The organism is Halobacteriovorax vibrionivorans, from assembly GCF_003346865.1.
Classification (GTDB): Bacteria; Bdellovibrionota; Bacteriovoracia; order Bacteriovoracales; family Bacteriovoracaceae; genus Halobacteriovorax_A; species Halobacteriovorax_A vibrionivorans.
In genome coordinates, this window is record NZ_QDKL01000001.1 from 230,686 (window position 1) to 288,356 (window position 57,671).

55 protein-coding genes and 1 tRNA gene (2 of these 56 only partly in view) are annotated in these 57,671 nt (G+C 35.6%); 25 read left to right on the top strand and 31 right to left on the bottom strand.

What is annotated here, in order from left to right:
- Positions 1-404: the 3' portion of an arsenate reductase ArsC gene (locus DAY19_RS01160; protein ID WP_114705354.1), read on the top strand. 13 nt of this gene lie to the left of the window's left edge; only the last 404 of its 417 coding nucleotides appear in the window; its start codon lies off the left edge, out of view; the stop codon is at positions 402-404.
- 1 nt (position 405) lies between these two features.
- Positions 406-1,416, top strand: a complete 1,011-nt coding sequence (arsB, locus tag DAY19_RS01165; protein ID WP_114705355.1) for an ACR3 family arsenite efflux transporter — start codon at positions 406-408, stop codon at positions 1,414-1,416.
- On the opposite strand, the gene DAY19_RS01170 is transcribed toward arsB, so the two are convergent.
- Positions 1,413-2,249, bottom strand: a complete 837-nt coding sequence (locus DAY19_RS01170; protein ID WP_114705356.1) for a hypothetical protein — start codon at positions 2,247-2,249, stop codon at positions 1,413-1,415. The two genes, arsB and DAY19_RS01170, sit on opposite strands and share 4 nt — an antisense overlap.
- A gap of 9 nt (positions 2,250-2,258) precedes the next feature.
- Positions 2,259-2,468, bottom strand: a complete 210-nt coding sequence (locus DAY19_RS01175) for a hypothetical protein (RefSeq protein ID WP_114705357.1) — start codon at positions 2,466-2,468, stop codon at positions 2,259-2,261.
- 241 nt (positions 2,469-2,709) lie between these two features.
- Between DAY19_RS01175 and folE2 the strand changes: the two genes are divergently transcribed.
- From folE2 to DAY19_RS01215, 8 genes are all read left to right on the top strand, one after another.
- The gene (gene folE2, locus DAY19_RS01180; protein ID WP_114705358.1) at positions 2,710-3,648 is read left to right on the top strand and encodes a GTP cyclohydrolase FolE2; all 939 of its coding nucleotides are present in this window, start codon (positions 2,710-2,712) and stop codon (positions 3,646-3,648) included.
- Between the two features lie 118 nt (positions 3,649-3,766).
- A tRNA-Val gene (locus tag DAY19_RS01185) sits at positions 3,767-3,842 on the top strand.
- A 376-nt stretch (positions 3,843-4,218) separates the two neighbouring features.
- Positions 4,219-4,719 carry a hypothetical protein gene (locus DAY19_RS01190; protein WP_114705359.1) on the top strand — a complete coding sequence of 167 codons (501 nt, stop codon included), beginning with the start codon at positions 4,219-4,221 and terminating at the stop codon, positions 4,717-4,719.
- Between the two features lie 97 nt (positions 4,720-4,816).
- Positions 4,817-5,602, top strand: coding sequence for a helix-turn-helix domain-containing protein (locus DAY19_RS01195; RefSeq protein WP_114705360.1), 786 nt, complete (start codon positions 4,817-4,819; stop codon positions 5,600-5,602).
- Between the two features lies 1 nt (position 5,603).
- Entirely contained in the window at positions 5,604-6,152 is a 549-nt protein-coding gene (locus DAY19_RS01200) for a hypothetical protein (RefSeq protein WP_133296852.1), read from the top strand.
- Between the two features lie 257 nt (positions 6,153-6,409).
- Complete coding sequence (locus DAY19_RS01205) at positions 6,410-6,904, top strand: hypothetical protein (protein ID WP_114705362.1); 495 nt, start codon at positions 6,410-6,412, stop codon at positions 6,902-6,904.
- Positions 6,905-7,063: 159 nt separating this feature from the next.
- Positions 7,064-7,852: a hypothetical protein gene (locus tag DAY19_RS01210; RefSeq protein ID WP_133296853.1), complete on the top strand. Its 789-nt coding sequence runs from the start codon at positions 7,064-7,066 to the stop codon at positions 7,850-7,852.
- Between the two features lies 1 nt (position 7,853).
- Entirely contained in the window at positions 7,854-8,438 is a 585-nt protein-coding gene (locus DAY19_RS01215) for a hypothetical protein (RefSeq protein WP_114705364.1), read from the top strand.
- 19 nt (positions 8,439-8,457) lie between these two features.
- Here DAY19_RS01215 and DAY19_RS01220 read toward each other — a convergent pair whose 3' ends face one another.
- Complete coding sequence (locus DAY19_RS01220; protein ID WP_114705365.1) at positions 8,458-11,919, bottom strand: hypothetical protein; 3,462 nt, start codon at positions 11,917-11,919, stop codon at positions 8,458-8,460.
- Between the two features lie 196 nt (positions 11,920-12,115).
- Between DAY19_RS01220 and DAY19_RS01225 the strand changes: the two genes are divergently transcribed.
- Positions 12,116-12,907: a sulfite exporter TauE/SafE family protein gene (locus DAY19_RS01225; protein ID WP_114705366.1), complete on the top strand. Its 792-nt coding sequence runs from the start codon at positions 12,116-12,118 to the stop codon at positions 12,905-12,907.
- On the opposite strand, the gene DAY19_RS01230 is transcribed toward DAY19_RS01225, so the two are convergent.
- Positions 12,904-13,365: an Lrp/AsnC ligand binding domain-containing protein gene (locus tag DAY19_RS01230; protein ID WP_114705367.1), complete on the bottom strand. Its 462-nt coding sequence runs from the start codon at positions 13,363-13,365 to the stop codon at positions 12,904-12,906. The two genes, DAY19_RS01225 and DAY19_RS01230, sit on opposite strands and share 4 nt — an antisense overlap.
- 127 nt (positions 13,366-13,492) lie before the next feature.
- On the opposite strand from DAY19_RS01230, the gene asnB reads away from it, so the two are divergent.
- Positions 13,493-15,073, top strand: coding sequence for an asparagine synthase B (asnB, locus tag DAY19_RS01235; protein ID WP_114705368.1), 1,581 nt, complete (start codon positions 13,493-13,495; stop codon positions 15,071-15,073).
- A gap of 68 nt (positions 15,074-15,141) precedes the next feature.
- Here asnB and lon read toward each other — a convergent pair whose 3' ends face one another.
- From lon to DAY19_RS01265, 6 genes are all read right to left on the bottom strand, one after another.
- Positions 15,142-17,550, bottom strand: coding sequence for an endopeptidase La (gene lon / locus DAY19_RS01240; protein ID WP_114705369.1), 2,409 nt, complete (start codon positions 17,548-17,550; stop codon positions 15,142-15,144).
- A gap of 434 nt (positions 17,551-17,984) precedes the next feature.
- Positions 17,985-19,280 (bottom strand): DUF3373 family protein, encoded by a 1,296-nt coding sequence (locus DAY19_RS01245; protein WP_114705370.1) that lies wholly within the window; start codon positions 19,278-19,280, stop codon positions 17,985-17,987.
- 21 nt (positions 19,281-19,301) lie between these two features.
- Positions 19,302-19,559, bottom strand: a complete 258-nt coding sequence (locus tag DAY19_RS01250) for a hypothetical protein (RefSeq protein ID WP_114705371.1) — start codon at positions 19,557-19,559, stop codon at positions 19,302-19,304.
- Between the two features lie 208 nt (positions 19,560-19,767).
- Positions 19,768-21,873 carry a methyl-accepting chemotaxis protein gene (locus DAY19_RS01255; protein ID WP_158536731.1) on the bottom strand — a complete coding sequence of 702 codons (2,106 nt, stop codon included), beginning with the start codon at positions 21,871-21,873 and terminating at the stop codon, positions 19,768-19,770.
- 246 nt (positions 21,874-22,119) lie between these two features.
- Positions 22,120-23,430, bottom strand: coding sequence for an ATP-dependent Clp protease ATP-binding subunit ClpX (gene clpX, locus DAY19_RS01260; protein ID WP_114705373.1), 1,311 nt, complete (start codon positions 23,428-23,430; stop codon positions 22,120-22,122).
- 40 nt (positions 23,431-23,470) lie between these two features.
- Positions 23,471-24,082, bottom strand: coding sequence for an ATP-dependent Clp protease proteolytic subunit (locus tag DAY19_RS01265; RefSeq protein ID WP_114705374.1), 612 nt, complete (start codon positions 24,080-24,082; stop codon positions 23,471-23,473).
- Between the two features lie 249 nt (positions 24,083-24,331).
- Between DAY19_RS01265 and DAY19_RS01270 the strand changes: the two genes are divergently transcribed.
- On the top strand, positions 24,332-24,934 hold the full coding sequence (locus tag DAY19_RS01270; RefSeq protein ID WP_114705375.1) for a peroxiredoxin: 603 nt from the start codon (positions 24,332-24,334) through the stop codon (positions 24,932-24,934).
- Positions 24,935-24,940: 6 nt separating this feature from the next.
- Here the strand turns inward: DAY19_RS01270 and DAY19_RS01275 are convergent, their stop codons facing one another.
- Positions 24,941-25,678, bottom strand: a complete 738-nt coding sequence (locus tag DAY19_RS01275) for a hypothetical protein (RefSeq protein WP_114705376.1) — start codon at positions 25,676-25,678, stop codon at positions 24,941-24,943.
- Positions 25,679-25,794: 116 nt separating this feature from the next.
- On the opposite strand from DAY19_RS01275, the gene DAY19_RS01280 reads away from it, so the two are divergent.
- Together DAY19_RS01280 and DAY19_RS01285 are read left to right on the top strand one after the other, a co-directional pair.
- On the top strand, positions 25,795-26,406 hold the full coding sequence (locus DAY19_RS01280) for a DedA family protein (protein WP_233500226.1): 612 nt from the start codon (positions 25,795-25,797) through the stop codon (positions 26,404-26,406).
- 137 nt (positions 26,407-26,543) lie between these two features.
- Entirely contained in the window at positions 26,544-26,855 is a 312-nt protein-coding gene (locus tag DAY19_RS01285; RefSeq protein ID WP_114705377.1) for a hypothetical protein, read from the top strand.
- 68 nt (positions 26,856-26,923) lie between these two features.
- On the opposite strand, the gene DAY19_RS01290 is transcribed toward DAY19_RS01285, so the two are convergent.
- The 8 genes from DAY19_RS01290 to DAY19_RS01325 form a co-directional block, all read right to left on the bottom strand.
- Complete coding sequence (locus tag DAY19_RS01290; RefSeq protein ID WP_114705378.1) at positions 26,924-27,487, bottom strand: PilZ domain-containing protein; 564 nt, start codon at positions 27,485-27,487, stop codon at positions 26,924-26,926.
- 13 nt (positions 27,488-27,500) lie between these two features.
- Positions 27,501-28,826: a PhoH family protein gene (locus DAY19_RS01295; RefSeq protein ID WP_114705379.1), complete on the bottom strand. Its 1,326-nt coding sequence runs from the start codon at positions 28,824-28,826 to the stop codon at positions 27,501-27,503.
- Positions 28,827-28,944: 118 nt separating this feature from the next.
- Positions 28,945-30,087 carry a hypothetical protein gene (locus DAY19_RS01300; RefSeq protein WP_133296854.1) on the bottom strand — a complete coding sequence of 381 codons (1,143 nt, stop codon included), beginning with the start codon at positions 30,085-30,087 and terminating at the stop codon, positions 28,945-28,947.
- Between the two features lie 3 nt (positions 30,088-30,090).
- Positions 30,091-31,092 carry a hypothetical protein gene (locus DAY19_RS01305; protein WP_114705381.1) on the bottom strand — a complete coding sequence of 334 codons (1,002 nt, stop codon included), beginning with the start codon at positions 31,090-31,092 and terminating at the stop codon, positions 30,091-30,093.
- Between the two features lie 64 nt (positions 31,093-31,156).
- Entirely contained in the window at positions 31,157-32,386 is a 1,230-nt protein-coding gene (locus DAY19_RS01310; RefSeq protein WP_114705382.1) for a pyridoxal phosphate-dependent aminotransferase, read from the bottom strand.
- Entirely contained in the window at positions 32,386-32,865 is a 480-nt protein-coding gene (gene coaD, locus DAY19_RS01315; protein WP_114705383.1) for a pantetheine-phosphate adenylyltransferase, read from the bottom strand. The genes DAY19_RS01310 and coaD overlap by 1 nt, the downstream gene beginning before the upstream one ends.
- Positions 32,866-32,916: 51 nt before the next feature.
- On the bottom strand, positions 32,917-33,492 hold the full coding sequence (locus DAY19_RS01320) for an RsmD family RNA methyltransferase (RefSeq protein WP_114705384.1): 576 nt from the start codon (positions 33,490-33,492) through the stop codon (positions 32,917-32,919).
- 19 nt (positions 33,493-33,511) lie between these two features.
- A complete protein-coding gene (locus DAY19_RS01325; RefSeq protein ID WP_133296855.1) occupies positions 33,512-34,444 on the bottom strand; it encodes a hypothetical protein in 933 nt (310 codons plus the stop codon).
- A 255-nt stretch (positions 34,445-34,699) separates the two neighbouring features.
- On the opposite strand from DAY19_RS01325, the gene DAY19_RS01330 reads away from it, so the two are divergent.
- Positions 34,700-37,555, top strand: a complete 2,856-nt coding sequence (locus DAY19_RS01330) for a hypothetical protein (RefSeq protein ID WP_114705386.1) — start codon at positions 34,700-34,702, stop codon at positions 37,553-37,555.
- 15 nt (positions 37,556-37,570) lie between these two features.
- A complete protein-coding gene (locus tag DAY19_RS01335; protein ID WP_114705387.1) occupies positions 37,571-39,199 on the top strand; it encodes a ChaN family lipoprotein in 1,629 nt (542 codons plus the stop codon).
- 2 nt (positions 39,200-39,201) lie between these two features.
- Here DAY19_RS01335 and DAY19_RS01340 read toward each other — a convergent pair whose 3' ends face one another.
- The gene (locus tag DAY19_RS01340; RefSeq protein WP_114705388.1) at positions 39,202-40,665 is read right to left on the bottom strand and encodes a hypothetical protein; all 1,464 of its coding nucleotides are present in this window, start codon (positions 40,663-40,665) and stop codon (positions 39,202-39,204) included.
- Positions 40,666-40,849: 184 nt separating this feature from the next.
- Here DAY19_RS01340 and DAY19_RS01345 point away from each other — a divergent pair, with 184 nt between their 5' ends.
- Positions 40,850-41,635, top strand: a complete 786-nt coding sequence (locus tag DAY19_RS01345) for a hypothetical protein (protein WP_133296856.1) — start codon at positions 40,850-40,852, stop codon at positions 41,633-41,635.
- On the opposite strand, the gene DAY19_RS01350 is transcribed toward DAY19_RS01345, so the two are convergent.
- Both DAY19_RS01350 and DAY19_RS01355 read right to left on the bottom strand, forming a co-directional pair.
- Positions 41,615-42,013 (bottom strand): hypothetical protein, encoded by a 399-nt coding sequence (locus DAY19_RS01350; RefSeq protein ID WP_114705390.1) that lies wholly within the window; start codon positions 42,011-42,013, stop codon positions 41,615-41,617. The genes DAY19_RS01345 and DAY19_RS01350 overlap by 21 nt on opposite strands.
- Positions 41,994-42,413, bottom strand: coding sequence for a hypothetical protein (locus DAY19_RS01355; protein WP_133296857.1), 420 nt, complete (start codon positions 42,411-42,413; stop codon positions 41,994-41,996). Before DAY19_RS01355 ends, DAY19_RS01350 begins: the two co-directional genes overlap by 20 nt.
- 121 nt (positions 42,414-42,534) lie before the next feature.
- On the opposite strand from DAY19_RS01355, the gene DAY19_RS01360 reads away from it, so the two are divergent.
- A complete protein-coding gene (locus tag DAY19_RS01360; RefSeq protein WP_114705392.1) occupies positions 42,535-43,353 on the top strand; it encodes a hypothetical protein in 819 nt (272 codons plus the stop codon).
- An 11-nt stretch (positions 43,354-43,364) separates the two neighbouring features.
- Here the strand turns inward: DAY19_RS01360 and DAY19_RS01365 are convergent, their stop codons facing one another.
- The 7 genes from DAY19_RS01365 to clpS all read right to left on the bottom strand — a co-directional run bounded on the left by DAY19_RS01365 (position 43,365) and on the right by clpS (position 51,420).
- The gene (locus DAY19_RS01365; RefSeq protein ID WP_114705393.1) at positions 43,365-44,300 is read right to left on the bottom strand and encodes an ATP-grasp domain-containing protein; all 936 of its coding nucleotides are present in this window, start codon (positions 44,298-44,300) and stop codon (positions 43,365-43,367) included.
- 24 nt (positions 44,301-44,324) lie between these two features.
- On the bottom strand, positions 44,325-45,368 hold the full coding sequence (locus DAY19_RS01370) for an aminopeptidase (protein ID WP_114705394.1): 1,044 nt from the start codon (positions 45,366-45,368) through the stop codon (positions 44,325-44,327).
- On the bottom strand, positions 45,356-45,976 hold the full coding sequence (locus DAY19_RS01375) for a hypothetical protein (RefSeq protein ID WP_114705395.1): 621 nt from the start codon (positions 45,974-45,976) through the stop codon (positions 45,356-45,358). Before DAY19_RS01375 ends, DAY19_RS01370 begins: the two co-directional genes overlap by 13 nt.
- An 84-nt stretch (positions 45,977-46,060) precedes the next feature.
- Positions 46,061-47,536, bottom strand: a complete 1,476-nt coding sequence (gene miaB / locus DAY19_RS01380) for a tRNA (N6-isopentenyl adenosine(37)-C2)-methylthiotransferase MiaB (RefSeq protein WP_114705396.1) — start codon at positions 47,534-47,536, stop codon at positions 46,061-46,063.
- A 293-nt stretch (positions 47,537-47,829) separates the two neighbouring features.
- Entirely contained in the window at positions 47,830-48,324 is a 495-nt protein-coding gene (locus tag DAY19_RS15500; protein ID WP_158536732.1) for a histidine biosynthesis protein HisIE, read from the bottom strand.
- A 379-nt stretch (positions 48,325-48,703) separates the two neighbouring features.
- Positions 48,704-51,046 carry an ATP-dependent Clp protease ATP-binding subunit ClpA gene (clpA, locus tag DAY19_RS01390; protein WP_114705398.1) on the bottom strand — a complete coding sequence of 781 codons (2,343 nt, stop codon included), beginning with the start codon at positions 51,044-51,046 and terminating at the stop codon, positions 48,704-48,706.
- Between the two features lie 17 nt (positions 51,047-51,063).
- A complete protein-coding gene (clpS, locus tag DAY19_RS01395; RefSeq protein ID WP_240406482.1) occupies positions 51,064-51,420 on the bottom strand; it encodes an ATP-dependent Clp protease adapter ClpS in 357 nt (118 codons plus the stop codon).
- A 109-nt stretch (positions 51,421-51,529) separates the two neighbouring features.
- On the opposite strand from clpS, the gene DAY19_RS01400 reads away from it, so the two are divergent.
- The 6 genes from DAY19_RS01400 (at position 51,530) to DAY19_RS01425 (ending at position 56,166) form a co-directional block, all read left to right on the top strand.
- On the top strand, positions 51,530-52,036 hold the full coding sequence (locus DAY19_RS01400; protein ID WP_114705399.1) for a tellurite resistance TerB family protein: 507 nt from the start codon (positions 51,530-51,532) through the stop codon (positions 52,034-52,036).
- Between the two features lie 53 nt (positions 52,037-52,089).
- Positions 52,090-52,773: an SH3 domain-containing protein gene (locus DAY19_RS01405; RefSeq protein WP_114705400.1), complete on the top strand. Its 684-nt coding sequence runs from the start codon at positions 52,090-52,092 to the stop codon at positions 52,771-52,773.
- Positions 52,774-52,866: 93 nt separating this feature from the next.
- Positions 52,867-53,415: an FxsA family protein gene (locus DAY19_RS01410; protein WP_114705401.1), complete on the top strand. Its 549-nt coding sequence runs from the start codon at positions 52,867-52,869 to the stop codon at positions 53,413-53,415.
- Between the two features lie 9 nt (positions 53,416-53,424).
- Positions 53,425-54,648, top strand: coding sequence for a threonine ammonia-lyase (ilvA, locus tag DAY19_RS01415; protein WP_233500228.1), 1,224 nt, complete (start codon positions 53,425-53,427; stop codon positions 54,646-54,648).
- Positions 54,649-54,659: 11 nt separating this feature from the next.
- Positions 54,660-55,643, top strand: coding sequence for a succinylglutamate desuccinylase (locus DAY19_RS01420; protein ID WP_158536733.1), 984 nt, complete (start codon positions 54,660-54,662; stop codon positions 55,641-55,643).
- A gap of 16 nt (positions 55,644-55,659) precedes the next feature.
- On the top strand, positions 55,660-56,166 hold the full coding sequence (locus tag DAY19_RS01425) for an NADPH-dependent FMN reductase (RefSeq protein ID WP_114705403.1): 507 nt from the start codon (positions 55,660-55,662) through the stop codon (positions 56,164-56,166).
- 32 nt (positions 56,167-56,198) lie between these two features.
- Here DAY19_RS01425 and DAY19_RS01430 read toward each other — a convergent pair whose 3' ends face one another.
- Together DAY19_RS01430 and DAY19_RS01435 are read right to left on the bottom strand one after the other, a co-directional pair.
- A complete protein-coding gene (locus DAY19_RS01430; protein WP_114705404.1) occupies positions 56,199-56,669 on the bottom strand; it encodes a hypothetical protein in 471 nt (156 codons plus the stop codon).
- Positions 56,656-57,671: the 3' portion of a hypothetical protein gene (locus tag DAY19_RS01435; protein WP_133296858.1), read on the bottom strand. 280 nt of this gene lie beyond the right edge of the window; 1,016 of the gene's 1,296 nt are visible here — the last part of the coding sequence; its start codon lies off the right edge, out of view; the stop codon is at positions 56,656-56,658. The genes DAY19_RS01430 and DAY19_RS01435 overlap by 14 nt, the downstream gene beginning before the upstream one ends.

Genomic DNA, 57,671 nt, shown 5'->3' on the forward strand with positions numbered 1-57,671 from the left:
TCTTATTCCTATGTACGGGGAATTCGTGTCGCTCTCAGATGGCCGAAGGTTGGGGCAAAGCGCTCAATGGCAACAAGTATAACTTCTACTCCGCTGGAACAAAGAAGCATGGCCTTAATCCTTATGCCGTAGCTGTCATGAAAGAAGCAGGCGTTGATATTTCAAATCATGAATCAAAAACAACGGATGAAATAAAAGAGAAAATGGATATTGTCATCACAGTATGTAGTGACGCAAATGAAAACTGTCCCTACTTTCCTGGTGGCAAGATCATACACATCGGTTTCGATGATCCTCCTCGCCTCACTAAAGACCTTAGTGACGAAGAAGAGATTCTTAAGATTTACCGACGCGTTCGCGACGAAATAAAAGAAGTGATTATTAATTTAGAAGAGAGAATATAAGATGGGATTTTTTGAGCGCTATTTAAGTATTTGGGTAACTATCTGTATCGTCGCAGGTATTATTCTAGGAAAGGTCCTTGGTTCATCAATTTCAATTTTAAGTGAGATGAATATAGCGACTGTTAATATCCCTGTTGCTATTCTTGTTTGGCTGATGATATTTCCAATGATGGTACAAATTGATTTTAATTCCATTGCTGATGTTGGAAAAAATCCCAAAGGTCTAAGCTTAACAATTGTCATCAACTGGCTAATTAAGCCTTTTACAATGGCCTTCTTTGCATGGTTATTCTTCTCAAAAATTTATGCTGCTTACTTAAGTCCAGAGCTTGCACAAGAATATATTGCGGGAGCAATTCTCTTAGGTGCTGCTCCTTGTACCGCCATGGTCTTTGTTTGGTCTTACTTAACAAAAGGTGATCCTGAGTACACACTTGTTCAAGTGGCCATTAATGATTTAATTCTTCTTGTTGCTTTCATTCCTATCGTTCAATTCCTACTTGGAGTCACAAGTATTTCTATTCCTTACGACACACTAATAAGTTCAGTCGTGATCTTTGTCGTAATTCCTCTACTTGCAGGCTATATCGCAAATAAAGTCTTAATTAAGAATTTTGGGATGAAATGGTTTCAAGAGGTCTTTATGGCACGCCTTAAACCAGTTTCAATTGTTGCTCTTTTAACAACCCTTGTTCTACTCTTTGCCTTTCAAGGGGAAAAAATCTTAGCGAACCCGCTTCACATTCTTCTGATAGCAATTCCTCTTACAATTCAGACTTACTTTATCTTCTTTGTGAGTTGGGGAATTGGTCGCAAGATGTGCTTACCACATAATATCTTGTCCCCTGGTTCAATGATTGGTGCCAGTAACTTTTTTGAACTTGCTGTGGCCGTTGCTATTGCTCTTTTTGGACTCAACTCAGGAGCGGCCCTAACAACTGTTGTGGGAGTTCTTATTGAAGTTCCGGTTATGCTTAGTCTTGTTAAGATTGCAAATAAATGGCGCTATTAATTCTCAAATAATTTGGCAGTTCCTACAAGCTTTCCATCATCGTAGTAATTTGCCATCTTCATTCCAAACTTTGTCACAAAGTGAATGAAGGTATTATCGACGATTCGAATAACAAATGAGCCATCCTCGCCATTTAAGATATTACGATTACCACCTGTACCTCGCGAGTGGGAATAATTCTTTCCATTTTCATCATATAAGAGAATTTCTGATTGCCCGTCAGTTCCCTTCCCATCATCTGATGAAAAGTAGTCGACATTTAAAACTATACGGTGGCGCTGACCTTTGTATTTACCATCAAAAAAATTAATTTGCCCCGCATAAGAACCATTAATTTTTCGTAGCTCTTTTGCATCATTAATCACTTTTGATTTTGCTAAAAAGACAGTTGGTTCAGTTATCGCTGGAATTGGAGAATACTTCACCATCTCATATACTTTAGGCTCTTGAGGTGCGCTCACATCAGAAGTCTTACTAGGCATGCCCCATCTTGATTCATTATCTTTATCAGTATTTTGCTTTGGCGCTAATTTTTCTCTTATTGAATTTCTTGCAATGAAGTCCGTTGGATCTTTCATGATCTCTTTTACTTCATCTTCTTGAACCTTAACTTTTTCAAGTCCAAGGGCCGCTAAGAATAAAGTAAAGGCTTGCGCAAGGGCCTCATCCCCCGCCTTATCAATAACTGGAACTTCCTTGATCACTTCGACTTTCTTTTCTTTGATAACTTCAACTTCTTTGATTTGAACTTCAGGCTTTGGTATTTGAGATCTTCCAATAAAGAAACCAGCTCCCAGGCTGGCGATGACAGCAATAATTAATGTTGGCTTCACTATTCTTCCTTAATTTAAAATATGAAGTGTTTCCTCTGTTCCATATGTGCAGTTTTCACATGTCACCTCTTCATGAATATAGAGGTTATCGTGATCGGCTAAATGAGTCACAGTGAATTTGGCCCCACATTTAGGGCAACATTCAATTTGCTTTTTTACGTCTTCAATTTCGCCAAAGTAACGTACGAAATTTTCGACTTTTACGGACCTTTCCTTCATATCAAGCTCCTCGTCACCTTCTATTTTACCGTATTTACTGAAATTTCGCATATTAAATGAGGTTATTTCATAAAAAACAACAACTTATGTTCATTAACTAATTGGTAATACACTGTATAGCCTTATAATTACTACGGAGTTCGTTTGCCAAAAGTCCTTGAACACGTTAAAACGTGCTATTATTAATAAAACGTAAGGTTGGACCACACCTACCTCTGCATAAGGAACAAAAGGACACACTATGAAAAACATCGAAGCGCTTAGAAATAGCAGCGAAGATATCTTAAACTGCCAGATCAAAGATGATACTGGACTTAATGATTTCCAAAAAACGGCGAATGACGTGCATATCGCAATTCCAAAAGTTGGGATTGAGAGATTTCGTATTCCACTAAATTTTGAACACAGAGATGGAAGTGTGCGCTCAACTGACGCACAAGCTTCAATGTTTGTTTTCTTAGAAGCACACAAGACAGGTGCAAACATGTCTCGCTTCTGTAACATCCTTCAAGCAGAAGGACTTGAGAAGAACGTTAATAACGAATTCTTCGCAACAGTACTTAGAAGATACCGTACAGATCTTCGTGACTATGATACAGAACCATTGATTCCACAGGCCCACCTAACGCTAGACTTTAACTATCCAGTTAAGCAACAGTCACTAAAATCAGGAAACTGGGGTTGGCAATACTACAATGTATCAATGGAAGGAATTGAAGGTCGTGATGGTATTCCATACATCAATTTAACACTTAAGTATGAATACTCATCGACATGCCCATGTTCTCTTTCAATGTCTAAGCAATATGAAGAGCAATACAGAAATGGTGAAACAACGGAAGGAAGTGGTATCGCTTCTGCTCACTCACAAAGATCAGTTGCTACGATTACTGTTAAATACAAAGCAGAGTCGAAATTTCATGTTGAGGACTTAATTGAACTAATGAGAATCGCACTTCCTACAGAGACTCAATCTCTTGTTAAGAGACTTGATGAGCAGGCATTTGCAATCTTAAACGGTGATAATCCAATGTTTGTTGAGCACTCTACAAGAAGAATCTCAGAGGTTCTAAACTCTGAAAAAGAAATCCTAGACTGGCAGGCCAAGGTTGAGCACCTAGAAAGCTTACACAGCCATAATGCTGTCGGATATATCAGAAAAGAACACCCAAAAGCATAAGAAATAGAAGGCCTCTAAATAAGAGGCCTTTATTTTATCAAAAAAATATTATATTTTTTAAATTTCTATATTGACAACTAAGGGTGAAATCCTTATTCTAACTCCACTTCAAATCGGAGGGCGATTAGCTCAGCTGGGAGAGCGCTACCCTTACAAGGTAGATGTCGGCAGTTCGATCCTGTCATCGCCCACCACTTTTTTTCAGTGGAAAACCTCCAAAGAAATTCAAAATAAATTATTCGGAACTCTTTAGAGTTCTTTTTTTTTGTTTGCAGCATTTGCAGGAGCAAATGATGCAATTCAACCCGCGAGTCCCACGATGGGACGAGTCGAGTACCTCAATTTGAAAACTATAAAGCCAATCATTGAAGATTATTATTTTTAATTGGTGACATATAAATACTCATGACAGTGAATTTCGAACTCTTTACTGCCATTGTCCAAGAAAAATTCAATATACTTTGTGTTTTTTAGACATAACAATTCGTAAAAAATATAACCTCCACATCAAAACAACTTAATTAATTAAAGGCTTCAACAAATTGAATGTCTAATAAACCGGAGGAATTTATGAAAAAAATTATCGCACTTGCTGCTGCACTACTAAGCGTTTCAACTTTTGCACTATCTGCAAACGATTCTTGGGATACAATCAAGTCTGAAGTATCTGCTGATTGGGATCTTTCATTTGCTGGAACAACTGTATTTGTTGGTCGTCCAGTTAGCGCATTTGACGTATGTCTAGACGGTGACCAATTTGTTACAACTAGAGAATTCCCAATTTATGAAATCGTTAAAGTTGGAAAATCTCACCCAGAAGCTGACGAAGATGGATATGCATCAGTAATCGTTGGATACGAAATCCTTTCTTTCCCAACAACTTACACTTCATATAAAGAAGTTTGTAGAAACGATGACAAAAACTGTAAGAGAGTTCCTTACACAGTTAACCAAGACCTAACTAAGAACGTATCTGTAAAAGAAGTTGTTAGAAGAAACGTTGGTTCAAATGATCGTACAATTGAAAAGACACTTTTCAAGAAAGAATACGTAATCCCAGCTTGTAACTAATAAATTCAATAGCTTAAGCGTTTTCCCTAAGGCGCTTAAGCTATACTTTTTATAGCATGAGTAGATCTAACAATCTGTTCATGCTATTCCAAGTTCTATGGATAAAACCAACTCCCCACATATCGGCCAAGAACCTCTTGGGCTTATCGATCAAGTCGTTAATGATTTGACTGATAATCTGAAAAGCTATCGCAATATAAAAATTGGCGTAAGACTTATCTCTGATAAAAGTGGAGTTAGTGAAAGGACAATTTATCGATTACTGGCCAAGGAAAATAAGCCTACATACCAAACACTTCTAAAGCTTTACCGAGCTATTTATAACACTAATAATGACACACTTTTATTATCTCTAGTTCCTAAAGTGATTAAGAACGAGATTAATAAGTGTAATCCAAATAGAGCAAGTGAAGGTATTCAGTTTCACGAGAATATTGAAACTCAAATGTTATATGATCGAACTTTTGCTGAGATTTATATCTTAGCGGCATGTTCACCAATAACCAATGAGCTAATTCAATATCGCTACGGTATGAGTGGAATGCTAACTTTAGAAAAGATGCTTGATATGAAAGCGCTCCGACAGACAAAGGCGGGACTGTATACCCTTGGAGAGAATCAAACGAATTTCAGCGCAAAAACACTTAAGCGCTTAGGAATGTCACTAATTGAAAAGTATAGTAAACCACAAGATGCAGAAGACTATGGAAATAATATCATCGGCTTCTACGCAGAAGGTTTGAGTGATGAAGCTTATAACCGTTGGCTTGAAGTCGACGCTAAGGCTTTTGAAGAAAAGATAAAAATTGCAAATGAGAGTAAATCAAAAGGAACAAAGAGATCTTTTACATTTATGGTAACAGATACTTTGAATGAGAAATAATATGAAAGAACTAATAATAATTTTAGCATCCCTTTCTATCTATGCAGGCGTAGGAGGAGTTTCAGGTGGACCAAAGCCAACGAAAGATGACTTTGCAAAACTAGGACCAAATACATCATGGGATAAGATTCTAAATGCTAAAAAACTAAGTGATGACATCAAAATAGAAGGCACAACTGTCTTTGTCTCAAGGCCAGTAAGTGCATTTGATACATGTCTTGATGGAGATATTCTCAGAACAACAAGAGAATTTCCTAAGTACGAGAGAGTTAAAGTTGGCAAAACACATTTTGGAGCAGATGAAGACGGATATAAATATGTCAAAGTTGGAACTGAAAAGTTAAGCTTCCCTATCACCTACACAACATGGGATAGAGTTTGTGCAAACAATGGCAAGAGATGTCGAGAAGTAACGAAAGAAGTTACAACTGAAACCATAAAAAAGGTGAAAGTTAAAAAAGTAAAAGTCTATAAAAGCAATAGTGATAGGCTTAGAGAAGTAATTCAGGACTCTTTTAATAAAGAATTTATCATTCCTTATTGTCAGTAGATGAACAATTCAAAATAAATTAAGCCGCTAGTAATAGCGGCTTTTTTTTTGCAAAATATGGACAAAATCTTCAAAAATCTTCATTTGTCCTAAAAAACCAAGATTCTTATGACAATGTCGATAAAAATCCCATTAATCGAGTGGAAAAATTGTCACTTTAATTCAATCAAATTAATTTCATCTCATCAAAACAACTAAATAAGAAACAAATTGTTTAAACAACATTTCAAACAATTTAATAACAACCGGAGGAATTTATGAAAAAATTAATCGCACTTGCTGCTGCATTACTAAGCGTTTCATCTTTTGCACTATCTGCAAACGACACTTGGGATCACATTAGAGAAGAAGTTAAAAATGACGTAAACCTAGTTATGTCTTCAGGGTACTCAGTATTCATGGGAACAACTAGAACTACAGCTTTTAACGTATGTGTTAACGGTGAAAACTTCAATACAACTAAGCCATTCCCAATCTACAAGTACGTTAGAACTAACAGAGGTGGAGATAATGATAACTTCAAGAAAGTAATCGTTGGTTACGAAATTCTTTCTTTCCCAATCTCAAGAGTTGTAACTAAAGAAATTTGTTACGGAAAAAACGACAACAGATGTAAAACTTATACAGAAGTTGAAACTCAATCAGTTGTTAAAGACATCACAATTTCTAAGTTAGTTCGTCGTGGTGGAGATCGTGATGACAAGCTAGTAGAGCTTTTCACAAAATCATACGAAATCCCAGCTTGTAACTAATTACGAGTAAGGATCTAGGCAAGTGCCTTTTCCCTAAGGGGCACTTGCTAATATAAAAAGGCCAAGACACGTTCTTGGCCTTTGTAATTTTTACTACTTAAATGTTTTTAATTACGAAACTGGCCCAATTACCGTATAAATTGAAGCATAATGAGAGAAATGACTACAAATGATATCAACAACTTAAAAGATACAACGACCCTTGATCTAAAAGGACAAGTTGCACTCGATATCACGACACATCTCAAACAATTTCGTGATGAATCAATAGGTCTAAGAAAACTATCAGAGAAATCTGGAATCCATCAAAGAACATTAAAACGATTATTGGCCCAAGAAAACCGACCTGGTTATCAAACACTAGTAAGACTTTATAGCTGTCTAGCTGAAAGTCCTAATGGCGGCCTTATGTTAAAGAATATTCCAGAAAGAGTTGCAAAGGAAATTGAAAAAAGATCTCCTATATCAACAAAGGGTAATCTTCAATATAGCGAAGAAGCAAATCAAGAAATGCTCTATGATAAAGTTTTTGCAGAGATTTACTGTCTTGCCTCAATGTCACCAATTACAAGCGAATATATTCAATATCGCTATGGTATGAGCGGCGTTGAAACAGCAGATAAAATGCTAGACCTTGGAGTTTTAAAACTTACAAAAAAGAATACATACACAATTGGTGATAAACAGATAGAGTTTTCTCCTAAACTTGTAAAAAGGCTTGGTTTAAACTTAGTTGAAAAATATTCGAAAACAGAAGATGTTGATCTTGCTGAAAAAAACCTAATCGCATTTTATGCAGAAGGCTTAAGTCCCGAAGGTTATCGAAAGTGGCTAAAAATTGACCAAGAAGCTTTTTATAAAAAAATTAATGTGACTAAGGAAGAAGGAATGCTTGGTGAAATCAAGACATTCACTTTTATGGCCACAGACACAATGAGAAAGGATTAAAATGAAGAATCTAGTATTTATAATATTAATTGGACTTAGCCTAAATACCGTCGCAGGAACTGGCGGAATTAATGGATTCCTAGAACTTAAAAATGACCGCATTGACGCAGGAACTGGCGGTGTAGTTGGTGGAGTTGACGATCTCGATGAACTAAAAGATAAGAACTGGAATATCATTAGAGATCGTGTAAGAAATGACTATAACCTTGATCTTCAAGGTGATATTGCCTTTGTTGGTAAAATAGTATCGGTATTTAACGTTTGTATTGAAAACGACAAACTAAGATCAATTAAGAAAATGCCTGTATACAAAAGAGTATGGCTTGGTGGAAGTAGAGAAAATGATCGATTTAAAGATGTTTTAGCTGGATCAAAATACTATTCATATCCGATTGAGTCTGAAAGTGAAGAAAGAAGGTGTTATGGCCGTAAAGATAATCGCTGTAAAGTTATAAAGAAAGTACGTAGACAAAGCCTAAGTCCAAGTATTACTTTAAGAAAAGATATTACGCGAAATAATAGAAACGGTGATAGAAAATACGTCGAAATCTTCACTAAAAAATACGACATCCCATATTGTAATTAGAAAAATTAATCCTAGGCGCTTATATACTAACGCCTAGGTTTTTTCTATTATCAACAACTACTAAACGAATTGAGTTATCACTAATCTTAAAACGGATGCCATCTGTAAACTTCCCTTTTATATTATCTTTAAGAAGTTCTTTAGTAAGCTCTTCATCACATCTTAGGTTTCCAGTTACTGTAACTGAAAGATCCCCAGATTGAATTAGAGTGATTTTAACAAATTCAATTCGAGAAAATACAAATGGTAAAGATTCGATATAAGAGATTAAACCTTTTTGATATTTGGCCGTCTTGATTCTATCAACAGCACTCTCATTGATATATAGACTTGCATCAAATTCTATTTTTGAAAGAGCTATCTCTAAATCACTTTGAACTTCTTCAATCTTTATTTGTTTTTGAGTATTTTCCACCTCTGCCATAATAGGAGCGGCTTGCTCTTTAACAGATTTGATCTCAAAGCGACTTTGAGCTCTCTGGGCCTTTAAACTTCTGGCCTGACCTCTTAACATCTCTAGAGAGTTTACGATTGTCTTTGTCTTATTTTTTTCTTCTTGGAATTCGTCATTAATTAAAGAACATTCCTTTCTTAATTCATTAATTTCAATAGAAACACCTTCTAGAAGTTGACGTGTTGCTTTGTTTTCTTCTCTTTGTTTATTAAGACGTCCTAAAAGCTCATCTCTTTGAATGAGAAGCTCACCTTTTTGTCTTGTGGCCTTATCAATTCCCTCTTCTAATGTTTCCTTATTTAGAAGAACAAGATTCAATTCATCTTCAGTCTTTTGAGAAGCGGCCAATGCTTCATTAAGCTTTTTCTTCTTTTGCTTAAACTCTTTCTCGACTATTTTCTTTTCGTCTAATTCAACATTTAAAAGCTCAAGCTTTTCTTGATGCTTATTTTCAACTTCACTTAATTCAATACTGCTTTTTTCAATTTCTGTATTAAGTTTTACGATTTCTTTTTTTGCTTCTCTAGTATCAACAGCAAGTTTTTTGATTTCTTGATTAAGTTGTACCTTTCTCGTAAGGTTTGACTCTAATTGATTTTCGGCTTCCTCGATTTCTGCTTCGATTGTCGCCATTGCAGCTCTAATATTGTAACAATCATTTTCAATCTTAGTTAATTCTTCATTACTAATAACTTGTTGATTGTTTAAGTCTTTATGCTTTGCAAGAAGCGTATCTCTTTTTAAAGTAAATTCTTGTAAATTACTTTCTTGATTTCTTTTTACACTATCAAGTTCATCTAGCTTTTGTTCTGTTGAGTTAATCATCTTTTCAATAACTTCAACTTCTGTTTTTAAAACCTGCTCTTTACTTCTCTTGTCCTCAACTTCTACTTCCAGCAGCTTCAGTTGCCCATCAAGATTTCTCTTATGTGTCAGATGTCTCTCATATGTATCGCTTTCTCTTTGGATTGCTACATCTAATTTAGAAATTTCTGTTTCTATAGATTCTTTTGCTTTCGATTTTTTATTCTTTATTCTCTCAACTCGCTTTGTATTGGACTTAAGCGATGATAGAGTATTTTCTTTACGTGAAAGTACATCTTTTAAATCGACTACTTTATTCTCTAGTTGCGAGATAATCTCGATATTTTCACTCGTTACTTCTTTATTATTGCTAATCTCTTCTTCTACTTGAGAGATTTTTCTTTCAAAATGAGCAACTTTCTCTTCAACACCTTCCAATTGTTGTACTGTTTGATCTAACTTAGTACACAATTCATCTGCAATTCTATTAAGTTTTGTATTTTCTTGGGCCAATTCTTCAATCTCTTGCCCCTTAGTTTCAATTCGCCCTTCACCGATCTCAATACGTCCCTTTAAACTTCCAATTTGTAAAAGGATTTCATTATTTGATTTAGTGATTTTCTCTTCATCTGCTAGAAGAATATTCATTAAATTATCTTGTTCTTGAATTTCTTCATTAAGAACATCTCTATTTCTCTTAGACTTTTCAACTTTAAGATTTAGAAGATCGATACTTTTTTCTAATTTAAGAGCTGTTTGAGAAAGACTCTCTTTTTCAGATAACAAACGACGTTTTTCGACATCAAGATCAAAAATTTCTTGTCTCAATTCTACTTCACGGCCTTTCTCTTCGTTAATCTCTAGTCTTAAATTCTTAATCTCATTAGATTCGTCTTGTATCTTTCTTTCGAGAGCTTCAATTTGTTTTTCACGATTTAAACAATTTGCAGTAGCCTGATTCTTCTTTGTTTCAAGCTCTTTAAGCGAAATTGTTAATCTTTCACTTTCACTATTTAGAGCACGAATTCTTTTTTCACTGTCAATACTTTCTGCAAGAATTAATTCATATTCTCTCTTTGTTTTCTTATAAGTTCGATCTAGCTCATCAAGTTCTAAGAGAGAGCTTCCCTCTCTTTCCCTTAATGATGTAATCTTTGTTTCTAACTCTTTTTGCTGAACTAGGTTTTCTTCAATTAATTTCTTGAAGCGTCCTGATTCTGACTTTAGCAGTTCCAAGTCAGACTCTAGCTCAAGCTTCTTTTTTTCTTGTGAATCTAGGTGGTAATTTAACTCTTTAAGTTGTGATTTCTCACTTTCTTCTTGAGTTTTAAGCTGTGAAGCCTCTGATTCGAGTCGATTAATTCGAGCTTTAATCTTGAGTATGCTCTGCTTAACAGTTTCTTGCTTTGAATTAACATCTTGCAACTCACTTACTTGATGAGCAAGTTTCTTCTCAAGTTCATTTTTGTGCTCATACGACGCCTCTAGGTCGTACTTCATTCTTTCATAAAGAGTTGCCTCTTCATTTTTCTTGGCCTTAACTTTCTGGCTCTTCTCGATTAATGAAGATATTTCACTATCAAGTTTAATTCTTTCAGTATTTAATAATTCAATTTGATCTTCTACTTTTTGAATTTCGATATTATCGCTTTCTATTTGTGAAAGTATTTTCTTAATTCGTTTCTTAGTATCCTTAATCTGGTTGCTTACACCTTCTTTCACTTCTGCATTACAAATTTTATTGCCACTAAGAACGTCTAGCTTACTCTTTAAAGTACCCTCTTCACCTTTTAATGTTGCAAGTTCAAGCTTGATCTTATTAATACTTTCTAATTTATCACCATGTGTTTTCGAAAGGCCTGTTACCTCTTCCTTTAAACTCGTAATACTTTTTATAACAAGCTGCTTTTGATCGATTAATTCTTTTAGTGATGACTCTTGAGACTTATTTAGAGATTTTATCTTATCTATTCTTTGTTCAAGAATTTCTTTATCCGCTATCTCATCTGTTAGATCAGACTGTAGTCGACGTAAATTATTTTCTGTTTTTTGAAGCTTTATACGCTGTACTTCAATATCTCTTTTTAGTGAATTATTTTCACTAATTGCTTCCTCAAGTAATCGTTGATCTTCAACAATTTTCTCAGCTGCCTGAGCAGTCATTGCTTTGATTTCTTCAGGGTTTTCTTTTACTTTTTTATTCTTTAAATTAAATAGATTCATAGGGTCCTCACTGCCCTATATTTTCTCACTAAATTGTCTTTAAATAAGCATGTGGCAAGATTTGCATTGGCGCGGTGCTAAGTCATTTATCACCAATTTTTTTAATCATATATTCAATAGTTTTGTGTCACAACCTGAGCTTTTTAGTCTATCTTTAACTCTTGTCTTCCCCTCTTTCTAAGTGCATATTAATAAGATGATTTTTCTCTTATATTTGGCCGTTGGCGCTTTTGTTGGAACACTTTCAGGTTTATTTGGAATCGGTGGCGGTGTAATTATTGTCCCAACTCTCTTACTCATTTTTAAAGAACAAGGATTTTCATCAGATATTACGATGTTTATGGCCCTTGGTACTTCTCTAGCAACAATTGTTGTAACAGCAGCTTCTTCAACACTAAGACATTATAATATGGGTAACCTAATCGTTGAGGTTTCTAAGAAGCTTATCCCACCTATTTTAGTCGGTATTTGTGTCGGTGCATATTTAGTAAATCAGGTAAAAGCTTCAACTCTTGAGGCTTTGTTTATCACTTATCTTTATTTAGTTTCATTAAAAATGATTTTGTACAAAGTAAAAGTTGATGAACCAAAAGAGACATCTAAATTTCTCTATGGAATAACTGGATTTATCATTGGCCTTAAATCATCAATTCTTGGGATTGGGGGTGGAACAATTAGTGTCCCTTTTTTAACATGGCGTGGTTATCCTATGAAAAATGCTGTAGGAACATCCGCATCAATTGGTATTCCAATCGCGCTCACTGGTAGCGCATTTTACATCTATAACGGTTTTGATAAGCTAACTCCAGAATACTCTCTTGGTTATGTCTACTTACCAGCATTTTTTGGAATTTCAATTGCAAGCTTCTTTTTCACAAAGCTTGGAGCAAAGATTTCAAGTGTGGCCAATCAAGTGCTTATGAAAAAGATTTTTGCTATTATGCTTATCCTAATAGCGATAAAGAAGACGACTAGTTTTATCTCTTAAACGTTTAGGCTCTTATCAATTACTTGTTTTAAGCTAATGAAAGACTCTGTCGATTGAATCTCTTTAATCATCTGAATCTTTCCAATAAGAAATTCATGAAAGTGATTTATATCCTTAACCATGATTTTTACAATTAATGCATAATCACCTGTCGTATAATAGGCTTCAACGATTTCATCCATTTTCTCGAGCTTATCAATTACTTTGTGAATATCTCGTGCATTAACTAAGTGAAGGCCAAGAAGAACCACAACACCATGACCAAGCTTAGCATAATCAACCTTTATAGAGCTTCCTATGATAATGCCAGCTTCCTTAAGCTTTTCCACTCTTTGATGAATAGTACCACCTGAAACCCCTATTTTTCTGGCCATTTCAAGGAAGGGCATGCGGGCATCTTTTTCCAAAAGCTTAATTATCTTCTTATCAGTACTATCAATTTCGTATTTTTCGGCCATTTTACCCCTCAAATATACTATATCCTCATTAGATTACTCTATTTATTAAATAATTGATAGTTTTAGATGTTCATAATTGAGAAATTGATAAAAATTACCGATTATTAATAAAAATATGGAGGTTTTCATGTGTGGATTTAGTGTTTTTACCGGAATAGTTGATAAAGAAGAGTTTGAAGTTAAGTTCGATTTAATCGCACACCGCGGTCCAGATCAAAGAGCAATTCACTCTTTGAAAGATGGCCTAATGGGATTTCACCGACTTGCCATTATGGACCTGACAGATGCTGGTTCTCAGCCTTTTATCTCAAAAGCTAAAACACACCTTGTTTGTAATGGAGAAATTTATAATCATCGTCTTTTAAAAACAGACTATATTGAACGCTATGACTTTCAGTCAGACTCTGATTGTGAAGTGATCATCCCTATTTTTGAAGAATATGGTATTGAGAAGTTACTTCTATCACTCGATGGTGAATTTGCTTTTGTTATCGAACAAGATGGTAAGTTCTTTGCAGGCCGAGACCCTATTGGTATCCGTCCCCTCTTTTATGGTTATGGTGTTGAGGACGGAAAGATTGCCTTTGCCTCTGAAGTAAAGGCCCTACAAGAACTATGTAGTGATATTAAACCATTTCCACCAGGTCACTACTACGCTGATGGTAAATTTGTTTCATATTTTGATGTGAGAGAAATTAAAACAAGAAAAGAAGAAGATCTTGAAGCGGTTTATAAGGGAATCCATGATCACCTTGTAGAAGGTGTTAAAAAACGTCTTGATGCAGATGCTCCAGTTGGTTTTCTACTCTCAGGTGGACTTGATTCATCACTAGTTTGCGCTATAGCTGCAAAGTTAAGTGATAAACCAATTAAAACATTTGCTGTGGGTATTGATACAAACCCAATTGATTTAAAATATGCGCGAATTGTTGCAGACTTTCTAGGAAGCGAGCATCATGAAATTATCTTTACAAAAGAAGAAGCGTTTGCCCATCTCTCAGAGCTAGTTCATAAGCTTGAAACATGGGATATCACAACGATTAGGGCCTCAATGGGTATGTCTCTGGTTTGTAAGTACATCCGTGAGAAAACTGATGTGAAGGTTGTCCTAACAGGCGAAGTTAGTGATGAGCTCTTTGGATATAAGTATACAGACTTTGCACCAAGTGCAATTGAATTTCAAAAAGAAGCACAAAAGCGTGTTCATGAATTATATCTCTATGATGTTCTAAGAGCTGATCGCTCGATTAGTTCTCATTCACTTGAAGCGCGAGTACCTTTTAGTGATAAGGCCTTTATTGAATATGTTATGGGTATTGCACCAGAGCAAAAGATGAATTGGTCTGGTGAGGGTAAATACCTTCTTAGAAAAGCTTTTGATCATAGTGAGTACTTACCGGATGAGATTCTTTGGCGTGAAAAAGCGGCATTCTCAGATGCTGTAGGACACGATATGGTTGATTGGTTAAAGGCGCTTGCTGAAGATAAGTACAGCGATTCAGACGTTGCTCAGGCACGTGAGAAATATGAGCATGGTACACCTTTTACAAAAGAGTCGTTAATGTATCGAGAAATCTTTGAAACACATTTTCCAGATAAAGCACATTTAATTAAAGATTTTTGGATGCCAAATAAAGAATGGGAAAACTGTCAGGTAGATGATCCATCCGCACGAGTTTTACCAAACTACGGAGACTCAGGAAAATAACAATAAAAAAGCCTCGCTATAGCGAGGCCTTCTTTTAACAAGTATTAATTTTTTAGGAGGATAATAGCTTAGTTAGCTACTTCCATCCCGCTCCCAGAATCGATAACCTTCAGTCCTACATGTGACATGAACTTCTCTGGCTCTGTTAATTGTAGAGCAATCTTAAGAACATCTTCAACATGAGTTACTGGATGAACAGATAGTCCTTGCTTGATTTCCGGTGGGATCTCAAGAAGATCTTTTCTATTCTTCTCAGGAATAACAACTGTTTTTACTCCTGCTTGTTTTGCTGCCAGCATCTTCTCTTTTAGGCCACCAATTGGAAGAACACGTCCTCTAATTGTCACCTCACCTGTCATGGCAACATCTTGCCTTACAGGAATTCCAGAGATTGCTGATGTAATGGCCGTAACCATTGTGATACCTGCTGATGGACCGTCTTTTGGAGTCGCTCCCTCAGGTGCATGGATATGAATATCATGTGTTTCAAACCATTCTTTATCAATTCCAAGACGACCTGCAATTGAACGAACATAGCTCATTGCTGCTTTTGCCGACTCAGTCATAACCTCTCCAAGTTTACCAGTGATTTGGATACCACCTTTACCTGGAACTGCAATAACTTCGATATGGAGCATACAACCACCAACTGAAGTATAAGCAAGACCATTTACTAGACCTACTTCTGGCTGCTCTTCGATTACATTATCATCGAATTTAACAGGACCAAGGAACTTCTTAAGTTGTTTAGAAGTGATTGTGAACTTCTTACCTTTTTCAATATCTTTTGTGACAACATCAGTTGCAATCTTTCTTGCAATTGTGTTGAACTGTCTCTCTAAACCACGAACACCAGCTTCTTTAGTGTAACCACGAACAACGTCCATGATTGTATTTTCACTCATTGAGTATTCGTAAGCATCAAGTCCATTATCTTTCCATGCACGTGGTGCAAGGTACTTCTTAGCGATCTGAGTTTTCTCAATCGGAGTATAACCAGCTAGGTTAATAATCTCCATTCTATCTCTAAGTGGACCTGGAATTTGTCCAAGGTCATTTGCAGTCATAACAAACATTACTTTTGATAGATCGTACTCTACTTCTATGTAGTGATCTCCAAAGTTCTTATTCTGAGCTGGGTCTAGAACCTCTAGCATTGCTGCTGCTGGATCCCCTCTCATATCAGAAGTCATCTTATCAATTTCATCTAATAGAATAACTGGGTTTGAAGTCCCTGCTTTCTTAACTGCACTGATGATCTTACCTGGCATTGCACCTACATATGTACGACGGTGACCACGGATTTCAGATTCATCTCTAACACCACCAAGTGAAACTCTTTCAAACTTACGTCCAAGAGACTCAGCAAGTGACTGACAAATCGATGTTTTACCAACACCTGGAGGACCTGCTAGACAAAGGATTGTTCCCTTACCTTCAGAACCAACAAGACTTCTTACTGCAAGATACTCAAGAATTCTCTCTTTTACATCTTTCATTCCGAAGTGGTGATCATCAAGAACTTCTCTTGCATGTTCAACATCATTATTATCTTCTGTGTACTCTCCCCATGGTAGAGAAAGCATCCAGTCAATGTAGTTTCTAACAACTGCAGATTCTGCAGACATTGGAGACATTGACTTAAGTTTCTTAATTTCTTTTGTAACACGCTTAACAGCTTCTTCAGGCATTTTCTTCTTTGCCAGACGCTCTTCCATTTCTTGAACTTCAGACTTCTCATCTTTTTGTCCAAGCTCTTTTTGAATCGCATTCATCTGCTCATTAAGGTAGTACTCTTTTTGAGACTTTTCCATTTGCGACTTAACGCGAGTTCTTATTCTTCTCTCTACGTTAATAATCTCAATTTCACCTTGCATCTTCTCTAATAGAAGTTGAAGACGTTGCTCAATATCCACAGCTTCAAGAATCTCTTGCTTTTCTGGGATCTTCATCGATAAGTGAGCAACAATAATATCAGCTAATCTTGATGGATCAGTGATTGATGAAATACTCATAAGTAATTCAGGTGGAATTCTCTTATTAAGTTTCACATATTGTTCAAATACGTTTTTGATTGAACGTACTGTCGCTTCGATCTTAACTTGTTCTGGAACTTCTGGAACGCATTTAGAAACGTCGGCCCAATAACCTTCACTTCTTGCTTCAAACTCATCGATCGTTGCTCTATACTTCCCTTCGATAAGTACCTTAACTGTATTATCTGGTAGGCGAAGCATCTGAATAATATTTACAACAGTTCCTACATTGTAAACATCTTCACGATCTGGATTTAAAATACTAGCATCTTTTTGTGTGACGAGAAAAAGCTCATTACCATTTTTTGAAGCTTCCTCTAGAGCATTGATTGACTTCTCTCTTCCTACAAATAGTGGAACAACCATATGTGGAAAAATAATCATGTCTCTTAGTGGAAGTAGTGGTAAGTTCTTCGACTCAGTTGACTTCTTGTCTGACATAGCACCTCCTGCACTATTAATACTTGTCATAATTTCATACTGGGAAAGGATAGGAAAAAGACCTCATGTCTAAATTCTGTTCCTTTAATAAATTGTATCAATATCCCCTCACGTTTTGGAAAGTTTTTTTCGCCGGAATCTTATGCCCCTCAATAAATTCACAGTGTATTAATAGCCTAACCTATGGTTTTTAAAGGCATTTTCCTTACCTGAGCGGTGAACACTGTTTAGCTAAAATATTCTAACATTTAGGCTGTATGAATTTTTTATAATCGTAAATTGAACATCTCTAGAAATAATATCTTTGAACTTTACATTCTTCTCGAAAATTCTTGAGACAAGATTTCGTGAGAGTGTCTAAAGAAATAAGCAAAAAAAAAGGCCAGACATTAAGTCTGGCCCCTATGGAGTAAGTTAAGAAATATCTTAACTAATTAGAAGTTTGTAATGAGTCTCGCATATCCTGCATTTACCTTCTTTTCTACGTCAGATCCTGCACTAAGAACTCCATTAATATAAAGCTTATCGCGATCCTGCATCATATATCCAAGAATTAGTCTCATATCACTATTTACATCATATGATCCAAATACATGATGACCTGTAGAAGCTGGTGTTGAATAGAATCCAATTGCGTCTACATCTGCAAGTCCAACTTGGAATGCATAATCATCAGCCTTTAAAAACTCGTAACCAAGCTTGAAAGAACCAAAAGTGTAACGAGCGTCTAACATATAAACACTACCATCATTACTTCCATCTGTTCCATCAGTGAAAACACCACCAACAGTTGGGATACCACCTCTTGAATCAGTCGTAGTATGCTTATAAGTAAAACCAATATCTAAACCAGTGTTTCCAATACCATTGAATTCAAAATATGCCACATATGCATCGTAATCAAAGTTTAAATTTGAAACTGGTGTTCCACTAGATACTTGGTCAAGGAAGAAGTCTTGGAATCCTACATATTGAGCAATAAAATTCATACGCTTTGCCCAACCAAGGTTTAGCTTTTCGTAGTCGATCATTGCTGAGTACATTTGCTCAGTTGATCCAATTTTAATTCCACCAGCTCCAAGGTATCGACTATCAATAGCTGTAGCTGCACCATTAACTTGATTAAGTGGAGTATAAATTGCTCTTACAGCGAGAGTACCACCCATTGCTCTTGTACCATATGTTAGGGCCATACCATCAAGCTCAGCTCCATATGCTAATTGCGGATAAGTTCCAGATCTAGCAGTCCCCTTCTGTAGATGGTACGAAGGACCTTCGATAGTTGGTAGACGTCCAATAGAAAACGTGAATTTATCATCAATCTTATAATTAATAAATGCTCTTTCAACATAAACTTCTGAACCAGACTTATCACGACCAGCACCACCTGAATTAGAAACAGCAGAAGTATTACCAGCACGACTTGTAAAATCATTAAAGTATTTAGACATTGAAAGACGTCCATAGAAGTCTAATTTATTACTTCTTTTTGAATGCATATCAAATCTAAACCACAGAGAGTTTTGAGATTCACTATAGTTACTGTTTTGTGTTGTATTCTCTACATCAAAATAATCATAGCGAGCCTCTAGCTCTCCATTAAAGTTCCACGTATTTAAATCCCTTGATAGCTCAAGATCCTCTACTCTGTCTTCTAGAGATGCACCGTAAGCAGTCGATGAAAGAACTGCAAGTGCGATAATTGATTTTTTCATTGTATTTAATTTCATTTTTTAGTCTCCTTAAATTAATTATCCACCGATTGATGAAGATGCATCTTTACACTGAAGTGTACATCCGCTTCCAACGTCTACTGTTGCACCAGAACAAGTCTTAAACTTAATAACGGTTCCAGAACGACCTGGTGTTGCCATCTTTTCTGCTTCTGCTTTTGATTTTTTACACTGCTTTACAACAGCATTGATGAAGTCATCTTTTGCACCCGCGAATGCAAAAGGAGACATTAGTGAAACTCCTAATAAAATAGGAAATATCCTAGAAATTCTCATGGCTCCTCCTTGATATGAGAACATAGTTAAATGCTTAAACTACTAATAAAAATTATTTTAGTGAGGTATACGAAAAAAATAAAGAGGGAATCTGTACTTTTCTAAAGAAAAGCTAAAGTAAATCTATCTAAATATTTAAATTTACTTAAACCATACAGCTCAACGACCAAGAAACCATTTAAGTCAGGAATATAAGGCACCGTAATAACTACGATGCCTTCTTATGATTTGATTCTTTTGGAAATTTTACGACTTTTGCATCTTCAGTTTTTTTTACCTTAGATGTCGATGCATCATTTTTTGTTCTTCCGCCAATTATCTCATTTTGGAGTATTGATAGAACATTTTGAAGATTATTAGTTTCATTATTTAAATCTTCCGCATATTGAAGCATCTTTGATGCAATTTCTTGATTATCAGATGATGCTTCTTGCATCTGATTCATTGCTTGTGAAATATTTGTAACACCAGTTTCTTGTTCAGATGTCGCTGCTGATATTTCTTGAGACATTGAAGATACATTCATTACACCATGAACAATCTCTTCAAGGGCCCCTGTACACTCTTCTGAAACTTTAATTCCATCATCAATTTTGACACGAGACTGCTCAATCATCGATTCTACAGACTCTTTATTTTCTTTTACGATTTTTTCAACATGGGCAACAGACTTCGTTAGGATTGCATTAATCTCTTCAGATGCAGTTCCAGACATTGCAGCAAGATTTCCAACTTCTTCTGCAACAACAGCAAAGCCCTTACCATGCTCACCTGCTCTGGCCGCTTCAACTGAAGCATTGAATGAAAGAAGCTTTGTTTGAAAAACAATGTCATTAATAACTTGTGTTTTCTCATTAATCTCATTGATCAGATTAACAATCTCTGAGATTTTTTCACTTCCGTCATTTGTCGTTCTAAGGACGTCATCATTTGCTTGTTTAATATTATTCATTGAAGACTTAACTTCCTCTACTTTATGTTTTCCATCCTGTGCAACTCTTTCATTATCCGTTGAAACATCAACCGACGTCGCTGCATTCTGTGCATTCATTTTTACCATGCTTGATAATTCATCAAGGGTAGATGCAGTCTCATGTATTGCCTGCGCTTGATTTGAAGTCAGCTCACTTACACGATGAGAAACCCCATTTAAGTTTTCAACAAATTTAACCGTTGATTTTGCAGAGTTTTCTAAGCTTGCAACAACTCCAAGAAGTTGCTTATAAAGATTTCTAACTGTTGCAAAAGAGATAGCAACACAAAGAATTAGAACACCAGCTAATGTGAAGTAGAATAAGTTTTGAAGTGTTATAATTTCACCATAGGCTTGTTTTTCCGTCATTCCTATAACCAATCTCCACTTCATCATATCAAGGAAGCGGCGATGGTGAATCTCACCAAATGAGTAAAGATATGTTTCCTTACTGTCCCCTAGAATATGAGGATGAAGAATAGTGTCGACCTTACCTTTCTTCAATTTGACTGCCATCTCATCATCTGAAGCAATCAATGTTTTTGCTAAATTATAATTTTCAAAGTCATGAAGATTCTTGTCTTTCTTTGCAAGTTCTTTGTCATAAGAAGTGATGACTTTTCCTTCGCTATTAATTAAGTGAATCTCAGAAGAGTCCATTCCATTTGAGTTTAAAGTATGAAAAAGGTTCTTCATTTCACTTTCAAACCAGCGGCTTCCCACAAATGCACCTAAAACGGCAATTGGGTCACCATATTCATCTTCAATACGAGTTGAGAAGTATTGCCCCATTCTCTTTTCGCCATACACTTTCGATATCATTTCACTCTCGTGAACTTTTCCAGCAAAAGCACCAAAGATTTTCTTATCGTAATTTTCTGTGTACTCACCTTTTGATGTTTTTTGAAACCAATTATCATTTTTAAAGTTATAAGACTTAAGAAATTCTGTGTTCAATTTTTCCCCAGCGGCCGTAATTTCGGAATGAGCAATCAGTTTCCCATCTAAACCAATTAGAAATAACATATCTGTATCAGGGTAGAGAGTGACAAGCTCATTTAAAAGAAACGTTGATGCTCCAGGGTCTTTATCTTTAAGATCTTTGTTTCGAGCAAAAGATTGAACGTTATTATAATTAGTGAAGAATTGTTCAGAAATTGAATTTGTTAAATTATTATAATAAAGAGCAAATCCATCTCGCTTACTTGCCTTTTGATCTTCAATTCCTTTTTGAAAAGGGACAAAAACCGCAAATGATATAAATAAAACCATTCCAATTGAAATGAAATAAAGTTTTTCTTTTAAGCCTATGGCCATAAACTTTGTTAATTTTGTTAACACATTCCCTCTAAACATCTCTTATCCCCTAAACATAAAATAGATCTAAATAATTTTTCGGTTAGCTAAGTGTCAACCTTTAGAAATTCTTTAAGTTTCTTAACTAATTTATTAACAATAAAGCGATAAGCGACTGAATTTATGGAAATTAAATAAAGATAGTTACGAAACAGAATTTACATCTAAGATGAAAATAAAAAGGCACGAACTATGTCGTGCCTTATTATTAAGAAAATGTATTCAATTTAATTAAGCTGATTCAATATCTTTCTTGGCCTCAAGAGCTGAGTTCGCAGTTGATGAGAATTCCTTGCGCGGACCTTCTTCAACTCTTGGAGACTCAATTCCTCTAATAGAGGCTTCAGTGATAATAACTTTATTAGCTTTATCATTTGCTGGTACATCATACATAACTTCAAGCATTGTTTGCTCAATGATTGCTCTTAGACCACGAGCACCTGTTTTTCTCTCTAGTGCAGTCTTAGCAATTGCATGAAGTGCTGCTTCTTCAAATTCAAGTTCGATACCATCAAATTCAAAAAGCTTTTGATATTGTTTTGTTACTGCATTCCTTGGTTCAGTAAGAATTGAAACAAGTGCTGCTTCATCAAGCTCTTCAAGTAGAGCATTAACAGGAAGACGTCCAATGAACTCAGGAATTAATCCAAACTTCGTTAGATCTTCTGCTTCAATTCCACCTAGCTTTTGAATTACAGACTCTTCTGCGTCAACAGTTTGCTTAGCAACTAGACCCATTGGTCTCTTAGTCATACGCTTTTCAATGATCTTATCAAGTCCAACAAATGCTCCAGCAACTACAAAGAGAATATTCTTTGTGTTTACCTGGATAAACTCTTGTTGAGGGTGCTTACGGCCACCTTTTGGTGGAACTGAAGCAACTGTACCTTCAACTAGCTTAAGTAGTGCCTGTTGAACACCCTCACCAGATACGTCTCTAGTGATTGATGGGTTTTCAGACTTTCTTGCAATTTTATCAATCTCATCAATATAAACAATTCCACGCTCAGCTCTTTCTACATCGTAGTCACATGCTTGAAGAAGGTTAAGAATAATATTCTCAACGTCCTCACCTACGTAACCAGCTTCAGTTAGAGAAGTTGCATCAGCAATAGCAAATGGAACATTTAGAAACTTTGCTAGTGATTGTGCAATAAGAGTCTTACCTGAACCAGTTGGCCCAGCAAGTAAGATATTCGACTTTGCTAATTCAACAGCATCATCTTTTCTCTTAGAATCACCGTGGGCAATTCTTTTATAGTGGTTATGAACTGCAACTGAAATAATCTTTTTAGCACGATCCTGTCCAATTACATACTCATCAAGGTGCTTCTTGATTTCGTGTGGCTTTGGAACATTATCAAGAGCTGCTTTTGATACAGACTTAACTGTATCCTCGTAGATAATTTCATTACATAGCTCGATACATTCGTCGCATATATAAACACCTGGTCCTGCAATTAACTTCTTTACCTCTTTTTGAGATTTTCCGCAGAAGTTACAAGACAGAGCGCTGTTATATGATCCTTCTTTTTTACTCATTAAAGTTCCTTTCGTTTATATACAGTATTCAACTATAGTTCTATTTCTTGTTTGATTCAATAACGCTATCGATAATTCCTAGCTCAATTGCATCAGTTGGCGACAAGTAATTATCACGATCAGTTGCAGCAACAATTTTTTCCATCGTCATATCAACAGATGAGTGCTTTATGTAAATATTATTTAACTGATCTTTTAATGTTTGAATTTCATTTGCTTGAATCTGAATATCAGAACACTGACCTTGTGCACCACCTAATGGTTGGTGAATCATGATTCTTGAGTGAGGAAGACTATAACGGTGTCCTTTTTCCCCTGCTGTTAGAAGCAGTGATCCCATCGATGCAGCAAGACCAACACAGTAAGTATAAACTGGGCATGATACGTGTTGCATAATATCGTAGATACCTAGGCCTGCATAAACGCTTCCACCTGGTGAATTAATATAGAAGTGAATTGGATCTTCTGGGTTACTTTGCTCAAGGAACATAATCTGAGCAATTAATAAGTTGGCAACAGTGTCATTAACCTGCGTTCCTAGAAAAACAATTCGATCAAGTAATAGTCTTGAGTAAATATCGTATTGTCTCTCTCCTCTTGCTGTTTGTTCAATAACAATTGGATTAGGAATATGTGCCTTTGGATCTGTCATTTTTTCTCCCTAGAAAATGAATTTTTCGATTTCATTCAACATTTCGGTGAGCCGAGTCATTTTCTTTAGATAAAAGTGCAAGTTAAGTAATAATTAATACGTCCCTAAGCAATGGAAATTATTTAAGCTTCACCGCCAAAAGTATCAAAATTAACATAACAGGTCTTGAACTTCTCATAAGGCTACGGTTAAATCGATTCAAGAAAAAATGAATAAATTTTTAAGTACTTAAACACACAGGAGAAAGTAATGACTGAAACAGTTTATCCAACTTCGCTAGTTTCAAAAGCGGCACCAGAATTCAAAGGAAATGCAGTAGTAAATGGAGAAATCAAAGAGATCTCTCTTTCTGACTTCAAAGGAAAGTGGAAAGTTCTTTTCTTCTACCCACTAGATTTCACATTTGTTTGCCCAACAGAAATCACTGCATTCTCAGATAAGATTCAACTTTTTAAAGACCTTAACTGTGAAGTTATCGCTTGTTCAGTTGATTCAGCTTTCTCTCACCTAGCTTGGACGAAGCAATCAAGAAATGAAGGTGGACTTGGTGACATTAATTTCCCAATTCTAGAAGACCTTACAAAAGAAGTTTCTAGATCATATGGAGCGCTAATGCCATCTGGTGATGTTGCATTTAGAGCAACTTATATCATCGATGATAACAATATTGTTCAACACGTTTCAATCAACAATCTATCAGTTGGTAGAAATGTAGAAGAAGTTGCAAGACTTGTAGATGGTTACCAATTTACAGCTAAGCACGGAGAAGTTTGTCCGGCAGGTTGGACAAAAGGTGCTGACACAATGAAGCCAGATCCACAAGGGTCACAAGAATACTTTAATAAGCTATAGTCTTATTCAATAATAGAACCCGACTCCAACACCGAGTCGGGTTATCTTTAATTCTCTCAAATCATCTTGTAATTCATGTCTTTTTACGAAAATGTGGTACCACATATTCTCACTATACTTTTGTGAATAATCGATTAAATAACGTTGTCCTTTTAAGCCTGTCTTTGAACTAAATGATTGAGATGCACTCATTTTAAATACAAATGGTGTGAAAAACTTTTGTGCAAAGGCCAAGCCCAATGTCCCATAAGTAATTTTCTGAGTAACTGATTTTAACTCCTTTCCACTTCCTAGAAAATCAGGTGTGTTATAGAGATAGAAGACTTCATGATCAAGGCCTCCAAAGAATCCCGTTACATTTCGATAAGTATAAGATTTATGTGCATGGAAGCTAAAACCAGTTTCAGGATCTAGTTTCGTATTATTTGAGAAGGTACTTCCTCCTTCTTCCTTAATATCGGATGGCACAATATAAGATAGACTTCCCGTTGCAAGTAGAGATAGCTTTTCAATTGAACTAGGGAAAAAAGCAAAACCGGCCGTAATTGTCATTGGTGAATTCTGCTCAGTAGAAGTCATAATATTAGAAACTTTTTCTTTTTGAATACCCAGTGAAGCGGCCGTTTGTATAAAATAGTTGAACTCATCACCATTAGACTTTAGAAAGTAATCTAAGTTTTTTCCGTGGACCTGATTTATATTTAGGCCAATAAAGAATATTACAAGTGATCTAAAATACTTCACAAAAGCATAGTAACAAAAGACTTAAAAGTTTTAAGCTAGGAAAAAACAGCTGATAAATTAATGCGATTTAATAGAATTTAGGATATTCTTTTAAGTGTTTATTTACAGGAGAAATAATGGAATTTATCGATCAAATCATGCTCTATATAAATACTAATGTAAGCTTAGCTCCATATATTATCTTTGGGCTACTACTACTTGCTGGTTTTAATATCCCAATATCTGAAGATGTGATGTTATTTACTTCGGCGATTTTAGCTGCAAAAAATCCAGAGTATCTCTACCCTCTTTTCTTTGCTGTTTTTCTAGGAGCATATTTTTCTGATTTAATTTGTTATGGATTCATTGGACGCTATCTCGGTCCAAAGATCTTTGGAATAAAGTTCTTTGCTTCGATGGTGACGCAAGAAAGGCTTGATACAGTAAATGCCTTCTTTAAGAAGTATGGTGTCTTCACATTAATCTTTGGTCGATTTGTACCATTTGGTTTTAGGAATGCTCTATTCCTATCTGCAGGGCTTGGTAAAATGAATGCATGGAAATTTGCCCTTTCGGACTTAATAGCCGCAACGATTTCTTGTGTCGTCTACTTCACGGTTTATTACAAATTTGGAGAAGCGGCCATTGAATATATCAAAAAATCTAATTACGTGATTGGCTCGGTTGCCCTTGCCGTCATTCTCGGTTTCGCCATTAAAAAATGGAAAAAGAAACGTGTAACTAATTAAAATCACAAATTATAGAAAAAATTACAAGGCCTGAGGATATTTATTGTCAGCTCAGGCTTGTTACTCCATAATCCCGCTTGTTCACAAAAAATGTGAAAAAAGTTGAACGGTATTTATTTTTTTGGAGTACAAGCGAAATGTTAAATTCTATCCCACAAGAGAAAGTAGTAAATTTCAATGCGTTTAAAGCTGAAAAAGCAATGAGATGTGAAAATACTGTTCAAAGAGATTATTTTTCGAAACTAGATTTTTCTGCACTTATTAATGAAACACATAGTCTCGTTAGTGAAATTAATCAAGAAAATGCTATCAATGACGAACTTCTAGTAAAAGTAGATCAGCTTACGGCAGAATTTAAAAGCCGAATTCTTGATAATGAAACACCTATTGATAAATATTTATTAGCAACAATTAAAGACTTAAAGTTTTCAATCAAGGCAAAACTATAAGCTTTGTTTGAAACCTATATCCTTCTCGTTTTATTAAGGCCCAGTAATCTGGGCCTTATTATTCTAAATTATAATGATTCTAGTGATTGGTAATCGTGTAAGACTTTTGCTCGAAGAAGTGGAATCTTTAGTGATGAGTCGTAACCGAGTAAAGCGGCAGTCTTTCTAAGTTGAACAATATTCCCCTTCTTCTTTGATGAGTTCTCAAATTGCGTTAAGAGATAAATCATATTTTTTGAAAAAGTTTGAACGTAGGCTTTAATCAAGGCCATATTTCCAGAACTCACTTCACTGAACTTCGCACCAATTGAAGGTAGGAGAATTTTTTCAACTTCTGACAGTCCTTCAAAAGAGCGAACAACATCAACTTCACATCGCAATACTTCAATATCAAAAGCACTGTGATCAATACTTAATAGTTTCTGTGTGCTAAGTTTTGAAAATTCAGGATATTGAATAAGAGATATCATCGTATGGAAGCGCGACTTTTCAGGGACGCGCCCCATATCAGAAATTAACATTCCACCTTCAGAAATATTAGAACACTTTGCCTTTAGTACATAATCGTCACAAAGATAGAGCATCTCTTGATTAACAGGCGCTCTTAAATATTGACGATTTGAACGTGACACTGGTTTCTAACTCCTAAAGTAACTTCGAAGCTGTTTCAGAAAGCGCAGAACGCTCACCAACAGTCAGCTGCGTATGAGAAATAATATCTTCCGTCTTTAGTCTTTCAACAACATAACTAAGACCGTTGTTTACCTCATCAAGGTATGGACTATCAATTTGGTACGGGTCACCTGTGAGGATGATCTTCGTTCCTTCACCGGCACGAGTAACAATTGTCTTAACTTCGTGTGGTGAAAGGTTCTGGGCCTCATCAACAATTAAGTATTGTCCAGGAATTGAACGACCTCGAATATATGTCAGTGGTTCAATGTGAAGAAGTCCATGATCCATTAGATCAACATATGACGAATTTGTTCCAGCTCTTCTTTGATCAAAGAGGAAGTCCATATTATCAAAAATCGGTTGCATCCAAGGACCGAGCTTATCATTTACATCACCTGGTAAATAACCAAGGTCTCTTCCCATTGGTTGAATTGGACGAGAAACAAGTAGTCTTGAATACTTTTCTTGATTAATCGTCATTTCAAGACCTGCTGCAATGGCAAGAAGAGTCTTACCTGTACCGGCCTTCCCAACAAGTGAGACTAATTTAATATCATCATTTAGTAGAGCATCAAGAGCAAATTGTTGCTCCATATTCTTTGGATAAATACCCCAGATCCCTTCTCTCATTGGGATTAGAGGAACAATTCCTAGCTTGCTTTTAGAAAAACGTCCTAGAAGTCTTCTACGATCATTTCCTTCTTCATGAACAATTAAATACTCATTTGGAAAAATTTCTAATTCTTCCCAGTTTTCTAATTGTAGGAAGCGATTCTTTTCATATTCTTCTAACTTATCTTTAGGTAGAGGTAGATAACGATAACCGCTATAGATCTCCTCTATCTTCATATCTTTCATCCCGTAATCTTCAGCTGTGATTCCCAGGATATCTGATTTAATTCTTAAGTTGATATCTTTTGTAATTAACGTAACATCATCACCTTGCTCTTTTAGAAAGATTGCAGAGGCCAAAATTAAGTTGTCATTAATTGATAAATCAATCGTTTCCTCTTGATTATCAACAGCTCGATCAACTGAAATGATTAGTGTTCCGCCATTATCTAATTCAACACCATCAACAAGAGAACCTTTTTGACGAAGTTCATCGATGATACGAGAAAAGTAACGTGCGTTACGGCCATTCTCATTTTGGTCTTTCTTGAAACGATCAACTTCTTCAACTACAACAAGTGGAATAAAGACGTCGTTTGGACCAAATTTATTAATAGCATTAGGATCAAATAGTAATACGTTAGTATCAAGAACAAAGGTTTTTCTAGTCAAAATGCCCTCCATGACATTAAGAATTGATGGGAGGAATCCTCTCTTACCTAAATTTTAAGTTATCGCCGAAAGGGATGTCAAAGAAAAAGGGGAATTGGGAATGCGCAGCAAAGTGCTAAGAGTATTGTAATTAAAAGATATCCATTGAAACATCAAAAAGAGATAGGAAAACAAATAGCCTATCACCTTCTGTTTGCTTGTAATCAGCACCGATCTCAACACTATTGTAACCAAGTGTAAGTGTGACAGGCCACATTCTAAGCTCAGCACCATAATTTAGATAACCTTCACCGACTCCTGCAAAAAAGCCAAAGAATGGAATATTGACTTGAGCACCTAGATGCATCATGCGGCCAAAGTCGAGTCCCTGATTTAATGGTTTGATATCTAAGGCAAGAGCATAATCAAAAACCTTAAAGTCTTGCTTAAAGGCAAAACCAGAATTAATGGCCATGTTAATCTTTGGAACGCCATTGTCTCCGTATTCTTTTTCAAAGTGAGTATCTGCAATATCGAGAATTGCTAGTGATGCTACAAACTCAGTATTTCCCCAACCATTGGCATACTCAATTCCGATATCATGACCTGTACCTGCTCCTTTTGAGTATCCGAAAGTATTTTTAATATCTTCGATAGAAGCGAAACCAGCTTCAACTTTACTGATTATATTTGTAGAGAATAGATCAAATTTATCTTTTGTACCTTCACGACTTAAATATTTAAAAGAATAACCAATTGAGAGTCTCTCTCCTGTCATAATTTTTTGTTTTTGTTTATTTCGACTTCCACCAATTAAATTGAAAGCAAATCCTGTAATAAAGCCACGGTCATAGCTATAATCAACATCAAATGCAGGGTTTACACGATTCTTTAAAACAATATTGGCACGGTTTTGTGTGAAGTAAGAAAACGAAAAGTGATGTGCTTTGATCGTTGAAAAATTCGATAACTCTAAATATAGAGGAAATCCTAAGAGTCGATCAGCAATGGCATCCGCATCATTTGGTAAATTAGAAAAACGATCGAGATCATCAAGGGCATTAGGCCCGGCAACAGTTAAGTTTACAGGTGATAAATCAATATCGTAATTACCACCAAGACTTGCTGGATTATAAAAAATTGTAAAAGTATCTTGGTTTGCTAATCCCATCCAAGCATTTCCCATTAGTCTTGCTTTTGGAGATTGACCTAATTGGAATTTCTCAAAGGCCTGCGTTGATATCGTCGATAACCCTAAGCAAATAATAAATATGAGCCTTGCGAAGTTTTTCAATGATTACCTTGAGTGTAGCGTTTCAAAAAATGAGGCCATATAAAAGCCAACTTGTTCTTCACTTCCTGTGAATTCAGTTACGCATTCATCTGTATTTTTAACTGTTATTAAATTATTAGAAAGACCATATGTAGCAACAGGACCAGCTGTAAAAGCATCTTGAACTGTCGAGACATCACTTAAGAGAGTAACGAGGTCGGCATCACTAACATTACCGATGGTAAGATTAGAGAGAACATCAATAAGATTATTAAAATCTGTCATAAGGCCACATGCGCGATCTAGCTTAATACTTCCGTCGCCATTTTTAAGCTCAGCACTCCCCTCGTCTGCAGTGTCATCACAGACTCCCATGCTTCCAGAAATTGAAGATACATATGAATCTAGGTCTGCATCTCCCATATCAGCATATTGATAAAGACAGACATTCGTTCCAACAGTACCTGCACCTTTAGCACCAGTTGCATCTGAATTACCATAGAAGGCCATATTCATACCGTTTTTAACAAAGAGTAAATACATCAAAAGGGAATTGATATCGGCAGCTCCATAAGAACCAAATGTTTGAATCCTTAGAGTTGCTGAAGGGTTTTTTGTAACGGGCCCAACACCACCTGAATAAACAAGAGTGTCCACGGCCTTAGTGATATAGTAATAGTCGAGGCTATCGATATTAGTCATCTCTTGAGCAATAGTAAAACTCGATAAACCACTTAAGATTTCGGCCCCTGCTACGATTTTTATAATTTCATTTGCAAAGAAACCTGTAACTGTAAATCCTGCTTTACACGCATAAGAAGAGGCCAGGAGTTTATAATAAGTAGCATCCCCACTCTGCTCTTTCATTGAAAGCATTGCGCTTAAGGCCTTATCACAATTACCTGAAGTAAGATGATCTTCAACATAGAGATAGTCTCTTTGAAGCTCGAGTTCATCATCGACTCCACAAGAAGAGACTGAAAGTAGAAATAAGAGATAAGTAGCTAGAACGATTAGTTTATTCACAGCTTAATTATCTCTTAAGAATAGCTTTAATTGGTAGTGGGAACGAGATACCGAAGTATCAGCACTATTCCCGAGTCAAGAACTCAGACAATGCAATAATTGCGTCCCTAAAGTCATCTTTTGGTAGTACAAGTGACATTCTGGCACAATTTGGTAGACCGAAATCACCACTTGGCACCATCGCCACACCTTTTTCCTCAAGTAATTGTTCACAAATCTGAACAGAATAATCAGTTTGATCGTCTTCACTCTTTTTAAATTTTTCAATAATTGGTGCGCTTGAAAAATCCATTAGAAAATAAAAAGCTGATGTCACCTGATACCAACATTTTTCAAGTTGATTCTCTCTAAGAACTTCTCTAAGAATTAATGAATTTTCTCGAAGATGCTTCTTTACAGGAGAGAGGTATTCATCAATTTGATTTAAATTATAACGCAGTAATGCTCTTTGAATTAATGAACAAGAACCAGACGCAGTATGCCCCTGAATCTTTTTAATAGCACTAATAATATCTTCATGAGCAATACAATAACCAAGTCTTAAGCCAGTTGAAGCTAAGCTTTTAGATATCCCGTCCACGATTATTGTACGAGATAAGAGCTCACGATCGTATTGATAAAAATAAGTAGGTCTTGGATCGTAGTAATTTAATTCGTAGTAAATCTCATCTGAAATTACATAAGTATTTTCAAATGGCTTAATAATTTCAGCGAAGCTTTTCATCCATTTTTCATTATAAAAAACGCCAGATGGATTATTTGGACTATTTAAAATGATGGCCTTTGTTTTATCACTTAATAGTTCTTTTAGCTTTTCAAGGTCTGGCTCAAAAGCATTATAAATAGAAGCCTCTACAACTTTGATGACTCCCCCATTCAACTTAATCATTTGAGGATAAGAGATCCAATAAGGAGCGAAAACAATAACTTCATCTCCAGGATTTACAAGGGCAGCAAAGATATTTGCCAGAACATGCTTTCCACCATTTCCAACAGTAGCAGCAAAGCGATGATCGTAGTCTTCAAAACTAATTGATCTCGATGTTTCCACATAATCAATTAACTTCTCAAGTAACTCACCATCACCTGCAACAGGGCTATATTGAAAACTTTTTAAAAAGTCCAACTCTCCACGAATCGCTTCTACTAGCTCTTTAGGTGGACGATATGGAAGTTGCCCCGCTGTTAAGTTATAAACTTTTTGCCCTTCCTTTGCTAAAGCAACGGCCTTTGCATTAAGTTTTAAAGTAATACTTTCGTTGATATCTTCAGAACGTTTTGAGACATTTGTCATTAAACTTTTCCTTTTTTATTAATCCAATTAAAAATAGTATCAGGTACAAATTCTTTAATGAGTTTACCATGTTTATGGATCTCTTTTACTAAAGAACTTGATACGTAATAATTATCCCTTTCCGTGATAAAGAAAACTGTTTCGATTTCAGGATAGAGTCTCTTATTCATTGATGCCATTTGAAATTCAGCTTCAAAGTCACCTGTTGGTCTTAGGCCACGAATTATTGAGCTGATTTCATTTTCTTTAGCATAGTCAACAATAAGGCCTTCCCATTTATCAGCTTTTACTCTTGGCTCATCTTTAAAAGTCTCCTCTAACATCGCAACTCTTTCGTCTGCAGTGAAGAAAGGCTTCTTGTTTCGATTGTGGGCAACAAGAATAATGACTTCGTCAAAAACACTTAATGACCTCATTAAGATATCTTTGTGTCCATTTGTAAAAGGATCAAACGTACCTGGATAAATTGCTCTTTTCATTGAGTTCCTATTTCTTTTAATTTATATGACTTAATTTTATATGGTAGCTAGCTACATTGCAATTCTTGCAATATAACTCGTTCCTTGCTTGTAAACTTTAGAGAAAGTAAAGGAATGCTTCTTGAGATCATCCTCCACTACTCCTTTTTGACGATCTGACTCCAACCATACTTCACCTTGAAAATCAGATTCTCTTAAAATCTTTAAAATCTCGAAGTAGATGGCCTTCATTTCATAAGGTGGATCGATGAAGAGATGTACTTCATCATATAAGTCAGTCTTAATTGATGTGACGATATTCTTAATATATACCTGAGCTTTTTGCTTAATAACTTCAATATTTGAAGTATCAACTTTCTTATTCATTGAAGCTTTGTTCTTCTTAATAACTGAAATTGCTTTTGGATTATCTTCTACTAAGATCACTCTTTGCGCTCCACGAGAGCAAGCTTCAAAGCCCATAGCTCCACTACCAGCAAAAAGATCAATAAATAGGCAATTTGTTAAATCTTGGTGTGCATCAAAAAACTTACGTCTTAGCATAACTGTTGTTGCACGTGTAATTGAAACAGGGGGAACAAAAAGGGCATGCCCTTTCGCATGCCCACCCAATATATTTATGGCCATTGAAAACCTTTTTTAAGTCTTAAGCGACATCCTTCTTATCAGTTGGAAGTGGAATATTAAAGTTTACTCCACCTTCAATAAAGGCCTTACAGCCTTCCTCTGTAATTGAGATATCAACTCCATTCATCGTTAATTTAAAGCAACCATCTTGTACACTAAGTGTCGCTTGAGAGCCAGCAATTGTTAGATTAACGTTGAAATTCATATTACCCGCTGCACTGAAAGCCACTTCACCTGTTCCAGCTGCTGGAGTTGCAACTGTTGTCGGCTGTACTTCAACCACTTCTTCAGGCTTTTTCATAGCAACAACATTTTCTTCATGAGCTTCTGGTTCAACCTCTTCTTCCATCTCAAGAGCAGGTCCTGCTGAAGCATCAATATCTTCAAGATCTTTCATAATGGCATCCATCTCTGCTTCATCAAAGCCTTCTCCAAATGCCTCAGCAATTGAAGGAGTTGGATTGGCCTCGTCTTCAGATGAAGCTTCCATAAGATCTGTTTCTGAAATAATTTCTGTTTTTTCTTCTGGAGCTGGAGTTGCTTCAGCACTAATTTCTTCAAACTCCTCTGCGGCAGGAAAATCTTCAACATGAAGTTCTTCTTCTACAGGAGCTTGTGTTGCAGCTTCTAGTTCATCGAGAGGGTTAATTTCTTCAGCAACAGGTTCAGCTTCAGCAGCTGGTTCTTCTGGTGCGGCTTCAACTTCAGGAGTCTCCACTTCTTCGGCCTTAACCTCTTCAACAACTGGCACTTCTTCTTTAACTTGCTCTTCCTCTGCTAATGGCCCACTTGTTGTAAGCTCAGCATCAAGACTAGCAAACTCTGCCATGATGTCGTCTAACTCGTTTTCTGAAAAACCTTTTTCTGCACTTTTTGCAGCTGCATTTTGTGAACTATTTCCACTCATATGAACTCCATTTACTGAATCATTGTCACTGACTCTCTTCGTCATAGATGACAGAAACTTTAAGAAATATCGCATACATAGTTTCAAGTACTTACAAAGCTTTTCTTAACGGAAAATTGTTTTTTTACATGACAAGATGAGTGGCCATCGTTATATTTTACTACCGATTTTAAGGACGCAACACATGACTTTCCCTTAACAGTTTAGAAAATTAACTTTCCGATGGATAAGTTAAGGAATTAGTCTGGCTTAAAATTTGGTTTTACTGGGAATTAAAAAAAATTTGGAATCAACAACACTGTGAAGAACGAATCATTTTCGGCTAAGAATTGGCTGATAAATAATATTGCTGAGACCCAAGGTCCAAGCGTAGCTCAAAAGGAAAGTTTTCCTTCAGAGCAGCCTAGTGGTGCAACCAGCACTGCTCAGTCTTCACTTCCAAGCATCAATGCCGGTGAATTTCTTGTTTCAGAGCATATCCTACCAAAATGGAGAGGCGAAAGCTTACTCACTAAGGGAAGTGTAAAATTCAAAAAGATTGTTTTTGAATTATTTGATGAAGCAAAAGCACAGGTTAAATCATTTCGTTCACGTAATAGAAGTCTTAGACAGTCTCTTTACCAAGAATTCGTAGACTACACTAAGTATAATAAAGTTCATCCAGAGGGTATTTCAGACTTCAATCAGTTCTGGGAGAACCTCGATAATAAGAATGCTCCTAGTTATGAGCTAACTCAAGAGTTTCTTAAGGTCTACTGCCTACGTTCTATTAGCGTTTATATTTTAAAAGTGCGCTTTATCAGCCAACTGAGTGCATTCTATTCTAAAACATTAACTAAGAAAGAAATCTTAAATCCAAACTCAACTTTAAGTAAGATCTTTAAGGTATCAAGCTCTAGAGAGTTATCAAGTCGTGCCCTTGGGACGAATGAATATAGCTGGTTTAGGCCAAATGAAAACTTTGGAGACAGCATTGTTGAGCTCAATTCAATCTTTAAAGACTTAAACCCAATAGAGTTTTTTAAGGTTTTAAATCACGAAATTCCAAATGAATTAGAAGTTGTTCTATTTAACAACGAAACAGATAAATATTCACATGCTTTCAGTAACCGAAACTTTGGTTTAATGATTAATAATCTTCTTGTTAATTTTCCAAAGTGGATTGAAAACCACAATGGTTACTTTAGCTTCAATGATGCTCCACATTGCCTAAGTTCTCTCTTTACTGGAGACTTTTTAAACTCACTGACAATTTCTCACTGGATTGCTCAGGAGAATAACTCAAATGAAATGTGGCAAGAAGTTATTTGCCCAGAATTCCGTGGTGATAACTACGTTACTGGTCAATACTTAAAGATCTTCCAAGAAATTCAATATATGACTTTCCTTGTTTACTTAGCACCGAAACAGCAAAAGGATCCTATTTCTCTTATTGTTTCTTTATTTAAACAGAAGTCTAATAAGTCGAGAGTCTCTGCTAGCGGACAATTCTCTCTGCTCGATTCAACAGAAGTTGAACAAAGTATCTACGACAGAATTCTTGTAAACCTTGTTAATATTCCAAAGAAGAACCCACACCACTTTCTAATTACAAATATTATGCAAAATGGTGAGCATCTATCTAATAGTGGATATATGTATGTTTTCTCAAATCAGAAGCTATTTGTTCCTTCTCATGCAAATAAGAACGAGGCCCTGTTAAAGCAATACAAATTACGTATGCGTATCAACTTTGAAGGGTTAAAAGGTAAAGGAGAAATTCCTCGCTACCTATATATCTTCTCTAAGAGAATTGTTGAAAACAAACTTGATATCTTTGGAAACCCAGATGTTAACTCAGCACTTTTAAAAGAGTCTTGCCTGACAGTTAACATGAACGGTGATCTGACTCACTTCTCGAAATTCGACTTCTTCGTTGAAGAATTAGATAAATTATTTGCAAATAAGAAATCAATTGATGCTCCACTATTTTCTAATGAAACAAAATGTGGATTATCATTTGAATTCCATCAAGATGCGATTCTTAACGGAAAGCTATTAAGTAATAATAGTGAGAGTGACAAGATTACTCACCCACAATATTTTAAGAATTTAACTAAGAGTTGTATTCCATTTGATCAATTCTTCAGTGTTGAATCTCTATCTAATTACCGATCAAACTCAAGAGATGAAGAAGGTTATGACCTACTTGGTTTCAATATGAATCCTCAAGAGCGCTACCCTTACCTACTAATTGTAGACTTCACTAATGAGAATGACATAAAACTTGAGCTAACTTCAATTGACTCTTTAAAAGCAAAAGTTGAAGAATACGGTTATGCTTACTTCCAGTATTTCGGTCTTCTACCAAAGATCTCAAACTTAAATATCAACTTATTTAGGGAGTTCTTTAAGACTACAATTGGTAAGCAAATTACTCAGCTGACTTTTAATGGTGGACTAAAGAAAACAAAAGCGAAACTCAATGCAATGCTGATTCCAAAATTCCTAGAACGCACTGAGTTTCTACCGGACTACCATATTGAATCACTTCAAGACATTACTCTTTCAAGAGATTCAATTATAAGCTTAAGCTTCGCTACATATAAACAGCTCTTTAGTAACAAGATTGATACGATCAATCTTCTATCGAAAAAATGGCCATGGCATACAAGCTGTATCCTTTCTCACTTAAAGATTATCATTGGAAATTATAGTGATCAGATCTCAAGTGGAAAGATTCAAGCAAATTATGACTTCACGAACCCATCGCTGATTCAAAGAATTGTTGAATTACCAAAATTTCAAATTTACCCAAATAATCAAGATGTATACCTTGAAACACTTATGAGTGACAGAAGCCAGGTACACTTACCTCTGACAAGTGCAATTCTGGAAAAAAGTGAACATACTACTTTCTTAAAGCTAGTTTCAAATGACGTTGAAATCATCAAGTTGCATGGTGATCAACAACTTCTCAAGTTCATTCAATTCATTCTTTCAAGTGCCAAAGGTACTGCAATCTCAACAATACTTCAGTCTCTTGAAGTACCAAGTGCACAAGAATTAAATGCTGTCTTAAGTGCTCAGGACCAAGTGGCCAAGGAAGTGAACGAGACATATCAACTCATTAGCACGACTCTAAATAATATAATTATTGGTCAAATAAATAACTAGTGATATCATAGACTTATGCAACTTAGGGTCGATGAAACTCATTGGAATATCTATCGATATTTTAAAAATAAAGCTAACTCTCTTGAAGGAGAGCCCTCAAAGCTATTAAAGAAGTATCGAACTGATCAACAACGCTATGCTCGCCGTGAGTTTGAGTCATCTACAATCAATCAACTCTACCAATCAATTGATACTTCAGACATTATTTATCTTGGAGACTTTCACACCTTTGATCAGAGTACACGTAACCTTGAGAGAATCATTCGTATCCTAGCAAAGAATGATTACCAATTTGCTATTGGTGTGGAATTTATCCATATCAATCATCAATTCTTTATCGATTCGTTTTTAAGAGGTGCTATTACGGAATTAGAGTTTCTCGAGTCTATTAACTATAAGAACTCTTGGCGCTTTCCATGGACCTATTACAAGATCTTTTTTGAAATTGCTAAGAAACACAATATTCCAATTATCGCCCTTAATACAAAAGGAAATCTCAACCAAAGAGACAACCAAGCGGCCAAGACCATTACCCGATACCACAAGGAAAACCCTGATCATAAGCTCCTCATCTTATTTGGAGAGCTACATATCGTACCAAATAAACTTCCTCAAAAAGTTTTTGATCTCAATAAAAAGAACGTCGTTCAAACTATTATTCATCAAAATACTGACGAAGTTTACTGGCAACTTGTTAAAAAAGGAAAACTCAGGTCAGATCAAATTGTAAAATATAACTTAAGAGAGTTTGTTCTCGTAAACTCTCCTCCATGGCTAAAGTATGAGTCGCAAATCTATTGGTATGAGCACTTAGCTGATGATCCCAATTTTGATATTCACGAATATATCATCGAAACAGGAACACTTAAGTTTTCAGATAATATCGTTGATAACTTCGCCTACTTTTGTCATGAGATCAACAATACTCTCGATCTCGATATTGCAATTGGAGAACTTGAAGACTTTCGTATCTTTGATCAACAAAACCTAAAAAGAGTTAAAACAACAATTTCAAAGGTAAAATCAAAGAAGGCCCAGTCTTTTTACAAAAAGCTTATTGAACACGGTAAAACGTTCAAACTTCCAGGAAAAAAAGCCTATTATTGCTCTAGCTATTCTGTTAATCGTATCTCTTACTTAGCTGGAATTCATATTTATCAGGCAAAGCTTAAAGTACCTGATAAGGAAATCTTAGAGTTCTTTAATAAACGCGATCGTACCGGACTATTTGTTTATTTAATCCATAATTACATCAGTGCCTACTTCTGCTCTAAGCTTTTTAATCCATATAGAAAATGTAATATGTATAAAGACTTTCAGTACATGGCCCGCGCCAATCGAAATATCAAAAAGAGTGATCAGCAAGTATTTAAAGCCTGTAAAAAGCTTTGTAATAAGAAAGTAATTATTAATGATGAGCTTAAAGGCCTAGATATTTATCAACTTCATAAAACAGCAAGAAAAGTCTCTCATATGCTTGCAGATATTATCTTTGACTACTTCTTTGCTACAAAGAGACCAGAGTACAAAGAGGTATTTCACTTGGTAGTCACTGATGACTACTCAAATGAAAATTACCTCAGTATCTTAAATGAAATTGGAAAATTAGTTTCGATTAAAAGTCTTAAAAAACGCGAGTTCTAAAACTACATCAGGCGTTGCATAATTTCGCGCTTTGTACCTTTTTCAATGCGAGTAACCTTTTTATTAGACTCTTCACTCTTAGGCTCTTCTTTCTTTTCTTGAAGCGCAACTTGATTGATATCTTTCGTCTTAAAAATAAGCTTATACTTTCGTCCAACTGGTTGAAGATCATCATTGTAAAGGTTTGCTAGTTCAAGACGCCCAGAGATGTCTTTTAAAAGTTCTCTTACAATTTGCACAGAAGTTTCAAGCTCTACCCCACTCTTATTATCACCATAAGATGAAATACTTAAGTAGTAGATAGCTCCTAGAGTTTTCCCTTGAACTTCAACTTTTTGAAGAGTTTTTTCTTCACTCTCCTCAGAAGCTTTTAAAGTATTTTTGGCAGCATCTGTAAGGATACTGTATTGGATTTGTTCAATTGTTTCACGTTCACCAAGAATTTCTCTCTCTTGAGTATCGATTGAAAACTCAATTCCTTGGTCTTTGAATTGATCTTGGACTTTACAAGCGATAAAGCGATTAACAGATGAGATTTCACAACTTTTAACCATTGGAACATTTGACTCATCAAGATTCTTCTCACTTTCTTGAGCGTTACTATCTTCACTCATTGACCAAATTTCATCGGCCACTTCTTTTGCATCTGCATCATCATTAGAAAGAAGCATTCCAAAAGTCTTATTTTCATTAGCTGAAATTGTAGACTTTCTCTTCTCTTTTCTAAAACTCTGCTTTTGTGCAGAATAAAGCTTTGAGCAATGCTTCATTTCATTAAGCTCTAACGCATTCATTATTACACTTTCGATTTCATCAAAATTCTCATCTTGATTAAGCATTAGTAAACTTAAAGCTTCATCTTCTAATTCCTTACGGCGTCTTAGAACAATTTTTCTAAATACTCCTTCCCAAACAAAAGTAAAGAGGAAAACGGCCGCTATAAGAGCAAGTGATAATTTAATATTTGATAAAGAAGAAGAAATTGTTTCAACATGATTTTCAATCAGAATTGATCCTGCATCAGCAGCATCTTCAAATTGAGAGTATTTTTCATCAATATTCTTTGAGAAGTTCTGATCTGTTACAGAAAACCCTTTTCCTGTACTTCTAAGACTCTCATGGAACCAGTGAACATTTGAACTTACTGTATTGAACTTCTTTATAATAGCTGAAGAGAACTTACCGTACTCATTCATTAAATCTGTAACTTGGGCAAAGCACTCTCCTGTTTGAGAAGTGAAATTGCTGTCCATATAAGTTGAATTCATGTCACCTGCAACCGCTGCTGTATACGTTTGCTGAACACGAGTACTACATATTTGAATTCCATTTTGGATTGTTGATACCAACTTATATTTGTTTGAAACACCGCTTAGCATATAAGCAATGGTCAATATTGAGATCGAAGATACGGCCAAGATTGCGACTCTTGCCTTTGAAAATTTGTATTTAACAGGTTTACTCATCCATAAGTCCTTAAAATTACGTAATTCATTTACAGCAGTGGCTTTACCACACTTTAATTCTACCTATTCATTAGTCCAGATGAAAGAGTAGACAATTTTTACCAGTTTTAAGGGAAATTTTTGTCCCCAACGGACTAAAATGCTAGAATATTATGAGAAATCATTAAGATTTCACTGGAGAAATATGATCAACCTTTATGTTGCTACTCTATTTTCGCTCTTGCTGCATGCTATTTTGCTAGGCTATGTCATCAATGATGATAGCGATCAGAAGTTAGTGCAAGAAAGGCCCTTAAAAGTTAAGTTCAAACAGGTTGATGTAAGAAAGCTTGGTGTGAAGAAGGCCCAAGATAATAATAACCTCTTCGGTCAACTCGCCTACAGTAAGAACGATTTCAAAAAAGTTGATCAGCAAGTAAAAAGCTCTCGTGCAGCAATTTCTAAGAAGAAAGAAAAAGAAGTTCTTGAATTGCAAAAAAGAGGCTCAATTCAAAGAAATCAATATATTCAAAAGAAGATCTCACAAGAAAGCTTTAAAAGTGCAAATTGGTCTAAGCAGCTTGATACTATTCAAGGTGCCTCAGTAACTTTTCTCCCTCCAAAGGGAATAAGCCCTGATGAACTCAATGAGTTTGAGAAAGTTTTTTACGCATTCTATAAACGTGTAGCAACTCAATACATTAACTCTGTACAAATATCAGTTCGAAATCGAATCAACGAGAGACCTTATGTTGAAAACTCTCTTCGTAATGCGAGTGCTCAAAAACTTAAGGCCGTCGTTCGCTACGATGAGTTAGGAAATGCAGAGATTGTAAAGATCCTAGAGTCTTCAGAAGACGATGATATTCATAAGATCTTTGAAAATGCTTTAGGTAAAATGAATAAGATTCCTAATATTGTAAAAGACCTAAAAGATGAAGATGGAAAGTATTATGCGATCTTCTCTTTATCAGTAAATACACGCCGCTAGGATTAAAGAAGCTACAACAAAAAGCTGTATCTTTCGAGGTATTCCAAAAATTAAAAATACAAAAAAATCCTTCACAGAAAGAGAGTAAGTTCTTTTTGGTAATGTCATCTGTGAATCATCACTTGTGATATTCGGAATAATTTCTTCAAGCTCTGCTTCTAAGGCCTGAGATATTTCCTCATCCGCCGCAAAACCTGCAAAGTCCTTTAATATTAATTCTTTTTGTAGATCAAATTGAGCTATTTTTAAACGGCAGTCTTCACAATTAGATAAATGCTCTTCATTGTGAACAAAGTCTGAACTTTCAAAATAAGTCATCTTTTTAGCAAAGAAACACTGTGATCGAGCTTTATTTAAATTAGTTAAGTGGGCGTCCATTATCTCTCTCTTGTGCCGTAGCAAAGTTCATTTGTATATGATCGATATAGGCCAGGACTTCTTGATGTGAAATATTTAAAACCATTGCGATATTATCGACACTCTCCCCTCGAATTTCGAAAAGATAAATACAGGCTTTTTTCTTTACATGATTAAGGAGCTTCCCTTTTGTCTTTGTCTGCTGTGACCTTTTAGTTGCAAGAGAAATTAAACGTAAGAGAAATTGCCTCTCAAAATAATCATTATCAATCTTATACAGGAAGCTTTCATCTTCTTCACTGGCCCCTGTTGCAACATCAATAATTAATTGCATGGCCTGAAGCTGATCTTCAATTAGGTAGTTTGCTACCTGATAATATTGATCCACTAATTTACGTATAATTTCTTTTCTAACTAACACAATTTAATTTTAGCAATCTTTAGGAAAAATGCCATAGCAATTTTCGCTACTTATATGAAGATTAAAGTATATTCAATGAATTACCGATAAAATAGTGAGGAAATGTAAGAACGAGGATAACATGAAAAAGTTTACTTTTATCACTGCAATCGCGTTACTAACCTTAGTTAGTTGCGTCCAGCCTACAAATAAAAGAGCTGATTACAACTCAAGCACAGGTAATGGCTGGGGTGGATCTGGTGGCTCAGACAATGGTTGGAATAACGGTGGCACAGACTGGGGAGACGACTCAGGTTCGGGTGATAATGGAAATAATGAAGATACAACTCCAGGTGATGGTTATGGAGATGGTAATGAAGGTGGAGTGGCCGATGGTGGTCAGACACAAGATTTCTATACAATCGAAGGAATTACTCTTCACGGTAACTCTCGTGTAAATGGATCAAACGCTTGGTGGTCTTCAACAAGCCTTGGTGATGGACAACTCATTCTCTATACTGACTCTCGTTTAAATATTCGTGTTCGTCCAAGACAAGCTCCTGCCCAAGGAACAATGGACTCTTATGGGGTAAAATGTCATTACAACCCTCAACCATATGAAAAACTTAAAATTAAATTATGTATTAGAAGTGAAAGCGGTACTTGTAGTTACCGAACTGTTACTTTCGGCGATATTGCCACTGATAAAGTTTCAAAAGTTAAAGAATTTTCAGGAAGCTATATTCCAAATACTGCAGGACCTGTTGTTATTGACGTTCTTGACGTTCAATGGGATTGGTCATGCCAATACTATCTAAATCAAGGCTATAGCAGTGATGATCCAGCGATTGCTGGATATTGCCAGATGTCTTCTGTTTGGCAAAATGATTGTGTTTCTTTTGATCTTCAGTTCTCAACTGATTACACAAAAGACTTTCCACCATCTGCACCTAGAATGTAATTCTAAACTTCTTAAAATAAATCAAGTACGAGGTTTCTTTTCATAGCAGAAGAAACCTCCACCATTAGACCTGGACATGTCACATTAACTTCAGATAAACGATTTCCTAAAATATCAAAGGCGACTAAGTCTACTCCGTCATTCATAAGCTTCTTACAAACTTCTTCACACTCGTTTTTAACTTTTGGATCTAAGTCCACAGCAGAATACTTAGCACCTTGTGCAATATTGGCCAGGTACTCACCTTCTTGTGGAACCTTCAAGATTGTTCCAATCTCTTTTGCACGATAGAATATTGAGCGAATTTCGCCAGCGTAAACTGACTCATCAAATTGTTGCACAACAACTGGGCCTTTAAACTCATCGCATTTGGCCTTAAATTTAGCCTCTAGCTCGTTTACACTGATTTTTTCAACACCTATTCCCTGATAAAGATCAAGAGGCTTTAAAATCAATTCTCGTACGCCTTGCGCGCTAATTTTTTCAACGAAGCTCTTCACTCCATTTAATGACGTTCCAACATAGCTCTCAAGACTATTTTCTAATAAGTAAGCTTCTAGCTTTTCATTATGTTTCATAATTCCAATTGGATTATTTTTAACCTGAACAGCTGTCTTACTTTCTAAAAAGTCGAGCATCCATAAATATCGCTGATAGCGTGAATCATATGGTGGATCAATTCGCATATGAAGTATTACTTCATGAGATAGAGTTACCTTTTCTTTCTCATTTACTTGGAAGTTTTCAATGTAGAAGTTTTCATTGATGTCACCAGTGATTTTATAACAATCAAAGCTAACCTGACCTACATTTTTAATGTAGAAGTCATCTTCAAATAAAACAAAGACTTCGTTTCCTTTTTCTTGTGCCGTTAAGGCCATAAGAATAGTGGAATCTTTTTTTGTGACTAATTTCTCAATTGGATCGATAAAGAATATATGCTTCATAATTAGAAGATAGCATTTATTTCATTATTTGGAATTATTTTTAAATAGATACTCTTCAAAACTTAACTCAGTATCGATATCTTCAAACTTTTGATACTTTGCTTCAATATCGGCCAATAGCTTTCTAAGATCACCTTGAAACTTTTGAGCGTAGTCTTCAATATAGGACAGGCTCTTTTCATAAGTCATAAATGCTGCAAGAGATGCACTATTCCACTTCATTTTCTTTGGCCAGCACTTCTTGGCGTTAAGCTCTAGGCATAGCTCTTCTAGCTCACGAGGCATCGTCTCATTTAGGTATTGGTCTTTCTTGGCCTGCCAATCTTCACTGCTACGAAGAATTTCTTTAAGTTTCTTAGCGTGTTCAGTAATTGAAGCCTTAAGTTTTGAATTCAGTTTCAGATTCTTTAAGTATTCATCTAGCTTTGGGTCATCTTTGTAATACTCAATAAGCATCTGTTTACCAAAGTAATTAGCGAGATTCTCATTGAGGTCCACTTCATTCTTAACAAAGAAGATTGTATGAAATAGTTCATGAAAAATAGTTTCAGTTAAACTATATCTTCCATACTCAAAGAATGAAGATAGAATTGGGTCATCAAAGTTTCCTAAGGTTGAGTATGCCAGCACATCTCTCACATAGGTTTCGTAACCCGATTCTTCCAACTCACGTGCAAATTCTCTAGCTGAGCTTTCTTTGAAAAACCCCAGATAAGGAAAACATCCATAAAAAGCAAAACATTCTTTGCGAGGCTTAACTTCATTTGGTCTTGAAGCTATAACTAAATAAGTTACGGCACGAGTTTTAAGTAGAGTTGTTTGTGAATAGATCTCTGTTGGCTTTTTATCCCAGTAATTATAAAAATACTTTTTGTAAGTTTCGATTTTCTTGATTTTTTCTTTATACTCAGGCTTTACTTTGGGATCCAAAAGAACGTCTTTATTATCTCGTGCGCTCCATAAGATATCAACTTGTCCTATCCCCTGCTCTGTTAAATAGCTTATTTTTGCACATGATATAAAAGAGGTCGTAATCGTAAGAAGCAGTCCAAGTCTTAAAAAATCCATGAGATCCCAGCGTTATATGAGAGTTGATCTCGTGCTTCTTCAAATTCAAAGGCACGAAATACAGTTTTAACAGACCCTTTTAATGAAATGAATCGTGTTAATCTAAATTTTAACGCAAAGGCAGCAAACATGGCACTATATTTTGTCTTATCTTCCTGAGATTCAATTAGGTAATCAGTGGATGTATCAAGATCTGTAACAAGTGTTCTTGATTTTAAAGTATATTCTTGATGACTCCAGCCAAGAGATAAGAGAGGTTGTATAAAAGACTTTCGACTTGAAAAAGCCTGCCTTATCCCTATTCCATAACTACGAGTTTCGATATTAGTTGTCTCATTTTGAATAACAAGGCCTGAACTAACACCACTATTGTCATACTTTCCATAGATTTCATTCTCGGAATGGGCGATATTAAATTCTATTCCTGTATAGGTTAGAAAATAGAAAGTTAAAGAGCCTGCATAAGTTCTTGTTCGATCAAAGGACTCTCTATTTGAGCCCAAAATATTCTTATTATAATTGAAATCGAGATCAAGCTCAGTCATTCCAAAGGAAAGTGAAGTTATAAAGCTTAAAATAAAATACTTAATTAACGTCTTTTTAATCATAAAATATCCTCATAGATATCTTACAACTTTAAAGCTCACTAATAGTCATTTAGGCAAAGAACTCCAAACCCTTGTTATTTCGGGCTATTGTAAGCGTCTTCCTAAGTCTTGAAGAAGTTCACCCTGACATGAAAGAGCTGTTGTACTGATACATTTCACATCAACCCAGTGCCATTTTAGATTAAGATCTTCTGGTCCCTTGAAGTGAATCACGCGATTACAATTCGTTCTCCCCTTCCACTTAGTCTCACCTTTCATTGTATTTGCCCCTTCTACAAGAACACGATACGTCTTTCCAACCATTGTAGAGCGGATCTTTTCCTGGATAGAAAGTTGGAAAGCCTGAACTTCATGCAATCGAGATTTTCTAATTTCTTGTGTTAAGAAGTCTTCCATCTTAGCTGCACGAGTCTTACTTCTTTGAGAGTAGACATAAGAATAGATGAAATCAAATTGAGCTTTCTCAAGTAGATCTAGTGTTTCTTTATGTTCTTCATCTGTTTCATTTACAAATCCACAGATAATATCAGTAGAAAGAACGATTTCTGGCTGGGCCTTACGAAGTTTCTCTAATAGACCAAGGTAATGTTCTTTCGTGTACTCACGATTCATTCTTTGAAGTACAGTATTTGAACCTGATTGAACAGGTAGGTGTAAGTGCTTTGATAATTTCTTAGCTTCACCATGAGCAGCGATAAGATCATCACTTACATCATATGGGTGTGAAGTCGTATATCTTAGAATTTCTAGGCCATTAATTTGATCTAATTCCATAATTAGATCAGATATACGCTCTCCATTTTCTTTTCCAAACGAGTTTACGTTCTGACCAAGAAGCATAACCTCTTGAATTCCTTGATATTCAACGAGTCTTCTTACGTCCTCAACAATTTCGGCCTGCTTTCTAGAACGTTCGCGACCACGTGTATAAGGAACGATACAATAAGTACAATATTTGTCACAGCCTTTGATAATATTAACAAATGCCTGTGGTGTTCCGTGATTAATCTTTGTTTCAATTGAAAAATTAGAAGAGCGGTCCCAAGTATTAACGGAAAACTTATTATCTCCTGCATAAGTTCGGTAAACCATATCGTTAATTGTATCAATAGTGTCTGGGCCAAAAGCAAAATTCAGGTGTTTGAATTTTTTTACAAGATCCTTTCCTTCAGTTTGGGCAACACAACCGCCTACTCCAACAACTAATTCTTCACCTTTCTTCTTTTTTAAGTGTTTCAACTCACCTAATTGTGAATAAAACTTATTATTTGCAAGTTCTCTTACTGCACACGTATTAAAAAGTACTAAACTTGCTTCATCTAGATCTTCAGTATGTGAAAAATTGAGATTTTTTAAATGAGCAAGAATTCTTTCAGTGTCATGATAATTCATCTGACAACCGTAAGTTTTCATCCAAACTTTACGAGGTGGAAAATCCACATCACCTAATCGAATGATACGATCTCCAGTATTTTCGTCTAAGAATGATGTTGCTATGTGATTTTGCTTACTTACACCTAAACCACTTGGAGAATTTAATTCGTTAGTCTGATTTTCCATAAAAACCTCATTTGCCCAGAGACGCCGCTAGTAGTACGGGCCAAAAGTCCTGAACATTAGTATATAAATAGCTGAAATTACGATAAAACCTAGCGAAAAGCTATGAGATAATATCCCATAAACTACTGAAATCATTAGAATTTTATTACCGAATCAGCTATAAAATCTGGCGATAATATGGTCTTTTTTTAGATGTTTTTGAGTGAAATGTAAATGAGATAAGTAAAATTGACCCAGAAATGCAAAGGCCCGCTATAAATAGCGGGCCCTTTATGAATTAAGAATAAATGTTCTTATTTCTTTTTTGCAACTTTTTTCTTAGTAGCTTTCTTCTTAGTCGTTTTCTTCGCTACTTTTTTCTTTGTTGCTTTCTTTTTTGTAGCTTTTTTAGCAGCTTTCTTCTTAGTTGCTTTCTTTGCTACTTTTTTCTTAGTAGTTTTTTTCTTTGCTACTTTCTTCTTTGTTGCTTTTTTCTTAGTAGCTTTCTTCTTAGTTGCTTTTTTCTTAGCTACTTTCTTCTTAGTAGCTTTTTTCTTAGCAACTTTCTTCTTAGTTGCTTTTTTCTTAGCTACTTTCTTCTTAGTTGCTTTCTTTGCTACTTTTTTCTTTGTTGCTTTTTTCTTAGTTACTTTTTTCTTTGTAGCTTTTTTCTTAGTAACTTTCTTTTTTGTAGCTTTTTTCTTTGCTACTTTTTTCTTTGTAGCCTTTTTAGCTACTTTCTTTTTTGTAGCTTTTTTAGCTACTTTTTTCTTAGTTGTCTTTTTAGTAGTTTTCTTTTTAACTGCCATTGACATCCTCCTGGTTTTTTCAATACTTATATTTATGGTAAACATTATTTTATTTGTGTGCAAACAAAAAATAACATTTTGATTAGCATAAGTATCTTTTTTATTTCCCTATGTTCTTTTTTAACTTCGGATTAATTTGGAAATTACTTTAAATTATTTTTAAAGAAAACAGCGAAACAAGCCGACAGCACGGCTTTTTCAAAAAACATAAAAACTTGAAAAACAAGTTATAGACGTTAGTTACAACTTTGAGTTTACAAAAAAATTAACTGAAATTTTTTTTCATTTTTTTTCAAAAAAGAAGCAAAAACTGCCCTTTCAGGGCAGTTTCGCAATTTTTAAAAGTATGTATTTGGGAAGTATTTAATGAATAAAAAGATTAAAAAAGAAGTTTTAGCTCATCATCTTCAACTGTAACTTCAATCTTTCCACCTTGAGTAAGTTTACCGAATAAAACCTCTGTTGAAATTGGCTTCTTAAGCTTCTGATCAATGATTCGAGCAATTGGTCTTGCCCCCATTTTTTCATCAAAACCGTTTTCAGCAAGCCAGATTTTTGCTTTTTCTGTTAAAACGATCTCAATATTCTTAGCTGCTAACTTCATTTCTAGTTGAGAAACGAATTTTTCAACAATCTTAACAATGTACTCAGTAGAAAGTTTATCAAAATGGACAATTCCATCTAAACGGTTACGAAATTCAGGGCTAAAAAAGTTCTTTATGGTCTGATCTCGCTTACCTGTATTCTTTGCAGAAGTCTTGGCAAGACCGATTGCTCCACTGTCCATTTCCTTGGCCCCAGCGTTCGTAGTCATGATTATCACTGTGTTTGTGAAGTCAGTCGTTCTTCCTTGGGAGTCTGTTAATGACCCATGATCCATTACCTGAAGAAGGATATTATAGATATCAACATGTGCTTTCTCTATTTCATCAAGAAGTAACACAGAATGTGGGTTTTTCTTAACAGCATCCGTTAAAAGTCCACCTTGATCATGGCCAACATAACCTGGAGGCGAACCAATTAGCTTACTGACTGAATGTTTTTCCATATATTCAGACATATCGAAGCGTTCTAGATGACAACCTAACTGATTTGCTAGTTGTTTTGCTAATTCAGTCTTACCAACACCAGTAGGTCCAGCAAAAAGGAAGCTTGAAATAGGCTTTCCTTCATCTCCTAAACCTGATTTTGCCATGTAAATTGCTTGTGATACTTCATCAACAGCATGATCTTGGCCAAAAATAAGCATTTTAAGGTTCTTATTTAGGTCTTTTAGCTTATCTTTTTCAGTTGTTTCAACTGTAAGCTTAGGGATATTTGCCATTTTTGCGACAACATCTTCGATATCTTTCTTAGTAATTGAAGATTTCTTCTTCTTTTCAGGACGAATTTGATTTAAAGCACCTGCTTCATCGATAGCATCGATTGATTTATCAGGGTTCTTCCTATCCATTAAGTAACGAGAAGTTAGAGCAACTGCTTCTTTTATGACATTATCAGAGATCTTTACACCATGATAAGTTTCAAACTTCGGCTTTAATCCCTTTAAAATTGCAATTGTGTCTTCATTTGATGGTTCATCAATATCAATTTTTTGGAATCTTCTATTAAAAGCAGGGTCTTTTTCAATGAATTTACGATGTTCGGCATATGTAGTTGACCCGATTACACGTACAACTCCACGACTTAAAGCAGGCTTTAATAAGTTTGATGCATCCATACTTCCGCCAGATGTTGCCCCGGCACCCATAACCGTATGCATTTCATCGATAAAAAGAATCGCTTTTTTGCCATCTTTATCTAGCTTTTCAAGGTCTTTAATAACACCTTTTACTCTTTGCTCGAAATCACCTCTAAATTTTGCACCAGCAACGAGTGCTGCCATATCTAAATTAAAGATTGTTGTTCCCTTTAACACTTCTGGAACATCTTCTTCAACAATTCTCTGAGCTAGGCCTTCAACAATGGCGGTCTTACCAACACCTGCTTCACCAACAAGAAGAGGGTTATTCTTACGTCGACGACATAGAATTTGAACAATTCTCAATGCCTCTTCTTCTCTTCCAACTAAAGGATCAATTCTGTTCTCACGTGCTTGCTCATTTAAATTAATTGTAAACTTTGCAAGAAATGAGTCTCCTTTCTTAGATCTTGATGAGACATCCTCACCTTCAACATATTCAATTCGAGGAATTTCTTCTCCACCTTCTTCATCATCTGAGCTCAATCCATGAGAAATCGCTTTCACGACATCAAATCTTTCAATTCCCTGCTTCTGAAGAGAGTAAAGAGCGAAGCTTTCTTTCTCTTGGAATAGTGAAACAAGAAGATTTACTCCTAAGATCTGGCTTTTCCCACTTGATTGAACATGGATAGCAGCTCTTTGAATAACTCTCTGTAGAGACATGGAGATCTCTGGTTGATATGTGATCCCATTTTCTCGTGCTAATTCTCTCAGTTCATCATTAACAAATTGTTGTTTTGATAAAGAATCGATTTGATCTTCCGTTAGAATACTAAAGTTTGATTCATCGTGAATAAACTCATTGAGTTCACTCTCCATTTCATCAAGATTACCACCACAATATTCGATGATCTCTCTCACATTTTCATCAGATAATAAGGAGAGAAGAACATTTTCTAATGTCAGATATTCATGCCTAAGAGTATTCGCCCTTTGGATCGATTCGTTAATGATGGTTTCAAGTTTTTTTGACATCATTTTCTTTGCTCCTGTGCCTATTCAGGCTCAACGGTACATAATAGTGGATGACCTTCTTTCTTGGCCTCCGAGAGCACCTTGTTCATCTTAGTCTCGGCCACTTCATAGGAATATGTGCCGCAAACTCCGCGGCCATTATTGTGAACATCAAGCATAATCTTCATCGCCTCTTCTTGGCTTCGATTGAAAATATGCATCAATATCCAAATAACAAATTCCATCGTCGTATAATCATCATTATGAAGTACGACATGATATTTTGATGGCTTTTTTACTCTAACTTTATCAGCTACAGCAATATCCCCATCCTCTTCAGTACTAAAGATGGGAGTAAAAATACTCATGTCAATATTAGCGTCTTTTTTAAAATTCAAATTATCTTCTCCACTTCATCAATGATTTTTCTTTCTTTTCTATTATCGCTTATGTGTGCTAATCTTTTCAAGGAGTATACGACTGAAAAATCACTAAAAAAGGTCACTTATGAACTTCTTCGACTTCTTTAAACAAAATAAGAAAACAGATTCAATTAATGATATTCACGACTTCCTCAATAGCACTTTTCCTCACATGGATGAAGAGCGCCTCGTCATTCTCTCTTGTTTCGCTGGACTACTTGCTCGTATTGCCTATACTGATTTCAATGTTTGCCAACGCGAAAAAAGCGAAATGGAAAAAATACTACGAGATGTAACAAATCTTACAGAAGACGAAGCAAAACACGTCACTGAATATTCAATAAAAATGATGAAACAACTTTCTGGTCTCGATACTAGAAGTTATTGTACACCACTTGTGGATATTCTCTCACAAAATGAAAGATATAAAGTATTAAAAGCCTTATTTGCAATTGCTGCTGCCGATGGTGAAGTTGATCGCGTTGAAAGTAACGAGATAAGCTATATTGCAAACTCTCTAGTTCTCGAAAAAAAATATTTCCTTAGCGCACAAGCTGACGTCAAAGAGTATTTAAAAACTTTGCAAGTTTAAAACTATTCTCTACACTTATATAAGTTACTAGAATAATTAAACAAGGAAGTTAAATGAAAGAGATGAATAATTCTTCAACGGAAGAATTTAAGGGGAATTTTAATTTTGCTAGCATCTTAGATAAGAACGAAAAGAAGATTGCAAAGAGCCCTATTTCTAATCTTCTTCAATCCACGACTCAAACTGTTATAGATCGTGAAGAAGAAAATACCGACAATTCTAATGGAAAAGATCAATTATATAAGAAAATAGAAGAATTAGAGCGCAGATTTGAAACAAAAGAAGTAAATGAGAAATTTGAAAGACTAGAATCACTTCTTCAATCAATTATCATTAACCAAAAAAGTGTCAAAGAACAAATTGAGTACAAACCTCAAGAAGAGATCCTTCCAACGGCAAGAGACAACAAAAGTATTATCATTGCCAGTGGAATCTTATCAATTGCCATTATCCTTGGGGCGTTTATTTATACTCCTTCAAAAGAAATTCAGCCTGCGCCAAAGCAAGCAATCAAAGAAGTCATAACTAAAAAAGAGTTCTTCACACCTATTAAATATTTAAACCTTAGAAGTATTCCAAGTACCAAGGGAACAAAGCTTCAAGTAGTAGCGCCAAATACTCGTGTTGAGGTCCTAAAAACTGATGGCGATTGGGTTCAAATTGAATACCGCGATTATTTAAAAAACACTCTTCATACAGGTTGGGTTTACGATCAAAAGAATTTAAAATCTATATAATTTCAACAAGATACAGGGGCTTAACGGCCCCTACCCTTGACACTCTCCCAACTGCTCCCATCTTTATGTTACACAATTAATAAATGAGGTAACATGTTTCCAATATTGCTATTATTATTTACTGTGGTTCCGGCCATTGAGATCTACCTACTATTTTCGATCGGTGGACAAATTGGTGGTGCCAATACATTTCTTGTTGTTGTACTAACAGGGATCATAGGTGCAGCACTAGCAAAGTCTCAAGGCGCAGCTCTTTTAGCAAAAATCCAAGGTGAGCTTTCTCAAGGTCGAGTTCCAGCTTCAAGCTTTATTCACGGACTACTTGTTTTTGGTGGTGGGCTACTTCTTTTAACTCCAGGTTTTTTAACAGATATTCTAGGCCTATCGATGGTTCTTCCTCTTACAAGACATCTTTGGGCCATGTATATGAGAAAGTTCTTTCTTAAATCAATTCAAACAGGAAATATGCAATTTTACTCCTTCAAAAATGGCGGTGGATTCTCATCTTATAGTGGAAATGCTTACAATACTCGAGCTCGCTTTGAGGAACAGTTTGAAAAGGCCCAGGATAATCGTGAAGAAAGTCATGGAGCACGTCAAGTTGACGCAAACACCTTTGAAGTTGACTACGAAAAGAAGTAAGATTTCCTTATGACAGATAAATTAATTGTAGACCTAAATGATATTAAAGAGGCCCGTCTTAATATAGAAAATCGAATTATTAAGACACCTTTAACCTATTCAACAACTTTAAGTGAGAAGTTCAATTGTGAAGTTTATTTAAAACTAGAAAACTTACAATTAACTGGAGCATATAAAGTTAGAGGAGCACTTAATCGCCTCTCAAAACTTTCAGAAGAAGAAAAAGAAAAAGGCGTCATTGCATCTTCAGCAGGAAATCATGCTCAAGGGGTTGCTCTTGCGGCGAAACAGCTCGGTATAAAAGCGACAATTGTAATGCCGGAATCGACTCCACTTGCAAAGATACAAGGAACAAAGAAGTTTGGTGCTGAAGTAATTCTTCACGGTAATTTCTATGATGATGCCTATCAAAAAGCTTTAGAGATCCAAAGAGAAAATGGCCAAGTCTTTATTCATCCATTTAATGATAAAGATATTATTGCGGGACAAGGAACAATTGGGCTTGAGATCTTAGATGAACTAAGTGATGCCGATATTATTGCCGTTCCAATTGGTGGCGGAGGATTAATTTCAGGGATCGCCACTGCAATTAAAGAAAGTGGTTCAAAGTGTCACGTTGTTGGAGTTGAAGCATCTGAAATGCCGGCCATGAAACAATCTCAAGAAAAAGGCCACATCACAACAATTGAAAAGAAGAAAACGATTGCCGATGGAATCGCTGTAACAACTGTTCTTGATAATACCTTTGATATAGTAAAAAAATATGTTGATGAGATAGTAACAGTCAAAGAAACTGAAATTTCTCATGCTATCGTTACCTTATTAGAATACGAGAAGATATTAACAGAAGGCGCTGGAGCCGCATCAGTGGCATCTCTCCTCTATGATCAATTAAGTGATATTAAAGGAAAAAAAGTTGTTCTAGTGGTTAGTGGTGGAAATATAGACTTAAATATTCTTGATCGAATTATTGAAAGAGGACTTGTAACATCTGGACGCTCTTGTTCAATTGTTGTTAATGTTCCCGATACACCTGGTACAATTGCACATATCGCAAGTATCATTGGTGGCAAAGAAGCTAATATTTTAGAAATTCACCACAATAGGGCCTTCACAACAAGTGTTCTTGGAGAAACAGAAGTTGAATTTACACTTGAAACGAGAGGACATTTGCATATTCGTGAAATTGTTGATGAACTGACGTCAAAAGGTTTTAGTGCAAAGCGCGTATAAAAGGATGGCCTGTGACAGAATTTAACTTTCTAAAAACAACAAGAGAAAATGAAGAGCACCTAGAAAAGAGCTCATTTGTAAAAAATGATATTCGTTTTGATATTCTTGATACAGGAATCATTAAGGCAACTCCTAAGCTTCTTTCAACAGAAGATGCTTTTATCATTTCCTGTGGGATTCACGGCAATGAAACGGCCCCAATTGAATTTACAAATGAAATTCTCAATAAACTGGTTGCAGGCTCTTTAAACTTAGTGGCTCCAACTCTATTTATATTTGGTAACCCAAAGGCCATGAATATAGGTAAAAGGTTTAGTGAATACAACCTCAACCGATGCTTTAACGGTGCATATAAGAACTTAGATGAATATTATGAAAAGTCACGAGCAGAAGTTATTGAAAAGGTCTGTTTTGATTTTTATAAAGAGGTAAAAGATAAAGACCTTTTTCACTTCGACCTTCACTGCGCTCTAAAAAAGAGTATGATTGAAAGGTTTGCTCTTGTCCCTAAAAACGAAGAGCGTAAACGTGACGATGAATTTAATCTAATTTTAGCTAATATGGGAATCGAAGCGTCACTCTTTTCACACAAAGAATCAACCGTATTTAGCTCATTTTCATTTACTAACTTTAATGCATTTAGTGCAACTGTAGAGCTTGGCAAAGTTTATCCTTTTGGACAAAACCCACCTGGAAAGTTTCAAGCGGCACAAGAGACTATCGAAAAACTATTAAGTGGACATGAGTTAGAAAAGAAGAAAGCACCAAAGGCATTTACAATCTTTGAATCAATTAATAAAGAATTTGAAGACTTCAAATTTACTTTTGAGGAAGAAGAAAGTGCTAATTTCACCCCTTTTAAAAAAGGTGAGCATATATTTACACAAAATGCACAACCTTACCTTTGCCCGGAAGAAAATTTACGAATGATTTTTCCCAATTCAAAGGTGATACTAGGACAAAGAGCATTATTACTAATCAAGGAACTTGAATAACTGATCAGGAGAAAATATGAGTGACTTTTTAATCGTTGCTGCAAGTGACGGAATGAATTTAAAAATGGCAGAGACACTAGAAAGCCTGTCTAAAGATACGGATGAATCATTTGAAGTTGTAAAATTAAGTGACTTCAACCTTCCTCTTTATACGACTCAAGAAGAGGAAAATGGAATTCCAGAAGATGGGAAAAAGCTAACTGAGAAATTTATTGCTGCAAAGGGATTTGTTTTTCTGACACCTGAATATAATGGCTCTGTTTCACCATCTTTTGTCAATGCAATCGCATGGGTATCTCGTTCGGGTGGAGAATCTTGGAGAGAAGCGTTTGTTAATAAGCCAGCTTTAATCGGAACTCACTCCGGAGGTGGCGGCCAATACGTTCTAGGAGCTATGTTAAATCAACTTTCATTTATTGGTATGAATGTCCTAGGTCGTAAATTACTTACAAATTATGGCAAGCCATTAAATGAAGACGCTGCAAAAGGCGCACTAGAAGAATTAGTAAAAATTGCAAAATAAGAAATAAAAAAGGCTCCTTTTTGGAGCCTTTTTTATTTTTGACATGATTTTAATAGAACGAGTTTTTCAGGTGGTTCAATGACCATTGCACATCCCCCAACCTTCTGAGACTTAGAAGTTGTATTTAACATAAAAGTAATTGTATCTTTAACAACACTACTATTACCTTTTGTATCAACCACATTTACCTGATAAGAAGCTCGATATTGAAAAATCTCTTTATCAATTAACTCGACCTTCTCTATTTTGATATTCGATTTTGAATCTAGAATATATTCTAAGTTTTTAGGATCATCATAATCAGGATCATGATTGAAACGATATTCTTTAAACTCTTCTTTTAAACACTGTTTTTTTGCACCTGTAATAAGACGAATTCCACTCATTTCGATAGAAATTAAATCCTTTGCAACTGTCTTTGGATCTTTATTCTTTGGACAAAGATCACTTGCACTTACAGATATAAATAAAAAGGCTGCTATGAGTATTTTAGTAACCATCATTTAGCCTCCTTTCTCCAAAGCACTGATTAATACATTCTTCACCCTTGAGTTTACCATAGTCTTCATAATAACAGGCAGGGTTGCCAGAATCATGACGAAGAATACTAAAACGTCCACTTCTCATCTTTTGTGAAGAAGCTCTTCCCTGCACTAGTCTCGTACAGGCCGTTCTTGCTTGTGCCAGCAAATTATTGAACATTGTTGAACGCTTAGTTGCATGAATCCTAGCTGAGACTCTTGCTGGCCCATAATTATTTAGGGCACCACTGTGAATATATGTAAAATCAAAATCATTAATCGTTATCGAATTACAGCTATTTGATTCTGCGGCACCGCGAATCCCAAGAGGGTCAGGCCCTGCTGTATCCACCATAAGAACATGGCTTCCCTTTAAATTTATAATATCACCTGACTGAATCGAATATGGAAGATCAAACTCCACAGGCTTTACACACGAATCTGAATTATCTGAAGCGTAATGAAGAGATGTCGTCGTCAGTGAATTAAAGTCACGATCTGATTTATTAAACTTTAATCCTTCCGCTGCAAATGCGGCCGAAATAAACTCAGAACAATCGATACCAGAAGCTTGAACATTATTTTTTGCAACACCTTGACCTCTTGTAAAGAGATTGATTTCACGACTTCTTAGTCCCTTTCTTGAACCATAGCCATAAACAGGAGGCCTCTGAGTTGTATCAATACATTTTTCCGAAGGAAATTCAGGGTCTTTATCCAGCTGACTTAATATTCCATGAGAATTAACCATTGCTTGCCTATTAGTAATAACTCTCTGCTTAAAGTCACTTCCATCAGTCAAGGTTGCAGGACGAGTAGAGACACCACTAAGCCTTGGTGTCGTTTCATCCATAACAAAATCAATTGCATCACAACTTTGATATATCGTTGCTAAGACTCGTCTGGCACCCATCGAGCCTCGCGTATACATAGTGCCATATGCATAATCCTTATCTGCTTCATCGATATTACACTGTCCGGTAA

What these genes read in the sequence shown, in the direction of transcription:
- DAY19_RS01430 (WP_114705404.1), bottom strand. Translation starts at nt 56,669, where the DNA reads ATGATGGTTACTAAAATACTCATAGCAGCCTTTTTATTTATATCTGTA.
- DAY19_RS01205 (WP_114705362.1), top strand. Translation starts at nt 6,410, where the DNA reads ATGAAAAAATTAATCGCACTTGCTGCTGCATTACTAAGCGTTTCATCT.
- asnB (WP_114705368.1), top strand. Translation starts at nt 13,493, where the DNA reads ATGTGTGGATTTAGTGTTTTTACCGGAATAGTTGATAAAGAAGAGTTT.
- clpX (WP_114705373.1), bottom strand. Translation starts at nt 23,430, where the DNA reads ATGAGTAAAAAAGAAGGATCATATAACAGCGCTCTGTCTTGTAACTTC.
- DAY19_RS01245 (WP_114705370.1), bottom strand. Translation starts at nt 19,280, where the DNA reads ATGAAATTAAATACAATGAAAAAATCAATTATCGCACTTGCAGTTCTT.
- miaB (WP_114705396.1), bottom strand. Translation starts at nt 47,536, where the DNA reads ATGGAAAATCAGACTAACGAATTAAATTCTCCAAGTGGTTTAGGTGTA.
- lon (WP_114705369.1), bottom strand. Translation starts at nt 17,550, where the DNA reads ATGTCAGACAAGAAGTCAACTGAGTCGAAGAACTTACCACTACTTCCA.
- DAY19_RS01225 (WP_114705366.1), top strand. Translation starts at nt 12,116, where the DNA reads ATGATTTTTCTCTTATATTTGGCCGTTGGCGCTTTTGTTGGAACACTT.
- DAY19_RS01200 (WP_133296852.1), top strand. Translation starts at nt 5,604, where the DNA reads ATGAAAGAACTAATAATAATTTTAGCATCCCTTTCTATCTATGCAGGC.
- DAY19_RS01175 (WP_114705357.1), bottom strand. Translation starts at nt 2,468, where the DNA reads ATGAAGGAAAGGTCCGTAAAAGTCGAAAATTTCGTACGTTACTTTGGC.
- DAY19_RS01285 (WP_114705377.1), top strand. Translation starts at nt 26,544, where the DNA reads ATGTTAAATTCTATCCCACAAGAGAAAGTAGTAAATTTCAATGCGTTT.
- DAY19_RS01270 (WP_114705375.1), top strand. Translation starts at nt 24,332, where the DNA reads ATGACTGAAACAGTTTATCCAACTTCGCTAGTTTCAAAAGCGGCACCA.
- DAY19_RS01195 (WP_114705360.1), top strand. Translation starts at nt 4,817, where the DNA reads ATGGATAAAACCAACTCCCCACATATCGGCCAAGAACCTCTTGGGCTT.
- coaD (WP_114705383.1), bottom strand. Translation starts at nt 32,865, where the DNA reads ATGAAAAGAGCAATTTATCCAGGTACGTTTGATCCTTTTACAAATGGA.
- DAY19_RS01340 (WP_114705388.1), bottom strand. Translation starts at nt 40,665, where the DNA reads ATGAGTAAACCTGTTAAATACAAATTTTCAAAGGCAAGAGTCGCAATC.
- DAY19_RS01310 (WP_114705382.1), bottom strand. Translation starts at nt 32,386, where the DNA reads ATGACAAATGTCTCAAAACGTTCTGAAGATATCAACGAAAGTATTACT.
- DAY19_RS01215 (WP_114705364.1), top strand. Translation starts at nt 7,854, where the DNA reads ATGAAGAATCTAGTATTTATAATATTAATTGGACTTAGCCTAAATACC.
- DAY19_RS01370 (WP_114705394.1), bottom strand. Translation starts at nt 45,368, where the DNA reads ATGGATTTTTTAAGACTTGGACTGCTTCTTACGATTACGACCTCTTTT.
- DAY19_RS01210 (WP_133296853.1), top strand. Translation starts at nt 7,064, where the DNA reads ATGACTACAAATGATATCAACAACTTAAAAGATACAACGACCCTTGAT.
- DAY19_RS01410 (WP_114705401.1), top strand. Translation starts at nt 52,867, where the DNA reads ATGTTTCCAATATTGCTATTATTATTTACTGTGGTTCCGGCCATTGAG.
- DAY19_RS01230 (WP_114705367.1), bottom strand. Translation starts at nt 13,365, where the DNA reads ATGGCCGAAAAATACGAAATTGATAGTACTGATAAGAAGATAATTAAG.
- DAY19_RS01360 (WP_114705392.1), top strand. Translation starts at nt 42,535, where the DNA reads ATGAAAAAGTTTACTTTTATCACTGCAATCGCGTTACTAACCTTAGTT.
- DAY19_RS01425 (WP_114705403.1), top strand. Translation starts at nt 55,660, where the DNA reads ATGAGTGACTTTTTAATCGTTGCTGCAAGTGACGGAATGAATTTAAAA.
- DAY19_RS01335 (WP_114705387.1), top strand. Translation starts at nt 37,571, where the DNA reads ATGCAACTTAGGGTCGATGAAACTCATTGGAATATCTATCGATATTTT.
- DAY19_RS01405 (WP_114705400.1), top strand. Translation starts at nt 52,090, where the DNA reads ATGAAAGAGATGAATAATTCTTCAACGGAAGAATTTAAGGGGAATTTT.
- DAY19_RS01325 (WP_133296855.1), bottom strand. Translation starts at nt 34,444, where the DNA reads ATGACGAAGAGAGTCAGTGACAATGATTCAGTAAATGGAGTTCATATG.
- DAY19_RS01345 (WP_133296856.1), top strand. Translation starts at nt 40,850, where the DNA reads ATGATCAACCTTTATGTTGCTACTCTATTTTCGCTCTTGCTGCATGCT.
- DAY19_RS01295 (WP_114705379.1), bottom strand. Translation starts at nt 28,826, where the DNA reads ATGGAGGGCATTTTGACTAGAAAAACCTTTGTTCTTGATACTAACGTA.
- DAY19_RS01400 (WP_114705399.1), top strand. Translation starts at nt 51,530, where the DNA reads ATGAACTTCTTCGACTTCTTTAAACAAAATAAGAAAACAGATTCAATT.
- clpA (WP_114705398.1), bottom strand. Translation starts at nt 51,046, where the DNA reads ATGATGTCAAAAAAACTTGAAACCATCATTAACGAATCGATCCAAAGG.
- DAY19_RS01265 (WP_114705374.1), bottom strand. Translation starts at nt 24,082, where the DNA reads ATGACAGATCCAAAGGCACATATTCCTAATCCAATTGTTATTGAACAA.
- DAY19_RS01220 (WP_114705365.1), bottom strand. Translation starts at nt 11,919, where the DNA reads ATGAATCTATTTAATTTAAAGAATAAAAAAGTAAAAGAAAACCCTGAA.
- ilvA (WP_233500228.1), top strand. Translation starts at nt 53,425, where the DNA reads ATGACAGATAAATTAATTGTAGACCTAAATGATATTAAAGAGGCCCGT.
- DAY19_RS15500 (WP_158536732.1), bottom strand. Translation starts at nt 48,324, where the DNA reads ATGGCAGTTAAAAAGAAAACTACTAAAAAGACAACTAAGAAAAAAGTA.
- DAY19_RS01375 (WP_114705395.1), bottom strand. Translation starts at nt 45,976, where the DNA reads ATGATTAAAAAGACGTTAATTAAGTATTTTATTTTAAGCTTTATAACT.
- DAY19_RS01365 (WP_114705393.1), bottom strand. Translation starts at nt 44,300, where the DNA reads ATGAAGCATATATTCTTTATCGATCCAATTGAGAAATTAGTCACAAAA.
- DAY19_RS01250 (WP_114705371.1), bottom strand. Translation starts at nt 19,559, where the DNA reads ATGAGAATTTCTAGGATATTTCCTATTTTATTAGGAGTTTCACTAATG.
- DAY19_RS01280 (WP_233500226.1), top strand. Translation starts at nt 25,795, where the DNA reads ATGGAATTTATCGATCAAATCATGCTCTATATAAATACTAATGTAAGC.
- DAY19_RS01320 (WP_114705384.1), bottom strand. Translation starts at nt 33,492, where the DNA reads ATGGCCATAAATATATTGGGTGGGCATGCGAAAGGGCATGCCCTTTTT.
- DAY19_RS01190 (WP_114705359.1), top strand. Translation starts at nt 4,219, where the DNA reads ATGAAAAAAATTATCGCACTTGCTGCTGCACTACTAAGCGTTTCAACT.
- arsB (WP_114705355.1), top strand. Translation starts at nt 406, where the DNA reads ATGGGATTTTTTGAGCGCTATTTAAGTATTTGGGTAACTATCTGTATC.
- folE2 (WP_114705358.1), top strand. Translation starts at nt 2,710, where the DNA reads ATGAAAAACATCGAAGCGCTTAGAAATAGCAGCGAAGATATCTTAAAC.
- DAY19_RS01350 (WP_114705390.1), bottom strand. Translation starts at nt 42,013, where the DNA reads ATGGACGCCCACTTAACTAATTTAAATAAAGCTCGATCACAGTGTTTC.